The following is a 55,279-nucleotide window of genomic DNA, read 5'->3' as shown; positions in this document are numbered from 1 at the left end:
GAATGCCGTTTTTCAAGATACACAAGTCATACATAGTGTCCATGATGTATGTAAGCAGCATAAATAATAACGTCCTCCGCCTTGAGGGTGTTGATCAGGATTTCACGATCAGCAGAAGAAATATTACCCCCTTTAAGGACGCTTACATGGATTTCGTGAAGAATAATTCACGCGTTATATAAGGAGGATAAAATGTTAAGGATATTGTTTACGATGGGAGATTGCATCAGGATTATCCTGATCATAACCGCAGCGCTGAACTATAAGTTTGTGCGCTCATGGAAACCGATCGTTTTGGGAGCGGCGTCAGCGATAGGGTATCTTGTGGCTTCGTATTTGTCTCCCGAAAATGTGGATCTGTTTAATTTCATTCTTGGTATGCTTACTATAGTTATTTGCTCTTTGGCTGTAGAAGGCAAAAAGAAACTGATCTTTACTGCGGCGGTATTTTTCATTATTTCAATGGTTGATGAGTCGTTGTTCTTTGCGGCAAGAAGTATAACAGGCATTCCTTATGCGGAGCTTGCGACCGGCGAACTATACCAGATCGTTATAATGTCAATTTCTTTTATAATATTCTTTGCAATTGCTATGATACTCAGAAAAGTCAATTTGAAAACATCCGAAAAACCGGATTTAAAGAATTCAAATTCTTTTTACATAGCAATGCTGTTTGTAGGTTCTATTGTTTCGCTGCTTTCTATATCAGCCTATAATTATAAAAGCGGACACAGCTCGATATCGTTGTTTGTGATAAGCCTTCTGGTGCTTACTCTTTGCGGATTTTTTGTTTATAATAATGCTTCAAAGAAGTATTACCAGAATACTACCAGAATGAATGAGAAGATAATGACTGCTCAGAAGGAATACTATGAAAGTCTTCTTGAAAGAGAGAGCGATACAAGAAAATTCAGACATGATATCAACAATCACATGTTCTGTATCAAAACGCTTATCGATGAAGGAAAATATGATGAAGCGGAACAGTATATTAACGGCATCGATAATAAAATGGGCAAATTAAAAACCAAATATTCAACGGGAAACAGTCTCGTTAATGCTATTGTTAATGATATTGCAGGCAAGTACGATGGGGTGGAACTTGACTGGAAAGGCCTTGTGCCCGAAGACCTTAAAATATCAAACATGGATGTATGTATTATATTCTCTAATCTGCTTGATAATGCATTCTGTGCGGCATCAGGCTGTGAGAAGGAAAAAAATGTTGCTGTAACTATAAAATCAGTCGCAAACAGTCTTGTCATGACGATCAAGAATAACATCTCTGCACCTATCAGGACCAAAGACAGCAAGCTTATAACTTCCAAGCCCGATAAAAAGAACCACGGACTTGGTACTATGAATGTAAAAGAATGCGTTGCCGTAAATGGCGGAAGCGTTGAATATAGCTATACTGACAGCGATTTTACTGTCGATGTGGTCCTTCCGAACGTTGTCGAAATGTGAACCGAAAAATCGGTTTCATCTACCGTTTAACCGAAAAATCGGTTTCACCTACCGAAAACCGGAAAATTATTGAAAATCGGCTTGGCCTATGGTATAACTTACACATAAGGTCAAGCCGATTCGGTTTTGACAATGATGGAAATGATGTAATAAAGGAGAAATTATTATGTTTAGTACAACTATAGCAACTTTAGGTGTTTGTGCTACAGCTGCATGCGGTGCAGTTACACAGGGATGTCAAGGCATATTTGCGATTTTTTCTCGTTGGTTTTAAAAACTGATTAATATTTGAAAGCATTTATAAAGGAGAATTATTATGTTTAGTACAACTATAGCAACTATAGGCGCTGTTGGTGCAGCTTTATGCGGTGGAACTTTAAGTGATTGTCAAGGCATATTTGCGATTTTTTCTCGTTGGTTTTAAAAACTGATTATTATTTGAAAGCATTTATAAAGGAGAAATTTAAGATGAACAGATTAGCATTGTTACCGTTAATAGATTCGATCGGAATTTTAGCAATATTCTTTATGAATCGCTGATATTGAAAGACGAATTTTGTTTAACTGACTAAACAGCCAATATTATCAATAATTATTATAGAAATGAGGAATTATCATGTTTAAACTTGTTATCAGTACCTTAAATCAGCCTACTGTTTGCATAGGCGGATTATTCGGGTTCTTTTTTAAGTAATTTTTGATTGGAGAAATAGTTATGAATATCACAGAAAACAACACATATGAAATGACTAATGTTATAAGCTATCGCGGAAAGGTTACTCAGCAGCAGCTTAGCGTTATCATGAACGAAATAAATACTATCATACAGGAAAAAGGTGCTTCAAAGACAGGTCCTAACGTATCTGCAACTTTTGCGGTTGAGATGGAAGGCGGACAGCCTGTAATGGACGTTGAGATACTTGTACCTGTTGACAGAGAGATAAGTCTTCCTTCCGGCTACAAGTTCAAGCCCTTATTCCGTCTTTGCGATGCTGTAAAGATCAGACACGAGGGTAATCCTGCAATGCTTCAGAACAGCGTAAATGAGCTTATGGGTTATGTCAGGAACAACGGACTTACTCCTATAACACCCGGCTACAATGTAACTATCAAGGAGCCTACAGGTCCAAGCGATGCTGACGGACTTATCGTTGATATGTATGTTGGAGTAACAAGGAGCGTTCTCTGATACATGGATAATAAGACCATAAAAATCTCGTCTGTAGTCCTGATGATAGCAGGTGCGGCGGCTGCGTTTTTCGTTCCCTTCTTTACCTATATTTTCTCGGGAATGAGTATGTACATGACGGTAAAGGCTGAAACAGGAGTTAAACGCAAGATCCTGATCGCAATAAATGTGGCTGCTCTTATTGCGGCAGCAGTATTCCAGTTCTTACAGATGAAAAATAGCGTGAACTGATGTCTGAATGGTCTGTGTATCGATCCGATGCGGCGCAGCGAGCGTCGGCTGAGAGTCTGATCCTCTCTGCTGCCGTATCGGTCATATATGAACCGGCACCTTCAGGCGTAATTTTATAAAACTATATCCTATTTTACATATATGAAAATAGGCTTTAATGCTGTGCATTTTTATACCTCGTTAACAACTGCATATCTTTTTGCAGTGTGCCGTTGTTAATGGGATATACCCATTGATCTCCTGCGTAGCAGGAAAACAGTATTTTCTTAACGGCGATCCTGCTGAAATACAGCAGCCGACCGCTTGAATGGAGGATTAAAAAATGGAAAATGTAATGAACAGCTTTTTCACAGCGCTCTCTCCCGAAGAGACAGCTTCAGTATCAGGCGGTACATCTATCGTTAAGATAGGTCTTCCCAAGATACCACCTGTAAGATTTGACCCTCCGCAGCCATGCGGATTCAGCCGTGTTAACGGTTTCAGATACAGAACAAGGTTCTGATCGGTAAAAGTATACTGGTCCTGCATCTTGCGGTGCAGTAAGGTATAAATCTATCTATTACAGGAGGCAGAAATGAAAAAGTGTTTCACTGAACTTACTAAGGCTGATCTTAGAAAGATCAATGGCGGTATCAATAGCAATGTCGTTAAGCAGACACAACTGAGCAATGCGATTGTTCAGATGATTCTTAAGTATCGTCGCAAGTGATCACAGGGACTTTCGTAGATGATCGGCCGTCTTATACAATATAAGGAGAATGAATTATGAAAAATGTCGAAAATAATTTTGCGGAGCTCTCTGAGAACGAAGCTATTGAATCTTCCGGAGGATCAGTCGGTAATGATGAGACTGTCATTTTAGTGCCGCCTGAGGAATACTGGATAACTCTTAAGCTTATCCAGATGCTTTTATTTTAATTTTATAAAGGAGGAAAGAATAATGAGCGATTCAAAGTTTACTGCTCTTACAGCAGATGAGATCGTTGAGATCGATGGTGGAACGATCGATTATCGCAGGCTGTGGATGATATTATTCCCAAGCAGGACATCGTATACATCAAGCGGCAGATCTCATACTTCAAGCGGTTCGCATTCACATTCAGGTGGCGGAAGTCGCTGGTAATTCCCGGCTCTGTTGCCAAGATGGAAATAGAGAAAAATAGAATAAACTAAAAAAAGCAAATTATCGGTACGGCGAAGTCTGTCCCGATGAAAATAAAGAAAAACATAATGAACTAAAAATGTCGGGACGGCAAAGTCTGTCCCGCTGAAAAAGAAAAACAAAAATAATAAAAAGGAGGAAAAGCATAATGAACAATACACAGTTTACTGCTCTTACAGCAGAAGAAATGACAAACATCGACGGCGGAAACATTTATTGGGATATAGCAAAGATCATAATCAAAACTGCTGTTGATATTGTTATAAATCCTAAAAAGCCGTACGGCTGCTTCTGATCAAAGAAATAAAGAAAAACATAATGAACTAAAATGTCGGGACGGCGAAGTCTGTCCCGCTGAAAAAGAAAAACAAAAATATAAAAATGGAGGAAAAATATAATGAACACAAATAAGAATTTTACAGAACTTTCGACAGAGGAAATGAACCTTATCGAAGGTGGAAAGATTAATTGGCGCCGTGCAGCTGCAGCAGCAGGCATAGGTGCAGGCATTGGTGCTCTTACCTGTAATCCTGCTGGCGTAGTTTGTGGTGCTGTAGTTGGTTTTACAACTTATGTGGTTTACAACCACTAATCTAATAGGAGGAAAAGCATAATGAACAATACACAGTTTATTGCTCTTACAGCAGAAGAGATGTTCAATCTTGAAGGCGGAATGATTCTTTTTCCGTTTTATCCAAAAAAGCCATCCGGCGGTAGCTCAAAGCCATCAAAGGGTATATATTGGCCTCTTATAATACTTGCATAAGATAAAAACACAGAAAAACATAATGAACTAAAAAAGTCGGGACGGCGAAGTCTGTCCTGATGAAAAAGAAAAACAAAAATATAAAAATGGAGGAAAAGCATAATGAACAATACTAAGTTTACTGCTCTTACAGTAGATGAAATGACAAACATCGACGGCGGAGCTAACATAAAGACTGCAATCAAGGTAGTTAACACAGCTATTGCTGTTGGCTATGCTATTTATAAAGTTGTAAAGAGTATGCCTATGCCCGGTCCTATCGTTTATCACTGATAAAAGGAGTAATGCTCATGAACACTAACAAGTATTTTGCAGAGCTTGATGCTCAGGAAGCTCTTGAACTCAATGGCGGAGCTATTTTAGAATTCAAGACACGCACTGTAACACAGGGTTCAACAATATATTATTACCTTGATACATATCTGCTTGGAAAGCGTATAGATACAGCTCTCTTATTTAAAATAGGCAGATAAGTTAAGTTGTTTTCAAGTATATACTAATGAAAAAAGCGTCCGATCGGGCGCTTTTTTATTTCCTCAACCGAAAAATCGGTTTCACTGACCGTTAACCGGAAAATTATTGAATACCCAGATAAGATATGGTATATTATGATTACAGTAAATCACACAACAAAAAAATTGATTCAGGAAGTGATCTTAATGAAATACTATTGCGTAAAACAACATGATATTACAGACTGCGGAGCTGCTTGTCTGGCAACCATCTCGAAGCAGTACGGACTCAACCTTTCAATCTCTAAGATAAGAGAGGTAGCCGGAACCGATAAGCAGGGAACAAATGCTTACGGTATGATAAAGGCAGCTGAAGAACTTGGATTCAGCGCTAAGGGAGTTAAGGGTGATCAGAATGCATTCTTCTCTGAGTTTCCTCTTCCTGCAATAGCTCACGTAGTTGTAGACGGAAGTCTTCTCCACTATGTAGTTATTCACAAGATAACAAAGGATCAGGTCATCGTAGCGGATCCCGGAAAGGGAATCGTAAAGTATAAGCCTGAGGAATTCTTCAAGCAGTGGACAGGAGTTCTGATACTTCTCGTGCCAACAACAAAGTTTGAGAAGGGCAACAAGAATAAGGGAGTTCTTTCAAGGTTCTTCAGTCTGATGTTCCCACAGAAGAGACTTCTTATAAACATCTTCCTTTCGTCGCTTCTCATTACGGCATTCGGAATACTGGCGTCGTTCTACTTCACGTTTATCATGGATGACATAGTCCCGAATTCGTTGAAAAAGAGTCTTGTGACGATATCCATAGGAGTTGTGGTCCTATATTTGTTCAAGGCGCTGCTGGAAGCCTTCAGAACGCACCTTATGATCCACCTCAGTCAGAAGCTTGATATACCGCTTATACTCGGTTATTACCAACATGTACTCGGACTTCCCATGAACTTCTTCGGCACAAGAAGAGTTGGTGAGATCGTTTCAAGATTCATGGATGCTTCTAAGATAAGAGATGCTATTTCAAGTGCAACTCTTTCGATCATGATCGATACACTTATGGCTCTGGTCGGCGGATTTGTACTTTACACTCAGAACCACACACTTTTCGCTATAGCAGTTGTACTCGTCGCAATTTATGCGGTCATCGTATTTGCTTTCAACAAGCCTGTAAAGGAATTCAATGAAAAGCAGATGGAAGACAACTCACAGCTTACTTCTTACCTCGTTGAGTCACTCAACGGTATTGAGACAGTTAAGGCATTCCACGCTGAGGATAAGGCTCAGGCAAAGACAGACAAGCTCTTCGTCAAGCTCCTTAAGAGCGTATTCAAGGGCGGAATGGTAATAAATGCACAGTCAACACTTACAGGTGTTGTATCAACTATCGGAACAACAGTTATCCTTTGGGTAGGTGTTGCAAGCGTACTTAAGGGCGACATAACACTCGGTAACCTCATCACATTCAATGCACTTCTTGCATACTTCCTTGATCCTGTCAAGAACCTCATAAACCTTCAGCCGACAATGCAGACTGCTATCGTTGCAGCTGAGCGTCTTGCTGAGATTCTCGATCTTGAACTTGAAAAGGATTCGGACGATCAGAGAAAGCTCAATCCCGAGTCTCTCAACTATCCTATCCGCTTCGAGAACGTAGACTTCAGATACGGCACAAGAAAGCTCGTACTTGAAAACATCAACATGACTATCGGCGCAGGCGAAAGGATCGCCCTCGTAGGTGAGAGCGGTTCAGGTAAGACAACACTCTCAAAGCTCCTCATGAACTTCTATCCATGGGAGAAGGGTGAGATCTACATCGGCGACTATAACCTCAAGGACATCAACCTTGAATCACTCAGAAATAAGATAGCTTATATATCACAGGATATATTCCTTTTCAGCGGTACTATCCGCGAGAACCTCGAGCTTGGCAACGAGGATGCTACTATGGAAGAGATCATCGAGGCATGCAAGCTCAGCAAGGCTGACGAGTTCATCAACAAGCTCCCTCTCAGATACGACACAATGCTCGAAGAGAACGGTGCTAACCTCTCAGGCGGTCAGAAGCAGCGTCTTGCAATTGCAAGAGCACTCCTCAAGAAGCCTGATATCCTCATCATGGACGAGGCTACAAGTAACCTTGACTCGATCACAGAAAAGGCTATCGAAAAGACTATCAACAATCTTTCAAGAAACATCACAACTATCATCATCGCACACAGACTCAGTACTATCATGCGATGCGACAAGATATTCGTTATGGAGCAGGGCCACTTCATCGAGCAGGGTACTCACGATGAGCTTATCGAGCAGAAGGGCAGATACTACAAGCTCTGGAAGGATCAGCTCCCCGAGAATATCACAAATATCAGCGAGGCAGTTGCAATACCTGCTTCAGATGAGCAGGAGGCTCAGGCAGCGGATGTGGAGAGTCATGAGACCACAGTGTTTTGCCCCCAATATCCGTTTCTCGTAAATACAGGCATTCAGGAGGATTAATATGAAAGGCATAGTTCTTGATCTTAAGGATATTTCAGACAGCCGCGAAGTTATGGAGAGCAAGGAAGCTCCCGGAATCCGCTGGTTCATATATATAGTTCTTGCAGTTTTCATCGCTGCACTGGGTTTCTCATTCTTCTCTGAAGTTGATGAATACAGCCGTGTTACAGGTGAGGTAAGAACAGCAAGTGCAGCAGGCAGCGTAATGTCTGCCTCAGGCTGCAAGCTCAGCTCCATAAACGTAGAGGAAGGACAGTCTGTAAAGGAGGGCGATGTGCTCTTCACACTGGATTCCGATTACGCAGACGAGCAGAAATCGATACTCGAGGGCAAGCTTGAAAATTATGAGAGCGAACTCGATAACACAAAGCTCCTTAAGCAGTCTGTTGAAGAGAACAAGAATCTCTTCTCAAAAAGCGACGAGGATTCAAAGTATTACTACAGATACGAGCAGTATAAGAACGGCGTTCTCCTTTCTTCACAGGAGATAGAGCGTTCACAGCTCAACAACAGCCTTACATCAGAGGAAAAGACAAACACTCTTAAGACAACAGAGGACAGCATAAAGACAAAGAAGGATCAGCTTGCAGCTTACAGAGACCTTCTCGGCGCAGTAAGGAACGATACAGCTTATACAGGCAGCAGCTCACTTGCAGGCGCAGATTATTCAGATTATAAGACAAGCTATGACAAGGCAGCAAAGCTTGCAGAGCAGTACAGAACAGCTTACGAGGCTGCTGAGGGCAAGCTCGGTTCACAGGATACTGTTACAGCATTCCAGCTTGAATCAGCAAAGTCTGATGCAGACACAGCAGCAGCAGCAGTTTCTTCATGCCGCAGCTCTTACCTCTCCGACATCCGTACACAGATCATACTTCTTACAAATCAGATAGCTAACGATGCAAACGCTGACCATTCAGCTCTTGACAGCTACAACGAGCTTAAGACTGCAATTGAGCAGGGACTTGATTTCAGCTCTTCAAACCAGGCTGCACAGTCAGTATACAACAGCTACATCTCCGATATAACTTCACTCAGCGCAGACTACGAGAACAAGATGAGCGCTTATGAGGAACTCTACAATACTTATTCAGCACAGTCTACAGCAGTTTCACAGTCCGACGTGGACAGCGCAAGGATCGCTTACGAAAGTGCTCTTCTGGACGCTGATTCAGTAAAGAACGGATACATCTCAAAGATCAATGCAGCTATCGTTCAGCTTGAAGAAGAGATAAAGACTCTCGAAGCTAACAAGAAGAGCCTTGAACTCGCAATAAAGGGCGCTGATGATCTTAAGGAATACGAGAAGCTCTCAGGCGACAAGCTCAAGAATGAGGCTATCGTTTCACTTAACGCAGAGATCGACAGCATCAAGGAAAACATTTCATCAGTTGAAGCACAGCTTACAGAAGTTAACGAGACTATCAAGAACTCTGAGATAAGAGCTTCTATGGACGGCACAGTTACTCTTCTTGATGAGAGACACACAGGCGATATCGTTCAGGCAGGCGAGACACTTTGTACACTCGTTCCTGATACAGATTCACTTAAGGTCACACTTTATATCCCCGAAAATGAAGTTTCAAAGCTTGAAGTTGGTCAGAAGACCGAATACATGTTTGATTCTATCCCTTACACAGAGTACGGCAAGGTTACAGGCGAGATCAAGTCTGTATCAGCTGATTCTATCTCAAACCAGAACACAGGCATGAAGTACTATGTTGCACAGGCAGACCTCTCAGCAATGTCACTTGAAAACGGCAAGGGCGAGGTTCGTGAAATAAAGAACGGTATGCTCGTTCAGGGTAAGGTAATAAGCGGTTCAAAGAAGACTATCGTATGGCTTCTTGAAAAGATGAATCTTAAAGACTGATAAGGTAATTCCGGCATGATCAGCAGCGCAAAAAAAAGAAAAGCTGCTGATCTGCCTGAAAAATAAAGCTTTCAATATTAAAAAATGAAAGACACAATGAACGATTTCTACAATATTTCATTAAGATACAGCAAAAACTCCTGCGGCAACAGCTGCGGGAGTTTTTGTCATATATGTCGGTTCGGGAGTGCAAATAGTTTACTTCACTTGGTGAATACGACGATATTTAAAGTGAGGCTTTAAATTCTTATTGACACGCTTTAAAAACAGTGCTATAATACAGATATCAGCTGATAGAAAACTTTAAAAAATTAAAGTCAAACTTTAAAAAAGGAGATGCTGTTATGAGTAATACTATATCTTATAAACTGAAAAAAAGAACCTTTGCCGATACTGTTATTTCCTGCGTTATATGCGTCGCTGCACTGGCAGCTTCCGTATGGCAGTTTGTGTGCTTTCTGAACGGCGAAGGCAAGCCCTTCATCACCAATGCGGTATATAATTTCATCATATTTGCCGAACTGGGACTGTTAAGTCTTATTCTGCTTGAGATCAGGAAAACAGGAAAGCCGTTTTCAAAAAAGATAATCACAAAGCTCCGTATCATGGCTGTTATACTTTTTATCGGCGGTCTTATGCCGAGCTATACCGAAATAGGCGCTGACGCTCAGACAGAAATGGTCACTTTTACATTCGATGCGAAAAATATGCTCATTATTTTCATTGGTGTCATCATAGGTATAATCTCCGAGGTGTTCGTTTACGGACTGAGCCTTCAGGAAGATAATGACCTCATTGCGTAAGGCGGTGCGGTATGGCTATAATAATCAGACTTGATAAGATGATGGCGGACCGTAAGATGTCTCTTAATGAGCTTGCCGAGAGAGTAGGGATGTCTAATGTCAACCTCTCGAACCTAAAAACAGGCAAAATGAAGGGTATACGTTTCGAGACCATGAACGCTATATGCGAAGCTCTTGAATGTCAGCCCGGAGACTTGTTTGAATATACAAGGGAATAGGATGCAAAGGAACGCTTTCACAGAGAAGCGTTCCTTTTTGTCATATATCGGGCACAGGCTGCATATTATCCATTGATGATGATACGGGGGAGGTGTACTTATGGCACATCGGAGAAAGAGTCTGTGGTCGGATGGTACTGCGGCGGCGGCAGTATCTTCTGCTGCAGGGATACTTTGCAGTCTTTTACTGCTTCTGCTGTTTTCTGCGCTTGTATGCTTTCTTATGGATTCGCTCATGTTCATGGATGCCTTTTCGGTCATTTCGCTTGCCGCAGGTTCTTTTGTGGGTTCTTTCGTATATGGAAAGTTCAGGCGCAAGGGCGGACTTATCGGCGGCATCCTCTGCGGTGCAGTTATGTATGCTTTCCTCTCTGCGGCAGCTTTTGCTGTGAACGGTTCTGCTATGAGCATAAAAAAACTCCTTCTGCTGTGCCTTTTCGGTGCAGCAGGAGGAGTATGCGGAGTCAATTCAAAGCGTCCGAGAGGACTTAGGGATCAGTAATTGCCAGAAGTGTCTTCCATGAGCTTGAACTTTATGTTGTAGTAGCTTATATTGCCGTCCTTATCGATGTGTGCGATCGTGGCAGGTACCGTGTCTCCGGGACCGTATGAAGCGCTTATGGTATCGTACATCTCATCGTAGGTTTTAACTGCTATATCGTTTATCTTTGTGATGAAGTCGCCTGCTTTCAGTTTGGACTTCGCTATATCGGCATCATCGCTGATCGAGTCTACGTAAATACCTTCAAAGTCCTCTGGTATCTCGAAGCCGATCCTTTCATTGATATCGGCACGTTTTGCCTCGGTAGCTGTATCGATGACTCTGATACCTATTCTGAATCGACCGCTTACATAGCCGTTTTTGATGAGTTCCTCTATTATTGGTGAAGCTTCGTTTATTGTGATAGCGAAGCCGAGTCCCTCATAGCTTGAGCTTACGTACTTTGAGGAGGTTATTCCTATTACCTGTCCGTACATGTTTACAAGCGCACCGCCTGAGTTTCCGGGACTTATATCTGCGTTGGTCTGTATGCAGTCCATTTCAAAGCCTGTGGCGTCGCTCTTTATCTTACGGTTAACGGCTGATACGATACCGTCGGTAACTGTACTTGAAAGACCTGCGGGATTGCCTATTGCGATAACCTGTTCGCCGACTATTGTTTCGTCCGAATCGCCGAGCACTGCTGGAGTGAACTCGCCGCGGTTTACCTTGATAACTGCGATATCGGTCTTTTTGTCGCTTCCGATGACTTTTGCGGTGTAGACTTCGCCGTCCATTGTATGTACATCGTGGAAGCCGTCGGGTTCGAGTACGTGTGCATTTGTTATGATGAAGCCGTCCTCGGAGATAACTATTCCCGAGCCTGTACCTGTAGGAGTTTTACGTGCAGCCGAATCGTAGGCGTATATCTCGACTATTGACGGCTTTACGGCAGCGGCAGCACCTTCGATAGTGTATCTGCCGTCCTCGTCCTTGAAATTGGATAGGTCGTTTGCACCTTCGGGCTTTTGCTCGCGATAGAGTACTACTGCTCTGTCCGCACCTGTTCTTCTCAGCGCCTTGTCTGCGTTGAGGATATCGGAAATGATGCCGTATACTGCAAGTCCGACGGTCACAAGCAGCAGGAAAATGAACAGGAATACAATGGAGCGCTCACGTCTGATGCGGCTCTTGTGTTCGGCGGCAAGCTGTGCCTCACGCATTTTTTCAGCGTTTCTCTTGTCTGCATCGTCGAAGCCTATAGGTTCGTACATAAAGGCGTCATATACAGGCACTCTTACCTCTTTTATCTTGTCTTCCTGCGGAGCTGATTTCTCTTCGGCAGGCTTTTCATGCTTTGGAATGTAGCTTTTCTGCGGCGGTTCATCCGCAGAAGGATTGTGTGTGACGGTAAAAAGTTCGTCGCGATCGTTCATATGTTATCCTTTCTATTTTGCGGTTTTTCCGTTTTTGGTCTTTTCCGGAACACGAGGATCATAAGGAATCTGTATCTGGAATTCTGTATATTCACCGTAAACGCTCTTAACAACTATATGACCGTTATGAAGGTGAACTATCTTGCGTGAGATAGAAAGTCCGAGACCGAGTCCCGTAGTGTCCTTGCCGCGGCTTGAATCGGTCTTGTAGAAGCGGTCGAATACCTGCTGTATCTCTGAGTTCTGAAGACCTTCGCCCGTATTCTTGATACCTATGATATTCAGTCCGTCGTTCTGTTCAAAGCGGAAGGAGAGAGTTCCTCCTTCGTTCACGAACTTTACAGCGTTCTCGACGAGGTTGTAGATGACCTGCTGCATGAGGTCGGGATCGACTACGGCATTCATTCTGCCGCTTCCGAGTCCTTCAACTTCAAGGTGCTTGTCGTCTATCTTCTTCTCGAACATGAAGACAGTCTGTATAACGAGATCGGTTATGTTTGTGTTTACGAAGTTAGGGGACATGGTACCCGATTCAAAACGTGTCATATTGAGCATTGAGCTTATGAGTATCCTGAGTCGCTTTATCTCTTTTGATACGAGTATAAGGTACTCGTTCTGCTTGGTCTTCTTGATAGTGCCGTCGAGGATACCGTCGACGAAACCGCCGATAGTAGTCATAGGAGTTCTCAGCTCGTGGGATACGTTTGCGATGAAGGTCTTGCTTGTCTCGTCGCTTTTTGCAACGTTTGCGGCAAGAGCGTTTACTCTGTCGGCAATGTCCTTCATATCGCCGGGAAGTTCGGAATGTATCTTCTCGGAGAAGTCTCCCTTGGCGTACTGTTCGGTTATTCTGAGGAAATTGGTCTCGTAGCTGATATACTTCTTTATCCTTCGCTTAAGGAGCAGGTAAGTGATGTAGATGCCGATGATTGCGAAAACTGCGTAAAACAGAGTTATCTCGGCAGTAAAGGTATTGATGTCCTTTGGATCTCCGTAGATGACCGTGTAGCATTTAACGGGGGACAGTACACCGGATTTAAGAAATGTGACCGCTCCGTATACAGTCTGCGGACCGCTGCTGGAGTAGTTCGTACTGTTGAGTTCGAGTATCTCGTCATCTTTATCGATAGTTTCCTTCATATTGTCCGGCAGTTTCTGTCCGTTTTCTGCGTTGTCGGGAGAAATGATGCAGGTACCCTCGGAGTCGTAGAGATAGATGCTTAGATCGTACTGTTCCGAGAAGGCCATGTGCATTCTTCTTACTATATCGTTGTCTGCGCTTCCCGTAGAATTGTATTCTTCCTTTACACAGCTCATGAACAGATCGCCTACCGAGCGGAGTTCATTCAGCTTTGAGCGTTTATAGAACGCAGAGGATATCGTTACCATGACAAAACCAGTGATGAGAAGCATTATCACGGCTATTATCAGGGCATAGCGGAAAAGCAGGTAATATGAGCTGTTTTTGCTGTTCATGGTATATCACCTCATATAAGGGCATTTCTAAAGATCCGCTTTGAGAAAAAACGGCTATGCACGGCGTATGTCGGTCGGACTTTCCACGGAGTTTTCCATGTCTCTGCCGCAACTATACGTTTTTTCTTAACCGGACAGGTTTTCAGATATGCCAATAATACAAACAGGGGACAGCGGACGTCCCCTGAAATCTGATCGCGGATAAAAGAGGATCATTCCTCTTCTTCGGCTTCGAATTTATAGCCTACGCCCCATACGGTTTTAAGGGACCATTTGTCTGAAACGCCCTCCAGCTTTTCACGGAGACGCTTGATGTGAACATCGATAGTACGTGAATCGCCGTAGTATTCAAATCCCCATACCTCATCAAGGAGCTGATCTCTTGTGTAGACTCTGTTCGGGTTTGAAGCAAGGTAGAAAAGGAGTTCGAGTTCCTTTGGCGGAGTATCGATGTTCTTGCCGTTTACCTTAAGCTCGTATCTTGTCATGTTTACCGAGAGCTTGTCATAGCGGACTTCCTTTATCTCAGGCTCAACATTGATGTTGCCTGCACGGCGTGTAACAGCATTGATACGTGCGATAACTTCCTTTGCGTCGAAAGGCTTTACGATATAGTCGTCTGCGCCCAGTTCGAGACCGATCACCTTGTCGATAGTCTCGCCCTTTGCAGTTATCATGATTATCGGAACGTTTGATTTCTTTCTTATCTCACGGCAGACCTGCCAGCCGTCCATACCCGGAAGCATTATGTCCAGAAGGACCATATCGGGCTTAAGGGCATTGAATTTAACGACAGCCTCTTCGCCGTCATGTGAGAGGATAACGCTGTAACCGTCCTTTTCGAGGTAAAGGCGGAGAAGATCACATATATTTTTATCATCGTCAACGATCAGTACTTTGAAGCTTTTTTCATTTGCCATATTGCAAATACCTCTTTCTTTAATTTTGTATTCCCTTTAGTTTTGTATTCTAATGAGCGCAGCCTGTGATACTGCCGCATAAAACGAACTATACAAACTAATTATACTACATAAAAAAGAGGTTGTCAATCGGTTTTTGCCAAAAATGCATTCAGTTCAGAGTAGTCAGAAATCAGAAAGCAGAAATCAGTGAACAGAAAGCAGTAATCAGAAAGAAGTAATAAGTGAACAGAAAGCAGAAAGTGGCGATCAGAACTAAGAGCTAAGAACTCAGAAATCAGTGAAGAGGCACTTTCCGGGCACCGGACGGTGCGTTTTGATTCGGTTTACAACAAAAAAGAGGACACAAGGTCCTCTTTTTGCTCTGAAAGGTCGGTTTATCACTCAGCTGAAGTGGTTGCTTCGGCTTCTGTAGCAGACTCTGTTGAGCCCTCGGAAGCAGCACCTTCTTCTGTTGTTTCGTCTGAGAATGAACCGTAGAATTCGTTGATGTCGAAAGGTGTGAAATCATCGACCTTGTCGAAGTAGTAAACAGCGTACTTGTTCTCGTCGAAGAAAACAAGGTTGTCGCCGTCGAAACCTGCATAAGCGGGCTCATCGTCATCGGTTGCAGTGATAGTAGCCTGATTTCCGCTGAGCTCCCATTTGAACTCCTCGGGCTTATCCTCTTCGGGAGTAGCTGCAAGGCTTGAACCTACAACGCCTGTCTTGTCCTCATTGAATGTAACGTTCATGATAGCGTAGATCGGGATACCGAAATATTCGCCTTCCATTGTCTCTTCGGAAGTAACGATCTTCTTGCATTCCCACTTGCCTGCAAAGTCGGCCTCTGTACAATCCTTGAGTGTAAGGTCTACGGGCTTGAGTTCTTCATCCTCGTCCTCGCTTGCGCCTTCGGAGGTTTCTGCATCTGTCTCAGCCTCTGTAGTTGCCTCTGCTGTAGTAGCCTCGGGAGCTGAGCTCTCTGAAGAGCTGCTTGAAGAGCTTCCGCAGCCTGTAAGTGTTGCTGCGATGAGGAGAGAAGCGGCAGCGATGCTAATTACTTTTCTCATGTTTATATCCTTCTTTCTATATAAGTGCGGAGATATTCTCCGTTAAGTATTATAACACAATGATTTAAAAAAGTAAATAAGCATTATTGTGGGAATTTTAACGTCAAAAAAGCCTACTAATCATCGAAAATACATAAAATATCGGTATTTTTAAATATAAAAACTCGTTCATAAAAAATTTACAATTGATAATGCGAAAAGTTTTGGAAATTCCTTGCATTATCGGCAATATTATGATATAATACTAACTGTTGAGCGCACAAGTTACAGCGCTCTGACTGCAGATGATATGCGTTGAAGCGGAAGGTTGCTGACGGTTTGTCAGGGAATTTCCGTGGAGTATGTCCGATTTCAAACCGGGCGATTGGGATAGCGAACACAGTCGGTGTTTAGAGCAGCGATGCAGCTTGCGTGTGCATCACTATGCTCAGACTATGTCTCTATTTATGATCAGTGGCTCGGAAAACAACGGTTTTTCGAGTTTTTTTATCAGATAGCGCAGGAAACACACGGAAACGTGTTAACAGATCCCTCAGAGAGTTGTTCTCTGCCCCCGAAAAATTATCCGAGGAGGCGAAAATATGGCAGTCAACGAAAAGATCAGATTCAAGATCAAGGGTTACGATCACGCTACAGTAGACATCGCTGCAGCTAAGATCGTTGAAGCAGCTAAGAGAAGCGGTGCAAGAGTTTCAGGACCTATCCCGCTCCCTACAGACAAGGAAGTTGTTACTATCCTCCGTGCTGTACACAAGTACAAGGATAGCCGCGAGCAGTTCGAAATGAGAACTCACAAGAGACTCATCGACGTTATCCGTCCTACAGAGAAGACAACTGCTGCTCTTGATAAGCTTGAGATCCCCGCAGGCGTAGACGTTGTTATGGAGGTTAAGTAATTAACCGCATCGTACACTGCAAACCACCGCTCGGGAAGCGGAATGGCGGTAGTCCGCCGGTCATGTTGACGACCTTCGTCAACCAATAACCTAACAGGAGGAAACAGATATGCAGAAAGGCATTATCGGTAAGAAGATCGGTATGACTCAGATCTTCGACGAGGCAGGAAAGGTTATTCCTGTAACAGTAGTAGAAGCCGGCCCATGCGTTGTCGTTCAGAAGAAGACTGTTGAGAACGACGGTTACGCAGCATTACAGCTCGGCTACGGCGACGTTAAGGTTCAGAGAGTGAACAAGCCTATGAAGGGCCACTTCGACAAGGCTGACGTTGCTTGCAAGAAGACTCTTAAGGAATTCAGACTTGATGACTGCGATTCACTCAATGTTGGTGATATCGTTAAGGCTGATACTTTTGCAGTTGGCGACGCTATCGACGTTGTCGGCACAAGCAAGGGTAAGGGCTTCGCAGGCGCTATCAAGCGTCACAACCAGCACAGACTCAAGGAAACTCACGGTACAGGCCCTGTTCACAGACAGGCTGGATCAATGGGTGCTTGCTCATCCCCTTCAAGAATCTATAAGGGCAAGGGCATGGCTGGTCACATGGGCGCTGAGCAGGTTACTGTTCAGAACCTCGAAATAGTTAAGATAGACACAGAAAACAATCTCATCGCTATCAAGGGTGCAGTTCCCGGTCCTAAGGGCGGAATCGTATATATCGTTGACAGCGTTAAGGCTTAATGGAAGGAGGAAGCGAAATGTCTACAATTTCAGTATTTGATATGGCAGGTAAGCAGGTATCCGAAACAGAGCTTTCAGACGCTGTATTCGGCATCACTCCTAACGAAGCTGTTATGCACGCTATGGTAGTTAATTACCTCGCAAACCAGAGACAGGGCACACAGTCCACACTTACAAGAACAGAAGTAAGCGGCGGTGGAAGAAAGCCCTGGAGACAGAAGGGTACAGGTCATGCAAGACAGGGCTCTACACGTGCTCCTCAGTGGTACCACGGCGGCGTTGCTCTTGGTCCTAAGCCCAGAGATTACCGCTATTCTCTTAATAAAAAGGTAAGAAGACTTGCTATGAAGTCTGCTCTTTCCACAAAGGTTCTCGATAACAACATGATCGTTCTCGATGCTCTTACACTTGACAGCTTCAAGACAAAGACCATCGCTGATATGCTCAAGGCTCTGAACGTTGAGGGCAAGGCTCTTATCGTTACTGCAGAGGCTGATGCAAAGGTTATCAAGAGCGCAGCTAATATCCCCGGCATCAAAACAGCCGCTGTAAATACTCTTAATGTTTACGACATCCTCAACTATGACAAGTTCATCGTTGTTAAGAATGCCGTAGGAAAGATCGAGGAGGTGTACGCATAATGAAAGCACCACAGGATATCATTCTGAAGCCCGTTATCACAGAAAAGTCTATGGACGGCCTCCAGGAAGGCAAGTACACCTTTAAGGTTGCCAAGGACGCTACAAAGCCTGAGATCAAGAAGGCTGTAGAAAAGCTTTTCGGCGTAGAAGTTAACAAGGTTACTACTATGAACGTTAACGGCAAGGAAAAGCGCATGGGCAGATACGTTGGTACAACTGCTGCATGGAAGAAGGCAATCGTTACCCTCACAGCTGATTCAAAGGCTATCGAATTCTTCGAGGGTATGTATTAATCCGTAACTTTACGGAAAGTATGGGAGTAATGCTCCCGCAAAAAATGCATTTAAGGAGAGAAATCAAATGGCTATTAAAACATATAAGCCTACGACACCTTCGAGACGTCAGATGACTGTTACTGATTACTCGATCCTGTCAAAGGTTGAGCCGGAGAAGAGCCTTCTTGAACCTCTTAAGAAGAAGTCAGGAAGAAACAGCTACGGCCGTATAACAGTTCGCCACAGAGGCGGCGGTAACAGAAGAAAGTACCGTGTTATCGACTTCAAGCGCGATAAGGACAATATGATCGCTACAGTACTCACTCTTGAGTATGATCCAAACAGAAGCGCTTTCATCGCCCTCGTTCAGTATGAAGACGGTGAAAAGAGATACATTCTCGCACCAAACGGCCTTAAGGTAGGCGACAAGGTAGAGTCCGGTTCAGAGGCTGATATCAAGCCCGGCAACGCTCTTAAGCTCGCTGACATCCCCGTTGGTACATTCATCCACGCTATCGAGCTTTATCCCGGCAAGGGCGCTCAGCTCGTAAGAAGCGCAGGAAATCAGGCTCAGCTCATGGGCAAGGAAGAGACTTATGCTCTTATCAGACTTCCCTCAGGCGAGATGAGAAAGGTTCCGATCAACTGCAAGGCTGCTATTGGTCAGGTTTCCAACATCGATCACGAGAACGTAAACTACGGTAAAGCCGGCCGTGTAAGAAACATGGGCTGGAGACCTACTGTTCGTGGTTCTGTCATGAACCCATGCGATCACCCACACGGTGGTGGTGAAGGTAAATCACCTGTCGGCCGTCCGGGCCCTGTAACCCCTTGGGGTAAGCCTGCACTCGGCTATAAGACACGTAAGAAGCATCACAGAACTGATAAGTTCATCGTAAAGCGCCGCAACGGTAAGTAATCTGAAAGGAGGAACTGATTAATGAGCAGAAGCATTAAAAAGGGACCTTATGTCCAGGAGGTTCTTCTTAAGAGAGTTGAGGCAATGAATGCTGCAAACGAGAAGAAGGTTCTTAAGACATGGAGCCGTTCATCAACAATATTCCCTGCATTCGTAGGTCATACATTCGCTGTTCATGACGGACGCAAGCACGTTCCGGTATACGTTACAGAGGATATGGTAGGACATAAGCTCGGCGAGTTTGCTCCTACAAGAACATACAAGGGCCACGCAGGCTCCAAGACATCCAATAACGGTAAGAAATAAGCGGAAGGAGGAGCTTTAAATGGAAGCAAGAGCTTATTTAAGAAATGCTCGTATTTCACCCAGAAAGGTGCAGATCGTTCTTGATCTTATAAGAAACAAGCCCATAGACATCGCTTTGGCTACTTTAGATCTTACTCCTAAGGCTGCAAGTCCTATCGTTTCTAAGCTTGTAAAATCCGCTCAGGCAAATGCTGAGAATAACTTCAGCATGGATAAGGATAATCTTTATGTTGCTGAGTGTTTCGTAACACCAGGCCCTATCATGAAGAGAATCATGCCAAGAGCACAGGGCAGAGCATACAGAATATTAAAGAGAACATCACACATCACAGTTGTTCTTAAAGAAAAAGAATAATCCCAAGGAGGTCTGATTAATGGGACAGAAGGTTAATCCGCACGGTTTCCGTGTCGGCGTTATTAAAGATTGGGATTCACGCTGGTATGCCAACAAGGCAGATTTCGGCAACACACTCGTTGAGGACTACAACGTTCGTAATTTCATTAAGAAGAGCTTATATGCTGCTGGTGTTCCCAGAATTGAGATCGAGCGTTTTGCCGATAAGGTGAGAATCCACATCCACTGCGCTAAGCCAGGTATCGTTATCGGAAGACAGGGCGCAGAGATAGAAAAGCTCAGAGTACAGCTCGAAAAGATGATGGGCAAGCAGGTTTTTGTTAACATCATCGAAGTTAAGCAGCCAGATATGGACGCTCAGCTCGTTGCTGAGAAGATCGCTCTCGATCTTGAGAACAGAGTTGCTTTCAGACGTGCTATGAAGCAGTCTATCGGAAGAACAATGCGTCTTGGCGCAAAGGGTATAAAGGTTAAGGTTTCAGGCAGACTTGCCGGTGCCGAGATCGCAAGAAGCGAAAGCTACCACGAGGGTACAATCCCGCTCCAGACAATCCGTGCTGATATCGATTACGGTTTCGCAGAGGCTGATACAACATACGGTAAGCTCGGCGTAAAGGTATGGATCTATAAGGGCGAAGTTCTCAAGGGCGATGCTGCTAAGGCTGCTGCTCAGAGAGAAAAGGTAGAGCGCAAGAGCGATTCAAGAAATAACGACAGACGTCGCCGCGACGACAGACGTGACGGCGGTAACAGACGCGGAGGAAACAGAAACTTCAACCGCGACGCTAAAAGAGAAGGAGGTAACCAGTAATGCTGCTTCCAAAGAGAGTTAAATACCGCAGAGTCCACAGAGGACGCCTTAAGGGTAAGGCATACAGAGGTAACAAGGTAACATACGGTGATTACGGTCTTCAGGCTCTTGAGCCATCATGGATCACATCCAACCAGATCGAGTCTGCCCGTATCGCTATGACTCGTTACATCAAGAGAGGCGGTCAGGTTTGGATCAAGATATTCCCTGATAAGCCTATCACAGAAAAGCCCGCTGAAACACGAATGGGTTCAGGTAAGGGTTCACCGGAATACTGGGTTGCAGTTGTTAAGCCCGGCAGAGTTCTCTTTGAGATAAAGGGAGTTCCCGAGGAGACTGCAAGAGAGGCTATGCGTCTTGCTATGCATAAGCTTCCTATCAAGTGTAAATTCGTTACTAAAGCAGAGCAGGAGGTGGAGCAGTAATGAAGGCATCAGAGATCAGAGAAATGTCTGTTGATGAGCTGAACGAGAAGCTCGTTAGCTTAAAGGAAGAGCTTTTTGCGCTCCGCTTTCAGCACGCTGTAAATCAGCTTGATAATACAGCTCGTCTTAAGGCTGTAAAGAAGGATATTGCCCGCATAAAGACTTCTCTGCGCGCTGCAGAGATCGCTGAGCAGTAAGAAAGGGAGGATTTAGCTAATGTCTACTGAGAGAAACCTTAGAAAAACAAGAGTAGGTAAGGTTGTAAGCGATAAGATGGATAAAACCGTCGTAGTTGCTATCGTTGATAACGTTAAACACCCGCTTTATAAGAAGATCATCAAGCGTACCGTAAAGCTCAAGGCTCACGATGAGAACAATGAGTGCAAGATCGGCGATCGCGTTGAGGTTATGGAAACACGTCCGCTTTCAAAGGATAAGAGATGGCGCATTACCAACATAATCGAGAAGGCTAAGTAATTATTTTTTGTATAGAAGCTTAATGCTTGAAAGGAGGAACTCGCTGTGATACAGATGCAGACTTATTTAAAGGTCGCTGATAACACAGGCGCTAAGGAGCTTATGTGTATCAGAGTTCTGGGAGGTACACGCAGAAGATATGCAAATATCGGCGATGTAGTGGTTGCTTCAGTTAAGAAAGCAACACCCGGAGGCGTTGTAAAGAAGGGCGATGTTGTAAAGGCAGTTATCGTTCGTTCAGCAAAGGGTCTCAGAAGAGAAGACGGAACTTACATCCGTTTCGATGAGAACGCTGCTGTTATTATTAAGGAAGATAAGAACCCAAGAGGTACACGTATCTTTGGACCAGTTGCTAAGGAGCTCCGTGAAAAGGAGTATACAAAGATCCTCAGCCTCGCACCCGAAGTACTTTAATGGAGGAGTAAGATAATGAGCAAAGTTCACGTAAAAACCGGTGATACTGTTATCCTTCTTACAGGTAAGTACGACGATAAGTACGAGAAGAACGGAGACAGAAAGACCGGCAAGGTTGCACAGGTCAGCCCTAAGGAGGGCAAGGTGATCGTTGACGGAATCAACGTTATCACAAAGCATGTCAAGCCAACAAGAATGGGCGAGACAGGCGGAATCATCAAGACAGAAGCTCCCGTTTATGCATCAAAGGTTCAGCTCGTTTGCCCTAAGTGCGGCAAGCCCACAAGAGTTGGCCACGTGATCGAAGACGGAAAGAAGCTCCGCGTTTGCAAGAAGTGCGGAAAGTCTTTTGAATAATGTAAAGGAGAAACGACATGGCAGTTTTAAAAGATTTTTATAATAGCGACGTTGCTCCTGCACTGATGAAGAAGTTCGGCTACAAGAGCGTTATGCAGATCCCGAAGCTCGACAAGGTTGTTATCAATGTCGGCGCAGGCGAAGCAAAGGATAACGCAAAGGTCATCGACGCTATCATGACTGACCTCGCTGCAATCACAGGTCAGAAGCCTATAGTGTGCAGAGCTAAGAAGTCAGTTGCTAACTTCAAGCTTCGTGAGGGAATGCCAATCGGCGTTAAGGTTACTCTCAGAGGCGAAAAGATGTATGAATTCGTAAACAAGCTCTTCAATGTTGCGTTCCCCCGTGTTCGTGACTTCAGAGGAATAAGCGCAAATTCATTTGATGGCAAGGGCAACTATTCTACAGGTATCAAGGAACAGCTTATCTTCCCTGAGATCGAGTATGATAAGATCGATAAGGTAAGAGGTATGGATATCAACTTCATCACAACAGCAAATACAGATGAAGAGGCAAGAGAGCTGCTGACTCTCCTCGGCGCTCCGTTCATCAAGTAATCAGGGAGGAATAACAATGGCTAAAAAGGCAATGATCAATAAGCAGCAGAGAACTCCCAAGTATTCAACAAGAGCATATAACAGATGCAAGATCTGCGGCAGACCGCACGCATATCTCAGAAAGTTCGGCATCTGCCGTATATGCTTCAGAGAGCTTGCACACGACGGTCAGATCCCCGGCGTTAAAAAGGCAAGCTGGTAAAATACAAAAGGAGGTCATCTGCAATGCAAATCACTGATACAATCGCGGATCTTTTAACAAGAATCCGTAATGCAAATACTGCAAAGCACGCCACAGTTGACGTTCCCGCTTCTAATGTAAAGAAGGCTATCACACAGATCCTCGTAGACGAAGGATATGTAAAGGGCTTTCAGGTTATAGAGGACGGAAAGCAGGGTGTTATCAGAATAACGCTGAAATACGGCGACAACAAGTCTCCCGTAATTACAGGACTCAGAAGAGTTTCTAAGCCCGGCCTGCGTATCTACTCAAGCTGTGAGGATATGCCAAAGGTAAGAAGAGGCCTTGGTATCGCAATCGTTTCAACTTCAAAGGGAATCGTAACCGACAAGAAGGCAAGAGAGCTTAATGTCGGCGGCGAAGTTCTCGCATACATCTGGTAAGGAGGAAAGCTGATTATGTCAAGAATCGGTAAAATGCCTGTCAGCATCCCCGCAGGTGTAGAGGTTAAGAATGAAAACAACCTTATCACAGTAAAGGGACCTAAGGGCGAGCTTACAAGACAGTTCAACAATGAACTTACAATAGAAGTTTCCAATGGAAGCATCAATGTATCAAGACCAAGCGATGACAAGCGTCACCGTTCACTTCACGGTCTTACAAGAACACTCATCGCTAACATGGTAGAGGGTGTTACAAACGGATATTCAAAGACTCTCGAGATCGAGGGTGTCGGCTACAGAGCTGCAAAGAGCGGAAACAAGGTTACTCTTAACCTCGGCTTCTCTCACCCTGTTATCCTCGAGGAAACAAACGAGATCAAGCTTGACGTTCCACAGCCTAACAAGGTTGTCGTTTCAGGTATCGACAAGCAGGCTGTAGGTCAGTTCGCAGCTGAGATCCGCGAGAAGCGTCCTCCTGAGCCTTACAAGGGCAAGGGTATCAGATATGCCGGCGAGCACATCATCCGCAAGGAAGGTAAGGCCGGCAAGGGCAAGAAGTAATTAGAAGGAGCAAATTGCTATGATTAAGAAGTTTGACAGCAATAAGGCAAGATTAAAGAGACACCGCAGAGTTCGTGCCAAGATCTCAGGTACTCCCGAGCGTCCCCGTCTCAATGTGTTCCGCTCAACTAAGCACATTTATGCTCAGCTTATCGACGATGTAAACGGCGTTACCCTTGCTTCCGCATCCAGCATGGATAAGGGATTCGACGGCAACGGCGGAAACGTTGAAGGCGCACGCAAAGTTGGCGAGATGATCGCTAAGAACGCTGCTGATAAGGGTATCAGCGAAGTAGTTTTCGACAGAGGCGGCTACCTCTACCACGGAAGAGTTAAAGAACTCGCAGAGGGCGCTCGTGAAAACGGATTAAAGTTCTAAGAGGGAGGTAAAACAATGGCTAATATCGAAACACAGGCTCCAGAGCTTCAGGAAAAGGTCGTTGCCATCAACAGAGTTTCAAAGACTGTTAAGGGCGGACGTGTAATGAAGTTCTCAGCTCTCGTAGTAGTAGGCGACGGCAACGGCACAGTCGGCTTTGGCCTCGGTAAGTCAGGAGAAGTTCCTGATGCTATCCGTAAGGGTATCGAGGATGCAAAGAAGAACCTTGTTAAGGTTGCTCTCAAGGGAACAACAATCCCTCATGATATCGTAGGCGAATTCGGCGCAGGCAGAGTTCTTATGAAGCCCGCTGCACCCGGTACCGGAGTTATCGCAGGCGGTCCTGTCCGTGCTGTGATCGAGGTTGCTGGCATCAAGGATATCAGAACAAAGTCACTTCGTTCCAACAACCCATGCAACGTTGTTAGAGCTACAATAAACGGTCTTGTAAACTGTGCATCTGCTAAGGATGTTGCTGAAAAGAGAGGCAAGTCCGTTAAGGAAATTTTAGGTTAAGGAGGCAGTAACAATGGCAAAGAACATTAAGCTCGTAAAGAGCCTTATTGGAAGAAAAAAGGACCAGATCGCTACTGCTCAGTCTCTTGGCCTCAAGAAGATCGGCGATGTAACAACTCAGCCCGATAATGAGCAGACACAGGGTAAAATCAATAAGATCTCACACCTCATCGAGGTTACAGAAGCGTAAACAAGGAGGTGCACAAGCATGAAAATTCACGAGTTAACTCCCGCACTTGATTCAAACAAGGCTGTAAAGCGTGTAGGCCGCGGACATGGTTCAGGAAACGGCAAGACCGCAGGCAAGGGCCACAAGGGACAGAATGCCCGCAGCGGCGGCGGCGTTAGAATCGGCTTCGAGGGTGGTCAGATGCCTCTGGCAAGACGTATCCCTAAGAGAGGATTCAACAACATCTTCGCTACAAAGTATGCGATAGTTAATGTATCAGACCTTAACAAGTTCAAGGACGGCACAGAGGTAGACGCAGATCTCCTCAAGGCTTCAGGACTTATCAAGAAGGAATACTGTGGTGTAAAGGTTCTCGGAAACGGAGAGCTTACCGCTAAGCTGACAGTTAAGGCTGCAAAATTCTCACAGAGCGCTGTAGAGAAAATTGAAAAGGCAGGCGGAAAGACCGAGGTGATGTAGTGTGTTCCAGACACTGAAACGCGCGTGGAGCGTTCCCGAAATAAGGAAAAAGCTCCTCTATACATTACTTATGATCGTTATCTTCAGATTCGGATGTGCTATAACAGTTCCGTTCCTCAATACATCTGTTGTTAAAGAATGGATGGATCAGAACGCTACCGACGGTAACTTCCTTGAATATCTGAATACCATCACCGGTGGTGCCCTTTCACAGGCTACATTATTTTCACTTTCAATAACCCCTTACATCAACGCCTCGATCATCATGCAGCTGCTGACATATGCTCTGCCGCCGCTTGAAAGACTCAGAGACGAAGGTGAAGAGGGACGTAAAAAGATCGACAAGATCACTGCTGTGGTCGCTACTATACTTTCTGTTTTCATGGGCTTTGCTTATTATCTTACTCTTAAGAATATGAGCACTGATTCCGCTTCAAGCGCAGTTAAGTATGTTACAGGCGGCTCAGGAATATTCGCAGGATTCGTTATCGTTACCTGCTTCGTGGCAGGTGCTTCATTCGTAGTATGGATGGGTAACAGGATCAGCGACAAGGGAATCGGAAACGGAGTTTCTATGATACTCTTTGCGGGTATCGCTGCAAGATTCCCTGTAGATGCAGGACACCTCATCTCTCTTACAAAACAGGATCCTGCAAAGTACCTCTTCGTTACTCTCGGATACTTAGTATTCATCGTTCTTGAATTCGCTCTTATCGTATTCATGAACGAGGCTGAAAGACGTATCCCGATACAGTACGCTAAGCGTGTTGTGGGCAGAAAGCAGTATGGCGGCCAGAAGACTCATATCCCGATAAAGGTAATGATGAGCGGCGTTATGCCTATCATCTTCGCTATGTCATTTATGGCTCTTCCTTCAACCATTCAGCTCTTTAAGCCTATTACAGCTGATTCACCTAAGTGGTATGTAAGCTTCATGAACTTCTTCAATACAAGAAGCTGGAAATATGCGCTTATATACTTCATTCTTATCATTGCGTTCAACTACTTCTACGTTTCTATCCAGTATAACCCTGTTGAGATCGCAAATAATCTGCGTCAGTCTAACGGCGGTATCCCAGGCATCAGACCAGGTAAGCCTACTTCAGACTACATCCAGAGAGTTCTTTCAAAGATCGCTCTCGTAGGCGCAGTTTTCCTCGGTATCATCGCTGTAGTTCCGATATTCATCTCTATTGCAGACGATAACCTCAGATCTCTTTCAATGGGCGGTACTACGATACTTATCGCAGTAAGCGTTGCGCTTGAAACTACAAGAACACTCGAATCTCAGCTCATGATGAGACATCATAAGGGCTTCTTACAGTAAGGAGGGTATACTCAATGAATCTTATTTTCTTAGGCGCTCCCGGCGCAGGTAAGGGTACACAGGCAGAGGTCGTTTCCGATGCACTGAAGATCCCGCAGATCTCTACAGGAAATATCCTTAGAGAAGCTGTAAAGAACGGCACAGAGTACGGTCTCAAGGCTAAGACTGCTATGGATGCAGGCGCTCTTGTTTCAGATGATATCGTTATCGGTATCCTTAAGGACAGGATCGCTGAGGACGACTGCAAGAACGGTTTCATTCTTGACGGTTTCCCGAGAACTGTTCCACAGGCAGAGGCTCTCGATGCTATGGGAATTAAGATCGATAAGGTCATCGAGATATACGTTGCAGACGAAACTATCAAGCAGAGAGTTTCAGGCAGAAGAGTCTGCCAGGGCTGCGGCGCTTCTTACCATATCGAATACAAGCCTTCAAAGGTTGAGGGCGTTTGCGATAAGTGCGGCGACAAGACTATCGTTCGTAAGGACGATCAGCCCGAAGTCGTTCTCGACAGACTCGCTACTTATCACGAAAAGACAGCTCCTCTCAAGGACTACTACGAGAAGCAGGGTAAGCTTGTTACCGTAGAAGGTCAGGAGGAAGTTGCTGATACTTCAAGACTCACTCTTGCAGCTGTAGGAGTTGAATAATGAGTATTACCATTAAATCAAAATCCGAAATTGCCATAATGCGTGAAGCAGGTAAACTGACCTGCGGCGCAATATGGTATGCGGGCGAAAGGATCAGGGCCGGTATGTCAACACTCGATGTTGATAAGCTTGTCGGAGAATTCTATTCAAGACACGGCGTTAAGTCCTGTTTCAAAGGATTATACGGTTTTCCTGCAAATGCATGTATCTCTGTAAATGAAGAGGTCATTCACGGAATACCGAAATCAAGCCACAGATTAAAAGAAGGCGATATAGTAAGCATCGACACGGGAGCTGCGTACAAGGGCTTCAACGGAGACAGCTGCTGGACCTTCCCTGTGGGTAAAATTTCTGATGAGGCTAAAGCATTGCTTGAGACAACAGAAAAATCTCTCTTCGAGGGAATCGCTATGGCTCAGGCAGGCAATCGCGTCGGTGACATCTCACATGCTGTTGAAGAGTATTGTGCTTCACGAGGCTACGGAATCGTAAGAAATTACTGCGGCCACGGAATCGGCAGAGAAGTCCATGAATCACCCGAGATACCGAACTGGGGCCGCGCAGGTCACGGCTCGAGACTGGTGGCGGGAATGACGATCTGCATCGAGCCTATGATAAATGTTAAAGGCGATGATGTTAAGACCTTGAAGGACGGCTGGACCGTGGTTACCAAAAATGGTTCACTGTCAGCTCATTTCGAGCACATGATCGCAATAACTCCTGACGGTCCCGTCATTCTGACAGAACCCTGACGGAGGGTGTAATTGTGAAGCTGGAAAAAGGCTCGGTCGTAACGGCAAAGGCAGGAAGAGACTGCGGAGGATATTTCGCGGTAACAGAACTGCATGAGGATCATTGCTTCATAGCAGACGGGAAAAGCAGAAAGCTTTCAAACCCGAAACGCAAGAATCTGAAGCATATAAGCGTTACGAACAGTGTGATCGATCTAAACGATATAACTGATAAAAAGCTCAGAGGGCTGCTGAAAGAATTCAGCGGCAGGGCTGAGTAAGGAGGTTATTTGTATGTCAAAGGAAGATGTAATCGAAGTCGAGGGCGTTGTAACAGACGCTCTGCCGAATGCAATGTTTAAGGTTCAGCTTGAAAACGGTCATGAGGTTCTTTCTCATGTATCAGGCAAGCTCAGAATGAACTATATCAGAATCGTTCCGGGTGACAAGGTAAAGCTTGAAATGTCACCATATGACCTGTCTAAGGGCAGAATCACCTGGCGCGTTAAGTAAAAATATAAGGGTCGGGAGGCCCGCTATCCGCTAAAGGAGGTATTTTCAATGAAAGTCAGACCTTCAGTAAAACCTATTTGCGAGAAATGCAAGGTTATTAAACGTAAAGGCAGAATAATGGTTATCTGCGAAAATCCGAAGCATAAGCAGCGCCAGGGTTGATCGGGCGCAAGCACTAATGGAGGTGTTTTATACAATATGGCAAGAATAGCTGGTGTTGACCTTCCTAAGAACAAGAGAGTCGAGATCGGACTCACTTATATCTACGGAATCGGTCGTCAGACTGCAACAGATATCCTCAAGAATACAGGCGTTAACCCTGACGTAAGAGTTAAGGACCTCGCTGAGGAAGATGTAGCTAAACTTCGTGACTATATCGACGCAAACTACACAGTTGAGGGTGACCTTCGCCGTGAAGTTGCACTTAATATCAAGAGACTTGTTGAGATCGGCTGCTACAGAGGCGTTCGTCACAGAAAGGGTCTGCCTGTAAGAGGACAGAGAACCAAGACAAACGCAAGAACCCGCAAGGGCCCTGTAAAGACAATCGCTAACAAGAAGAAGTAAGGAGGTTATGAGCTTTGGCACAGCAGAAGGGTAAAAAGGTTTCTACGATCAGAAGACGTAGAGAGCGTAAGAATATCGAAAGCGGCGCAGTTCATATACAGTCCACTTTCAATAACACAATCGTTACTATCACAGATACAGCAGGAAATGCTATCTCATGGGCAAGCGCAGGCGAGCTTGGATTCAGAGGCTCAAAGAAGTCTACTCCATTCGCTGCTCAGACAGCTGCTGAGACAGCAGCTAAGGCTGCTATGGAGCACGGCCTCAAGTTCGTTGAGGTTTACGTAAAGGGACCAGGTGCAGGACGTGAAGCTGCTATCAGAGCACTTCAGACTGTAGGCCTTGAAGTAAGAATGATCAAGGATGTAACTCCGATCCCCCACAATGGATGCCGTCCCCCCAAGAGACGCCGCGTCTAATCCCATAGGAGGTGTTTTAAAATGGCAGTTCAGAAAGAACCTATTCTTAAAAAGTGCAGATATCTGGGCATCAGCCCTGCTGTAATGGGCGTTTCAAAGAAGGAGTCTATCCGTTTCAAGAACGCTAATAACAGAAAGAAGATCTCTGAATACGGTCTTCAGCTTAAGGAAAAGCAGAAGCTTAAGTTTATATATGGCGTGCTCGAGAAGCAGTTCCGCCACTATTTCGCTATCGCAGAGAAGATGGAAGGCAAGGCCGGTGATAACCTTATCACAGTTCTCGAATCCAGACTTGACAGCGTAGTATACAGAATGGGCCTTGCTCTTACAAGAAGAGAAGCAAGACAGCTCGTTGTTCACAGCCACTATACTGTAAACGGCAAGAAGGTTAACATTCCTTCCTACAGAGTTAAAGTCGGCGATGTTATCGCTTTAAAGGAGAAGGACAGAACTTCAGAAAAGTTCAAGGCTACAGTTGAAGAGACTAAGGACAGACTCGTTCCTGTATGGCTTGATGCTAAGAAGGACGACTTCTCAGCTACAGTAACTCGTCTTCCCTCAGCTGAGGATATTGACTACGAGGTTGCTACACACCTCATCGTCGAGCTGTACTCTAAGTAATCTTCTGATTGCTTGGCTCGTCAGAACTCAAACTAAATATAGTTATTGCGAAATAGGAGGGTTTTTATGCTGGAGAAAATAAATAAGCCTGATATCGACATTGTCGAGCTTAAAAGTGACGGCAAATACGGCAAATTCGTTTTAGCACCGCTGGAGCGTGGATATGGAATTACACTTGGAAACAGCCTCAGACGTGTGCTGCTCTCCTCACTTCCGGGTGTTGCTGTTACCTCCGTGAAGCTCTCGGGCAAGGACGGTACAGTTCACCATGAGTTATCAACAATTCCGGGCGTTAAAGAAGACGTTACAGAGATCATCCTTAGCATAAAAGGTCTTACTGCTAAGCTCTATGGCGAAGGTCCAAAGACTGTTTACGTAGAGGCAGAAGGCGAATGCGAGATCACAGCAGGCGATATAAAGACCGATTCAGAGGTTAATATCCTCGATCCCGGTATGCATATCGCTACACTGGGCAAGGATGCCAAGCTCTATATGGAGATCACTATCGACCGCGGAAGAGGATACGTTTCTGCTGAGCGTAACAAGAAGCAGATCAATCTTCCCGTTGACGTGATTGCCGTAGACAGCATATATACACCTGTTCTGAAGGTAAACTATACCGTAGAGGATACTCGTCTCGGTCAGGTTACCGACTATGATAAGCTTACTATGGAGGTATGGACCGACGGTACTATCTCCGCTAAGGAAGCTTTATCGCAGGCAGCCAATCTCCTCAACGAGCATCTGAAGCTGTTCATCGACCTCTCCGAAGAGGCTGGACTTGCTGAGGTCCTTGTTGAAAAGGACGAAAAGGGTAAGGAAAAAATCCTTGAGATGACCATTGAGGATCTTGACTTATCGGTACGTTCATTCAATTGCTTAAAGCGTGCCGGAATTAATACCGTAGATGACTTGATCAACAAGTCTGAGGAAGAAATGATGAAGGTTCGTAACCTTGGAAAGAAATCTTTTGATGAAGTTAAGGAAAAGCTCCAGTCACTGGGCTTCGATCTCTCATCAGAAGAGGAATAAACCTAATAACAACAGGCGAATGCGCCTGATATCCACTTATTAAGAAAAGGAGTGAATTACATGCCGGGTACAAGAAAGCTGGGCAGAACATCTGATCATAGAAAGGCAATGCTCAGAGGCATGGTAACTTTCCTTCTCGAAAACGGTCAGATCGAAACGACTGTTACAAGAGCTAAGGAAGTTCGTGCTGTTGCAGAGAAGATGATCACCATCGGTAAAAATAATGATCTGCACTCCAAGCGTCAGGTTTTAGCTTACGTTACTAAAGAGGACGTTGCTAAGAAGCTTTTTGATGAGATCTCACCTAAGTATGCAGACAGAAACGGCGGTTATACTCAGATCGTAAAGATCGGACCTCGTAAGGGTGATGCTGCTGAAATGGCAATCATCAAGCTCGTTTGATCGCAGATACCATATTCTATATAGCCGTTCCGAAAGGACAATGCTGATATAGTATCTTTAAGCCATAGTATTTCTGAACTCGTTTCAGAGGTGCTATGGCTTTTTTATTTGACTTTTATGGGGACGGATGTTATAATTAACGTGTACTCAATAACCGCCTAAAGGCGTTTATTGCTCCGAACTTTGTTCGGGGAGCGCGAATTCTTCATTAATTAATGTATTCCTGATACGAAGGAGGCTGCTATGGATATATTTGATGCAATAAATAACCGTACAAGCTATCGGGGAAAGTATAAGGATATTCCCGTTCCGAAAGCCGACCTTATCAAGATTCTCGAAGCAGGAACCGCCGCACCTTCCGGCTGTAATAAGCAGACAACTTCATTTATAGCGGTTGATGATAAAAGACTTCTGGCGGAAGTGAAAGCGCTGATAGATCCGCCGATAGCTGTGACAGCACCTGCATTTATTCTCGTTCTTACGCAGAAGATATATGCATACAGGGATAAATGCTTCAATATACAGGATTATAGTGCGGCGATAGAAAATATGCTTCTGGCGATAAAGGGACTTGGCTATGAAAGCTGCTGGTATGAGGGACATATCACCGATGACGACGATATAGCAGGCAAAATAGCACACCACATGGGCATCCCCGATGAATATAGGATAGTTTGCATCCTGCCTGTGGGAATACCTGAGGAGGAACCGAAAAAGACTTCTAAACAGCCGTTTGAGAGCAGAATATGGTTCAATGGTTTCGGCGGGAACAAGTAATTGCTGATGCAAAGCCTCACAATATGAAAGGTGCTCTGCACAAGGCTATATTGACAAATTACTGAATATAATGTAAAATGAATATATCAATATAAAGGAGTAAGAAATATGATAAGTTTCAGACCAAAAATGTTCGAGGAATCTGCCGAATCAAAAGCTCCTAAAGGATTCTGGCTAAATTTTCTGATTTTTATCCTGGTTTTCCTGATAGGTGCGCTGCTTGAATCGATAATCCCGTCGATACTTGCTATCCGTGAACTCGTTACAGCTCTTATGGAATCAGATACTTTTGTGAACGGTTCATTGGAACAGCGGATGCAGGAATCAATGCAGCTGACTACTGAGGTCATGCTCGGAAATAATACAATTATGATATCAAGCCTTTTGTGTACGGTATTTGCGACATTAACTGCAATAATATACTGCCGTTTCATTGAGAAGCGAAGCCTTGGTTCAATGGGATTCAGAGCACGTAAGGCTGGTAAGCACTATTTGCAGGGTGTGGCAGTTGGTTTCATTATGATATCACTTGTATCACTGCTTCCCGTTATTTTCGGAGTTAGAAGCCTTAAGGTCGTCAGTGACTTCAATATCGGCACTATCGGTATCTATCTCTGCGGCTTCCTGTTACAGGGAATGAGCGAAGAAACTATTTGCCGCGGATATTTCATGAATACTCTCGGCGGAAAAAGCAACCCCGCAGTTGCAATCGCTGCAAGTTCAATAATGTTTGGAATTGCTCACGGAATGAACCCCGGATTCGGTTGGTTCCCTTTGTTCAATCTGGTTCTTTTCGGAGTCTTTGCCGCAGTTTATATCATCGCATTTGACGATATATGGGGCGCTTGCGCTATACATTCTATATGGAACTTCGCACAGGGCAATATCTACGGACTGAGCGTAAGCGGCGCTTATAAGGTGGACTCTTTCCTTCAGGCGGATCCTGTCAGCACTGAACCGCTCCTTACAGGCGGAGATTTCGGAGTTGAAGGCAGTATATTCACAACTATAGTGCTTGCGGCAGGTATAATCGTTCTTCTTATAAAGATGAAACGTGACCAGTCGGGAGCCAAAGCATAAATTTAAGGACGGCAATGCCGTCCTTTTTTGTTACAGTACGCTTGTTAGTTTCGGAGTCTCGCCGTGCATAAGCTGACGAGTCATATGTCTGAGTTCTTCCACCGCTGAGGGCAGATCCTGAGAACCCTGCTGTGCAAGGAGCGTTATCCTGCCTGCAACTCTTTCGGGTTCGGTCAGCTTGTCGTTGCGTATCATTACGGAAGCGGTCTTTCGGAAGTCCGTCCACTCTTTTTCAAGCTCACGGGCTGAGACTGTTGTATCTTTGCCCTCCTGTATTTCCTGTTCTATGCGGTCCATGCAGTCTATCAAACGGCTGCATTTTTCGTTCACCCATACCGAGGCGAATATGCTCATTCCTATCAATGAGGCAAGTATAAGTGCGCTTATCTTTACCCTTGTCATGTTATTCTCCTTTGAAAGCAAGATTTTTTCCGTCCTTCATTGAGCAGAAGCAGTTCTTTTCACGGTCGGCAGTCATTATAAAAATGTCCCTGCTGTCAATGCTGTGAAGTCTGAGAAGTCTGTTAAGTTCAGCTTCTGTAATGCCTGTGTTGTTCAGAGCGGCGTTCAGTATTATACCGTCCGATATTATAACATGAGGAGGATCGCAGTCCTTAGCAGTAATTTTCATATCCTCTCTTGTGGGAGTATCCTTGCCGCTTTTTTTCATTACCGATACGCTTCCCGTAGTTTCAACCACCGCGAACTGTACTTCCGAAAGGTCGAAGATACCCTGACTTCTGAGCGCCATTGTAAGGTCGTCCACGGAGAATCTCAGCTCACGCATGGTTTCACGGTCGATTCTTCCATTTGAGATTATTACTTTCGGACTTCCCGATATAACCTTCCTCAGCTTAGGAGAAATAAGGTTCAGCCACGATATCACGACCTCGAAGCAGACCAGTGCCAGTATGGGGGTAACTCCAACGATAATAGGGATATCGACGTCCTCCAGCGGAAGAGTTGCTATATTCGATACGAGTATGGTTATTACCAGCTCCGATGGCTGAAGCTCGCCGAGCTGACGCTTGCCCATTAGTCTTACGGCGAAGATCACAAGTAGATAGAGGATGAGTGAACGGATCAGAACTACGCACATATTAACAGCTCCTTTTTGTTAGTTTATCATTTATGTGCGGTTTTATTCAAAAAAAGTCCCTGCACTTTGAAAGTGCAGGGAAGGATATTGTTTGGGATGAGAGATCATATTTTGTGCTCTGCGTCCCATTTCTGGATTTCGAGTGCGTCCATAGGAGTGAGGCCGTTGCCTGTCTCGTATACGTCTGCGTTGAACTTGCCAAGTGTATTGAGTGGGTATTTCTCGCTGTTTGCGTTGTTCTGAAGGATTATAAGTGCATCTGCAAGACCTGTTTCATTATCGCAGTTTGCATCGCCTGAGCGCTCTATAGGGAGCTTTGACATGATATCGATAGTCTGACTGTAGCTCTCGCTAAGTTCATTTTCTACTTTGAACATCTCTGGATTGTGAATTAAGATATACATCTGCATTATCATGATATCGCCTACATCGGAATTGATACCGTTTCCGTTTATATCGTATCCGTTGTCTATACGATTCCATATATCAGCAGGAAGCTCTGATGAATCAGCAGTTCTGTTATTCATGATATCGCCGTAGAATATGTTGAGTGCATCAGAATCGACCTGATCGATAACGCCGTTGTTGTCCACATCCGGTGCATCCTTTTCACCAAGCTCTAAAGACTTAAGCCAATTATCAAAATTGTTGTTGAAGTCATTGAAGTTGATCGTAGTTCTGCTTGTTACCAGGGCGTGAGTTTCCATATATCTTTCAAGAGCCGTTATGAATTCTTCGTTATTGTTATACTGCTCTGTCTCAAGATCTGTAGTCTTGAAGCTGTTGCGCATGTAATAAACGCCGATGAGATCGTCTGCATTGATGTGTGAATATATACTTGGAGTTCCATAATAGTTTCTGTTGTCTTTCAGATAAGCGTACTCTGAAACTACTTCCTGAGTTTTAATGAACAGATCGCTGCAATTGTTCCAGAGTTCTTCATCTAATTCGCAGTCATCTCCCGGATATTTAATATAAGCTTCATAATCAAAATCAATTGAAGCTGCGTAAGAGTCTGATTCGATTTTTGAAAGATCTTTATTTATGCCTGACATATGTTCGAAGAGATCGTATCTTTCAATGTCATGAAGATCAAAAACACCGTTTCCGTCAACATCGAAATCAATTCCGCTTTTGTCTAATATTCTTGGTCTTATTTCCCTGAGGAGCATAGTAGCATTGGTATTGATACAGCCCATAGTTTGTGAAGGTATCATTATCTCGCTGAAGAAGTCGGAAAGAGTACCTGCTTCGATTTCTGCCTGGATCTTTTCCATATTCAGACTGTCTGCCATTATCTGATAGTGAGGGTAACCGATCGTATCAATGTAATAATCAGGGTCAAAATATGAAGGCTCGATCTTATTTAACAGTAAATATCTTATTATCAGAGTAGAATCAAGAGTTGCTATATCATGTTCATCATAGTATCTGAAATTTTTGAATACTTCCTTATCGCGGATAGGCTTTCTGGTTTCAAGGAATTCCATAGCCTCTTCTGAAGGTGCATGGAATTCAAGATGACCGTACTGGTTCATCGGGACTTCAGCAGAAGTTTGTGCTAAGTTTTTATAGTAGGTATAGTTTTCATACACATTCAAAAGCGCTCCGTCGAGCATATTTATCTCGCCGTTACGGTCGATGTCTATATCGATGAGTCCGGCATCTATCATATCGAAAAGTTCCTGCTCAGCGTGATTTACTTCAATACCTGATTCATAATAACTTGTAGAACCATTTGAATATTTAACTGCTGGGTCTACGAAATCTGCTGCGTTTGCGGGATGCGGTATGATAGAGCTCATCATGGCTGCTGCTGAAAGCATACTTACTATCTTTTTCATGTAATTACTCCTTTCGCTTTCGCTGATCGTGGTCACAGCAGACTGTGAAGTAACTGTATAGACGCTTGTCTGAATTCCGGAAGTTGCCGCAAATGTATTTGCTCCTGTTCTGATATTTACTGTAGTTACAGGAGAAGAAGTACGGACTGCATTGGCTGCAGTTCTCTGCGTCGGCACTGTATTTGCAGGTAACTGCGTTTCCTTTGCATTTCCCGATACTATCTTCTCTGTAACTGTCTCTGCCGCGGGAACTGTTGAAACAGTGTGGGACTTTACGGCAGAGGTGTTATACGGAGTTGTTTTGCTGCTTTTTTGCACCGCTGTTGTCACGGTGTTCTTTTCCTTTGCAGCAGTTTGCTGAGTTGCTTTTGCAGTAGTTTGCTGTGTAGTATATTCTGTGACTGCTGCGGCAGTGGGTTCCGAAGCGCCTGTAGTTTCGGTTATCACATTGCTGCTGTGATGATCGTCAAGGGCTGATCTCAGGGAGTTGTTCTTCCATATGCCTATTCCTGCGGCAGATACTATGCACAGTGAAAAAGCTGCAGCAGCACTTCTTTTGACCACATACATCTGATGCTTGCGTTTAGCTATCTGTGCGTCCCTGCGTTTAAGGACGGTATTGGTTACTTCATCATAATCCCTCATAAGATACACCCCCTTTTTCAAGTTCTTTTTTCAGGACTTTTTTTGCCTGATAAAGAAGGTTGGTTATCTGTCGGTTTGTTTTGTGCATGATCCTTGCCGTCTCGGAGGTATCAAATCCCTCAAGATATATAAGGCATATTACCTGACGGTATTCGGATCTGAGATCATGTATTGCTTTATGGATCATTTTCTTCTGCTCTTCCTTTATATAATTCAACTCGATATCTTCATTTCCTTTAAGATCGTAGTGATCTTCGAGCGATTCTGCGGAATGACGTGAGCGTTTCCGCAGATAATCTATGGCGAGGTTACGTCCTATACTGTAAAGCCATGTTCTGAAAGAGCTTTTTCCTTTAAATTTCGGCTTTTTATATGCGAGCTTATAGAACGTTTCTTCCATTATTTCTTCTGCGTCATAAAGATTATTTGTGAAGGTATTAAGATAGAGCGTTAGTCCGTCTTTATATTCGTGAACTATTTCAGACAGAGCAGAATCATCTCCATTAAGGTAACGGTCGTAGCTACGGGAACCATTATCCATTGATCGGCTCCTTTCCGGAAAGATTTGCCTTTCACTATATTAGACGATGTGTTTTCATGAAAGTCTTAGGATTTTTCAAAAAAATTTTTTCGGGTGTCTGTCATCAAAAAAAATAAAGCCGCACAAAGGCTGCCATACGGCGGTGTGCGGCACTGTTATTATTTTATCATTTCGGCGGTGAAAAGTCAACTCGTGAGCTATTTAACGAACAGCTCACGGGTTTCGCAGATATCCCCCTTAAGTCTGTAATCGGCAGTTACGGTCATGGCTTCTTCTGTTGAAGAGTAAGATATATTGCGTTCGAGTATCTCTTTATCGCTGAGGAAATTCTTCTCGTAAAGATAGACTTTACCAATAAGCTCGGCTTCAAGCTCCTCCTCGGACAGAACTGCATCAACGGTAACGAGTTCGGTGTATCTGTGGTTTATGACACTTAGCGGGAGCTTTTTCCCGAACAGCAAAAGGCTGCGTTCAGAGGTATTTACTTCGCTGTCAGCAAAGTGACAGTTCCCCGAAAAAAGTGGGATTTCAGCTCCGAATATTTTAAGTCGGCGGACATTTTTAGTGCGTCCCGAGGACTTGCGGACAGTCTGTTCATAAGGTGCTGAGAAGCTTATCTGACGCTTGTAAATCCCAGTTATATCTCCCATTGCGTGGTGAAGCAGAGTGTGTCCCAGTTCATCCGTAGTTACTCCGCTTATGAGGAGAGTACCTTTGGGTACAGTTTCTCCGCTGACGTGCATGAGTCTGCCGTCACGGACAACGGTGCTTACTATCCGTGCAGTTTCGGAAGCCACAACATTGCAGGGAGTGCGGTAAGGTATCATATCAGGTCTGGGACGTACTTCCGTTACTTTTACTACAAGGCGGCTTCCCGAGCGGTGAAGTCCTGCCCATGATAAACCGTCCACCATAAGGCGGAGACGATTCTCCGTAAGTTCAAAATCAATATCACGCATTGGTGTACCGCAGGTTATATCAAGTTCTTCAAGAGCCGAGAGTATGACCTGATCGCTTATGCGCTCATTTCCCTGTATATCGATAGAAACGACCGTACCCGAAAAATATGCCGCAAACAGCAGTATCACGGCTGTACCCGTAAAAGCTCCGATGCGCAGACGGTACCTCCGCAGGATCGAAAAAAGACTTTCAGGCTCTGTGTATCTCAGTCTTAATCCAAGCTCCGAACTCAGCTCCTTTACCCTATGAAGATCACGCTTGAATATCGATCCGCAGAAAACGTCCTTGCGGCAGAACTGATCTGTGCAGTATATTTTTTCTTCGTGGATACGGTTTATGAATCGGTAAAGCTCCCTGCCGTAAACGTATATCTTAACCCTGCTTATTATCTTCAACTGATCTTCTGCTCCTCTCGGTCAATTCAAGTCTGCTTATTCTGCCGTGTACTCTTAGACCGCCCGACCTGAAACCGTCCGCACGGAGAGAGTTTCCCCATATATGTATAAAGAGTCCGCCTGATGCTATCCGTATGTATACATCGTTGTATTCCTCTATGCGCTGACAGTTCTCGATGACCAGTTCCCTGTTGCTGCTAAGGAACATGTCTGAATTAAGGTAGAGGGTATCACGCATTTCCCGTGTGAGCTTATCAAACATGCTGTATTCCTCCTATCATATTTTGCCTTTTTCAATAATATGATAGCAGAGGTGATGAATATGAAAGCTGACAAGGAAAAAACAGGGACATATTTAATGATAGCTCTATCGGCAGCAGGATTTTTTCTTTGCCTTATCCGTCCGCAGGAAACAGGCAAGGCAGCTGCCGAGGGGATAGGAAGATGTCTTGGAGTTATAATACCCTCCCTTTATGCGGTAATGGTCATGTCACAGCTTTTTATCAGAAGCGGAGCTGCGGACAGAACCGCACCGTTTTTTTCGCTGGCAGGAAGGCTTTTCGGTATGAACGGAGATGAGTTCGCTGTATTTGTTTTCAGTTCGCTTGCAGGCTATCCCGTGGGAGCAAAAATGCTCTGCGGCAGGGCAGAGCAGAGAAGGATAAACAGTGAACGGGGAAGTTTACTTTGCGGTCTTTGTTTCGGAGCAGGTCCCTCTTTCATACACGGGTGTATCGCCGCACAGCTTTACGGAAGTACGTGGACGGGAAGAGCAGTCATGCTTTCGTGTGCGGCGGCAAATATTATTCTGGGACTTGTCTTCTCGCCAATGCTTCGTAAAGACAGGACGGACAGCAAATACAGGAGTAAAGCTGACAGTTCGGCTGAGATGTTTACAGAGTGCGTTTCGGAAAGCGGACGTTCTGTTCTGGAGATATGTTTTGCGGTCGTGATTTTTGCGGTCATTGCGGAAATGATAAGAAGCTGCGGAGCAGTACAGGCATTATGCGGCATTTTGTCCGACATAAGCGGACGTTCGGAGTATTGCGTATCTGCGATACTCGGAGCGATTCTGGATGTTACCGCAGTTTCGGAGCTTCCAAGCAAAGATTACTCGCTGCTGCCTGTTATCTCGGCACTTGTCTCGTTCGGCGGAGTGTGCGTATTCTTCCAGCTTCGGACAATTATCCGTGGACGGTTTTCAATGGGACGCATAGTCGGACTTCGTATAGCTGCCGCTTTTCTCAGTTACATAGTGTGCAGGATTATAACTCCGCTGCTGATAACGGGAAAGGTCGTTGAGGCTGCATCTGTATCAGCATCAGTACATAAAGCGCAGTCGCCCGTACCTTCCGTTCTGCTTATAATAATGACCGTAATTCTCATTGCAAGAAATGAAAAAACGGTAAAATGAAAACATTAATTTGGGGATTCTAAAGGGATACTATCCCTTTAGCGGATTCCAAAGGCAGAGCCTTTGGTGGGGTGTGGGGCAAAGCCCCACATATAGCCTTATAAGCGCTCAGCAAAGGGTGAATTTCAAAACAGTCCGGTGGACTGTTTTGAAAGAGGGAACGCCCTGCAAGAGAGGGCGTTCCCTGATGAATTCATACTTTTTTTGACAAACTGAGGGAAGAAACGATTTCTTCCCTTATATTAATGTATATTTGAGTCCTATATCTCGTCCATTGAAAGTGTTGCAATGGCGTTGAGACTTTCGTCCGCTGTTATGCCTGCAAGGAAGTTGTAGCTTCCCTGACACGCTATCATTGCGCCGTTGTCTCCGCAGAGACTCTTCTCAGGCATGTAGAACTCGAATCCCTTGTCTGCACAGGCTGCCGACAGAGCTGCACGTACTCCCGAATTTGCTGAAACTCCTCCTGCAAGTGCTACTTTCCTGTAACCCAGCGCTTCTGCTGCACGGATAGTCCTGTCCGTAAGAACTTCGGAAATAGTGGACTGTATACTTGCTGAAAGGTCATTGTAATTCAGTTTGATGCCCTTCTGCTGTGAGTTATGTATAAGGTTGATGACAGATGTTTTAAGTCCCGAGAAGCTGAGGTCGAATTCGTTGCCTGCAACAGTCGGCTTCGGCAGACGGAATGCAGTCGGATCGCCTGTCTGTGCTGCCTGATCTACGTGAACTCCTCCCGGGTATGGGAATCCCATAGCCCTTGCACACTTATCGAAGCATTCACCTGCGGCATCGTCCCTTGTTCTTCCCACAACGCGGAACCTGGTATAGCTCAGGACCTCGATGATATGACTGTGGCCGCCGCTTGCTACAAGGCAGAGGTAAGGCGGTTCAAGCTGTGGATGGGTGAGGTAGTTGGTAGCTATATGACCTGCGATGTGGTGGACGGGTACCAGCGGTTTCCCTGCGGACATTGCAAGCGATTTTGCGAAGCTGACTCCCACAAGGAGGGCGCCTATAAGTCCCGGAGCGTAGGTAACTGCAACAGCATCTATATCAGCAAGTGTAACACCTGCGTCGTCCAGAGCCTTTCTTGTAACTCCGAGTATATTCTCGCAGTGTCGGCGTGAAGCTATCTCAGGTACTACTCCGCCGTACTTTTTATGTTCTTCTATCTGTGTGGATATGACCGAGGACTTTATTGTTCGGCAGTCCCCGACGATGCTTGCGGCAGTCTCGTCGCAAGAGCTTTCTATTCCGAGTATAAGCATTATATGACCTTCTTTATACTAATCTTTTTACCATGATATCGGCATCTTCAACAGGTTCACGGTAGAATCTCCGTCTTACGCCGACTTTTTCAAAGCCGAAGCTCCCATACAGTGCTGCAGCGGCAGTGTTGGACTGCCTTACCTCTAAGGCGATGCTCTCCGTTTCCTCGGGCACATAGGAAAAGAAAACTTCCATAAGCTTTCTTGCTATGCCCTTTCTGCGGTATTTTGGTGTAGTTGCAACTGTAAGTATCTCTCCCGTATCTGAAGCCGTGAAGCCTGCAAGCAGACCTGCAAGCTCCTTTCCGCAGTACGCTGCAAGGACTATACCCGATTCCATTGCGGCTTCATCCATGAAGTCCTGCGGGGACCAGCCTGCATCCGAGAAGCAGAGCATATCAAGCTGTGACATAGCTGCAAAGAGTTCCTCGGGAGCATCGGGAGTTACCTTCTGTATTGTTATCTCTCCCATAGTATCAACCCTTTGCATCGTACCAGCTCTGTCCCTGATGAACGTCCACGGCAAGAGGTACCTTCATATCGTAAACGCCCTGCATTTCCTCCTGAAGTATCTCGGCGCACTTTTCAGCGCAGGATACATCGGATTCTATGATGAGTTCATCGTGTACCTGTAATATCAGTTCAGCATCGAGTTTTTCCGCTTTCAGACGGCGGTATACATTTATCATAGCTATCTTGATAAGGTCCGCAGCCGAACCCTGTACTGGAGTATTCATAGCGATGCGCTTTCCTGCTGCCTGAAGTACCTTATTGGATGAGGCGAGCTCGGGAATGCGCCTTTTGCGTCCGAACATGGTAGTTACTACGCCTGTTTTCATGGCATTGTCCACGGTGGACTCCATGAACTCGTGTACCTTTGGATATTTTGCAAGGTAATCGTCGATATAGCGCTTAGCCTGCTGTACGCTCGTACCGATGTCCTTTGAAAGGGAGAATGCTCCGATACCGTAGATTATTCCGAAGTTTACCGCTTTGGCAGCGCTTCTCATTTCGGGAGTAACCATTATGGACGGTACATCGAATACCTGTGCGGCAGTAGATGTGTGTATATCCTCGCCCGAGGTGAATGCTGATATCATATTCTTATCGCCGCAGAGATGAGCCATAACTCTCAGTTCGATCTGACTGTAATCGGCGTCCACGAGAACTCTGCCTTCTTCGGCAGTAAAGAACTTTCTCATCTGCGAGCCAAGTTCGGTGCGGACGGGGATGTTCTGCATATTCGGTTCGGTAGAGGAGATACGTCCCGTTCTTGTTTCAGTCTGGCGGAAGCATGTGTGGATGCGTCCGTCGGGAGCTATTTTGTCGAGAAGTCCCGCAACGTAGGTGGAGTTGAGCTTTGTGTACTGACGGTATTTCAGTACGTTGTCCACGATAGGGAATTCGTAGCGGAGGTCTTCAAGTACATCGGCACTTGTAGAGTAGCCGCTTTTGGTCTTTTTCTTTGCAGGAAGTCCCATTTCACCGAAAAGAACTTCTCCGAGCTGTTTGGGTGAGGAGATATTGAACTCGTGACCTGCATCATCGTATATCATCTGCTGAGTTTCTTCTATCATTTCGGAAAGCGAGGTACCGAACTCCTTAACGCCCTGTTCGGTTATCTTTATTCCTGTATGCTCCATAGAGGCGAGAACTTCGGTAAGGGGCATTTCTATATTATAGAGCAGGTCCGTCATGCCTTCCCTGTCAACTTCTGCAAGGAGCTTTTCCGTCAGTTCCTTAAGTGAGACAAGGTCCGCAAACTCACCGTTTTCCGTGCAGTAGTGAACTCCGTACTCTGCACAGAGCTTTTCGATAGTGTAGTCGGAAGCGGAGGTGTTGAGCAGATAACCGCAGAGAGCAGCATCGCAGGAAAGTCCGCAGAGTGAAATGCCGTTAGCCATAGCATAGCGGTAATGGGGTTTTGCGTCGATAGTAATTTTTTTACAGGGAGAACTGAGAAAAGCGAGTATCTCATCCGTCTCTTTAGTAGAGAGGACTGTATCTCCGCTTCTGACGGACAATACGGTCCCGTCAAAGAGATATGAAACTTCATCGAACGACTTTACGTCCCCGGCTGTAAGGGGCTTCAGCTCCACTTCAACGGGCGTGTGCTCTACAGTCTGTACGGGAACTGCTGCTTCTGCCTCGGAAGCGCTTATGCCGAGCTTATCAAGCAGCTTGAACATTTCAAGCTCTGTCAGAAGACTGCTTATCGCTGCATTGTCGGCAGGCGAGGGGATATAGTCCTTCAGCACCTTATCAATGGGAGCATCACGGACGATGGTTGCAAGCCACTTGCTCTCCTTAGCCGAGTCGATACCGTTGGCAAGTTTTGCCTTTACTCCTTTTGTAAGGGATGAGTCTTCGTATACTTCATACAGCTTCTCGATAGTACCGTATTCCTTTATAAGTGAAGAAGCAGTCTTTTCACCGATGCCTGCGACACCGGGGATATTATCGGAGCTGTCTCCCATAAGAGCTTTAAGGTCGATGAGCTTTATGGGCTCGAATCCGTAGTCCTCCATAAATTTCTGGGGAGTGTAGTGAATGGTTTCCTTGTTGGTTGCAAGAAGTACGGTAACATTATCGTCGATGAGCTGAAGGCTGTCGCGGTCTCCCGTAAGGACATAGCACTTGTCACCGTTATCCGAGCAGAGTTTCGATAGTGTACCGAGGACATCGTCAGCTTCATAGCCTTCACATTCAACTACCTTCACTCCCATAAGTCCGAGAAGCTCCTTGACTATGGGAAGCTGCTGTGCAAGCTCCTCGGGCATTCCCTTTCGGTTAGCCTTGTAGTAAGCAGCTGCCTTATGTCTGAATGTAGGTGAGCGCAGGTCGAATGCGACAGCTACCGCATCGGGATGTACGTCGCTGACGTTTTTAAGGTATATATTCATGAATCCGAAGACAGCATTTGTGAACACGCCCTTTTTGTTTGAAAGCAGGCGTATGCCGTAGAATGCACGGTTTAATATGCTGTTTCCGTCAATGGCAAGAAGTTTCATAGGCGTCTCCTTAAACGATTATTGAGTACATAAAGAAATGCGACGCGCAAATTCACTCTTGTATGAGGAATTTGCACTACCCGAACATTGTTCGGGGCAATAACCTCCTAAAGGCAGTTATTGAGTACATATTAATTATTATAACACGGATAAAAGAAAATAGCAAGATAAAGGGATACAGAAATCCTTTATCATCTATCGTAAAGCAGTAATGAGAAAGCAGCGATAAAATATTATGCGTATCAGCTGTAATAATATTTCTACTTTCTGTTTACTGCGTTAAGTTACCTTATTTTGTTACATTTGCACATTTTTAATTTTCCAAAACCTCTTGAAAAATTCACAGAATATTGTTATTATATTGATGTGGCAAATAAATCTTGAAGTTCAGACGAAGGCAAAAATGAAATTTATCAAGGCACAAAAGTGAAGGAATACTGTCGTATTGCAAGCTTTTGCAACGCAGAGAAATTCCATTTTTGTCAAGTATCAGATTCGAGATTTAGTTGACAGATCAATAGTATAGAGTACGCAAGAAAATAACGAAAGGAAAGACAAAATGGATAAACTCATAAAGGCTTGTGTTTCGATACTCCCTAAGCCGCTTCAGAACATATATTACAAATACGAGGAGAAGTGGCTGTATCTGTTCTTCGGTGTTCTTACCACAGCAGTAAGCTTTGTCTCAGCAGGTATAGCAAAGAACCTCCTTGAAAGGACAAGCATGGGCGGCGAAATGGTCGGCACTGTAAGTACGGTCATTTCATGGATATGTGCGGTAACTTTTGCATATCTCACCAACAGGGCATGGGTATTCGGTTCGGAAGCAAAAGGTGCAAAGGCACTTGTTACGGAAGCCGCTTCCTTCTACGGCGGAAGAGTTTTCACTCTCGTAGTTGAGGCTGTTATGATGGCAGTGGGATACGGCAAACTGAAGATCAATTACTGGGTAATGAAGATAATCGCTAACGTGGTTGTACTGATACTCAACTACGTTATCAGCAAGCTGTTCGTTTTCAAGAAAAAGGACGAAGCAAAGGCGGACTGATGACTGATACATTATATATAGGTAAGGTACCTGTCAGACGTACAGCGGCTCTTGCCCCGATGGCGGGAGTTGCGGACCGTGCATACAGACTGATGTGCAAGAAGTACGGTGCGGCATATGTGGTAAGCGAAATGGTCTCGGCGAAAGGCATATGCTACAGCGACAGAAAAACTGCCGAGCTCTGTACGGTCACGGATGAGGAACGCCCTATGGGTATACAGCTTTTCGGAAGCGAACCCGACTTCATGGCGGAAGCCGTAAAGATAGTGCTGGAGTACCGTCCCGATATCATCGATATAAATATGGGCTGTCCCGTGCCGAAGGTAGTCAATACGGGCGCAGGTTCCGCACTTATGAAGGATGTCAGACTTGCGGAGAGCATAACTGCTGCGGCGGTAAAGGCTGCGGGAGATGTGCCCGTTACGGTGAAGATAAGAAGCGGCTGGAACAGCGGTCAGATAAACGCTGCTGAAATGGCTAAGGCTGCTGAATCGGCAGGAGCTGCGGCTGTTGCGGTACACGGACGTACAAGAGATCAGTTCTACAGCGGCGAAGCTGATATCAGCGTTATAGGAAGCGTAAAGGAAGCCGTTGGTATACCTGTCATAGGCAACGGCGATGTATCCGATGCGGACAGCTGCATAAGGATGTACCGTGAGACAGGCTGCGACCTTGTTATGATCGGACGAGGCAGCTACGGTAATCCCTTCGTGTTTGACGAGATAGCTGCAAGGCTCAGAGGTGCGGACTACGCTCCGCCTTCACTTGAAGAAAAAATGAACGTGATGCTGGAGCATATAAGGCTCATTATCAGTCTCAGTGAAAAGAACGAGGAAATGGCTATGCACGAGGCACGGAAACATGCAGCATGGTACATGAACGGCTATTACGGTTCGGCAAAGTTCCGCGGAAGATGCTATCAGCTGTCATCCTATTCGGAGGCAGTCGGTCTGGCGGAAGAATTTATTGCGCTGCAGCGGAGCAGAGGTATTGAATGAACGAATTGCACAAAAATCAACCAAAAAATTCGTGCAAACCGCTGACCAAAAATCCGCAACAAATGATAAATATGGAATTTCCCGAAAAATAGGGAAAAAACCTCGATTATCAAAAAAATAACGGGTAAAACTACTTGTAATCAGACATAAAAATGATACAATTTGTAATTGCAAAAGCAAAAAAAGTGTGATATAATTAACCTGAGAACAAAGGTAAAGAAAAGGAAGAAAAACTATGACATTTAAAAGAATGCGTACAGCTGCGCTGGCACTTGTGTGCATGATGTGCGCTGTATCTACAGCATCCTGCGGTTCAAAAGTCGTAGGTTCTGCTGATTACGATAACACTTCCGATTCGGCTTCAGACGGCGAAGAGCCTACAGAAGAAACTGCTACGGAAGAACCTTCCACAGAGCCTGTCCCCGAGGACAAAAGAGTTCACGTTACGGCGGCAGGTGACAACCTTATTCACTATTCCGTTTACAAGAATGCGGAACTGCTTGCAGGCGAAGGTGAAAACTTCAACTTCAAGCCGCTTTATGAGCATGTGAAATACATCGTTGAGGATGCGGATGTCGCTATCCTGAATCAGGAGACGATAATCTCCGAAAGCAATGAACTCCGCGGAGGAAACGGCGGTGCGCTGCTGTTCAATTCTCCTCCCGAGGTCGCTGATGCGGTAATAGATCTTGGTTTTGATGTGTTTACCATGGCTAATAATCATCTGCTTGATTTCGGTGCGGATGCCCTTGAGGAATCTATCCGCTTCTGGAATAAAAAAGCCGAGGAAAATGATCTTACTGTCCTCGGTGCCTACCTCAACGATGAGGATGCAAATAACATCAGGATCCGTGAAGTCAACGGCGTTAAAATTGCTTTCCTTGCTTATGCCGAGCACCTCAACGGCTTCGAGATACCTTATGATTCTCCGCTTCGTGTTATTATGAACAGCGAAGAGGACGTTATCGAGCGCCAGATCAAAGAGGCTAAGGAAAAAGCCGATGCAGTCATCGTTTCGGCACACTGGGGCGTTGAGGATACCCATGAGGTATCGCCAGACAGGAAGGAACTTGCTGAGAAAATGGTGGACTGGGGCGCTGATGTTATACTCGGATGCCACACCCATACAGCAGAGACAATGGAATGGATCGAACGCGATGACAATACAAGAGGTTTTGTTTACTACTCAATGGGCAACTTCATCTGCTGCCAGACTGATAACTTCAATCTGGTTGGAGAGATGCCCGATTTCGATATAGTTCTCGATGGCGAAACAGGTGAGGTAACACTTGAAAACGTCGGCTGCATACCGACTATAATTCACTATGAATCGCCGGATTTTGCAAACCTGAGAGTATACCCCTACAGCAAGTATTCTCCCGAGCTTGCAGACAAACACGGTGTGCCGTATGCGGTACCGCAGGGCACATATACCAACTTCGGCTGGGACGTTATAAACGACATAATAAACAACAATATCCCTGAAGAATTCAGGAAGTTGGATAAATAATTTGTATCGTTAAAAAACGGTTCATATTCAGGCTTTGAACGGTCATTTTTAAGAAAAAATCCATTGTGCAAACCGTTCAAAAACAGTATCAGATGTTTAGATAAAATACCAAAAACAATATAAACCTATTTACTTTTTTTAAGACCTGATATATAATGAAATCATGAATAAATATAGAATTTGGGATGTAGTATCTCGTCACGGCAGTGTGATGTGTCTTAGTGCAGAAACACTGCGGAAGAGTGCGAAGGTCTCCGAAAGCCGGTGCGGGCATGTACATATCCCGCGAGAGCGTCAGGATGAACCTGTCCGAAACTCCGCTGTTTGTTCATGAAAGGCGGATTGTCCGCCGCACATAAGACTTGATATAATAAAAGGGGCAGGAAGTTCCTTTGTTATATAACAATTAATGAAGAAGGAGGAAAAAACATGAAGACAAAAAAGATAGTCATCGGAGCTATGGCCGCTGCGATGCTTTCACTTTCCATCTGCTCAATGTCACCCGCTTTCGCAGCCGGCGAAACAGTGCAGATTAAGGTCGGTAATGCGACAGCAAAAGCAGGAGGGCAGTATACTGTGGAAGTATCTCTGGCTGATATTCCGTCAACAGGTATCCAGGCTTGTGGTTTCTCTATCCAGTACGACAGCTCAGTGATATCTATTGACAAGGTTGATGCAGGAGCTATTACAAATACAGGAGCAGCAAAGAGCGATACAACAGCTTCTCTGCTTCCTAATTTCAGTAGCTACTCAGACAATGGAGAGGGAATGATCAGTCTGATGTGGTCAACATCTCTTGAAGACGCATCTTATTGGCTGAAGAGCGACGGCGTATTCTGTACTGTATCCGGTAAGGTAAAGTCAGATGCTAAGGATGGCGCTAAGGCTGCTATCAAGATCGTTCCTACACCTCATGAGACATATGTTGGCTCAGGTGTTAAGAACACTGAGATCGACTGTGGTTACATGAAGAATTCTAAGGAAACTGTTCAGTACCAGGTTAAGGTTACTGACGGCAGCGTTACAGTAGGCGATCCTACACCAGCTACAACAGCAGCTCCTACAGTAGCTCCTACTACAGTTGCACCTACATCAGCAACAGTTAAGCCTACTAAGAAGGGCGATGCTACACTCGATGGCGATGTTACACTCGCTGACGCACTTGCTATACTTCAGTATGTTGCAAATGCAAAGAAGTATCCTCTTGATGCACAGGCTCAGGCTAATGCTGACTGTGACGGTAATGCAGGTATAACAGCTAATGACGCTCTGTTCATTCAGCGCGTAGATGCAGGACTCGAAAAGCTTTGATTCTGTGATTATCTGATTTGTCCCCCTTACAAAGGAATACAAACCCAATTCATAAGTTATTAAAGGTCTGCGGATCTAAAGAAAGGAATTATTACAAATGAAGAAATTTATTTCTGCAGCTGCTACACTTGCTATGGCTGCATCAATGGCTGTTTCAGCTGTTCCTTTTACAACAGGCGCTGCTGACGCAAGCAAGACTCTTGAAATTCGTGCATTTGATAATGCATCGACAACTATCGATACAACAAGTGCTGATGTAACTGTACCAGTTGGTCTTTACATCGTTGAAGGCACAAATGATTGCCAGACAATCTCTTCTAAGTTCACTGTACACTCTAAGGACGGCGATGCTTCAGCTGTTAAGTTTGAGGCTGTTGCTCCTGGTAAGTCAGTAGGTGCTGCGAAGAGCGTTACAATCGACGGCGAGTCTTATACAACAGACGCTCTCTACAACTTCGCAGGTGAGGCAACTGTTGCAAGAGGTAAGGTTAAGTTCGTTCCTACAGGTACTGTTGTTGTTGACGCTGACGAAACAGGTGATCCTGCTGGTAACGAGACAAACAATGTTGCTTCTCTCGCATGGACAACTGCTTCTGACGGAACAGGCTACAAGTGGACCGGTTCTAAGTCTGATGATTATCCGATCTTCGTTGTTAACGTTACATTCCCTAAGGGAACAAAGGCTGGCACATATACAATTGACTTCCTTGATTACTTAAAGGATGCTAAGTATCCTGACATCTATTCAAACCTCATCGAGGTTGGCGGAACAAAGTATTCTACAAAGAATTCTAACCTCAACCTTAAGGGCGGCCTTGAGATCAAGGTTAACGGTGGCGCTGCTACACCTACACCTACAGCTGCTCCAACAGCTGCACCTACAGCTGCTCCAACAGCTGCACCTGCACAGCCAACTGCTGCTCCTGCACAGCCAACTGCTGCACCTGCACAGCCAACTGCTGCACCAGGCACAAGCACAGAGGATAAGACTCTCCCTGTAAACAGCGAGTTCAAGCTCTTCGCTGAGAAGGATGTTTACGAGGTTAAAGCTGGTTCAACTGCTAAGGAGCTTCTCCTCTTCGTTGATCCCGGTACACACTCATCCGGTATGTACGCATTAGAATTCGGTCAGCTTCCTGCTGGTTTCACAATCAAGAACCCAGCTAAGACAAACGAGGCTGCTGAGGATACAGCTTGGAACAAGGTTGGCGACGTTTACTTCAACAACTCACTCAACGGCGGCGATCCTATCAAGCCATCTACAGAAGATCCGCTCTTCTACTTCGATCTCGAAGTTGCAAGCACAGTAGCTGACGGCGAGTACACAATCCCGATCAAGAGACTTGACGTTATCGAGAGCAAGGATAGCTCATTCGCAGCTTCAGTTACAACACCTATCAAGGTTAAGGTAACAGGCGGCGCAGTTGCTCCGGTTACAACAACTGCTCCAACAGCTGCACCTACAGCTGCTCCTACAGCTACACAGGCTGTTGTAACTCCTACAGATGCTTCAGAGGATAAGACTCTTGCTGTAAACAGCGAGTTCAAGCTCTTCGCTGAGAAGGCTAACTATCCTGTAACTGCTGGCTCAACTGAGAAGGAGATCCTCCTCTTCGTTGATCCCGGTACACACTCATCCGGTATGTACGCATTAGAATTCGGTCAGCTTCCTGCTGGTTTCACAATCAAGAACCCAGCTAAGACAAACGAGGCTGCTGAGGATACAGCTTGGAACAAGGTTGGCGACGTTTACTTCAATAACTCACTCAACGGCGGCGATCCTATCAAGCCATCTACAGAGGCTCCTCTCTTCTACTTCGATCTCGAAGTTGCAAGCACAGTAGCTGACGGCGAGTACACAATCCCGATCAAGAGACTTGACGTTATCGAGAGCAAGGATAGCTCATTCGCAGCTTCAGTTACACAGCCTATCAAGATCACTGTATCAGGCGGCACAGTTGCTCAGCCTACAACAGCAGCTCCTACAGAGGCACAGCCTACACCTGCACAGCCTACAGAGGCACAGCCTACAGCTGCTCAGCCAACAGAGGCTCAGCCTACAGCTGCTCAGCCTACAGCTGCAACAAACGTTACATACGGTGATACAAACTGCGACGGCAAGGTTAACATCGCTGACGTTGTTATCCTTAACAAGTACCTCACAGACAAGACTTCTATCACAGTTTCAGCACAGGGTCTCCTTAATGCAGATTGCTGCGATCCTACAGGAACAGCAAACCCTGACTTCACAGACTCAAAGGCAATAATCAAGTCTATCGTTCACCTTGTTTCACTCCCTGCAAAGGCTGCTGACATCAAGTAATAAACGATAAACGCAATCCAATATAATAGAGCATAAGCTCGGAAAGGAAATGCACTGATGAAGAAACTGCTTTCTGCAGTTACATCCCTCGCAATGAGCGCATCTGTTGCGACAAGTGCATTATCTTCCATGAATGTTAGCGCTGCCGGCGGTTCATCCGCTGTGCAGCCTAACGTTAGTATGGGAGATATTCTGGATGTTTCTGCAATGAAAACTGCAGACGTTCCTTCCGCTGTACTTCAAAAGGCTAGTGATATCAAAGTCTTTCCTGAGAAGGACGTCTATGAGGTAAAAGCCGGCGACACTATCAAGGAATTAAGTTTGATGATAGATGCAGGCAGCCACTCTGTTGGTATGTATGCTTTAGAATTCGACACTGTTCCTAATGGCTTCACTATCTCAAACCCAAGTAAAGTCAATCTCGCGGCACAGGATACCGCTTGGCAGACTGTAGGTAACGCTTATTACTGTAATTCTATTGGCGGTGGCGGAGATCCTATCAAGCCATCAACATCTGATCCTATCTTCTATTTTGATCTTGCTGTTGGAAGCAATGTTGCTCCCGGCGAATACACACTCAATCTCAAGAGAGTTGATACGATCGAATCTACATCTAACGGCTATACAGCTACTGTTCAGCCTATCAAAATAAAGGTTGCCGGACCTGCAACAACTGCAGCTGTAACTAATGCGCCTGCGCAGAACAATCCTACACAGGCACCTGCTACTCAGGCTCCCGCTACTCAGGGCAGCCAGACACCTGCACAGAGTCCTGCTCAGTCACAGCTGAAGCTTGATTCTTCGTTCAAGTTCTTCCCTGAGAAGGATCTGTACACAGCAAAGGCTGGCGATACTGTCAAGGATATCCTTATGATGGTCGAGCCGGGCAATCACTCAGCCGGTATGTATGCGCTTGAATTTGATTCGCTTCCGAGCGGATTCACACTTGTAAAGACAAGCAAGACTAACGAAGCTGCTGAGGATACTGCATGGAACAAGGTTGGTGACGTTTACTTCAATAACTCACTCAACGGCGGCGATCCTATCAAGCCATCTACAGAAGATCCGCTCTTCTACTTCGATCTTCAGATCGCAAGCACTGTTCCTGATGGAGTTTATACAATAAACTTCAAGAGACTCGATGTAATCGAGAGCCCTGAATCATCATTTACAGCTGCTACAACACCTGTAAAGATCCAGGTAGGCAATAGTTCTACACCTGTAGTAACTAATGCCCCTGCAACTAATGCCCCTGCAACTAATGCGCCTGCACAGGGTAATCAGCCGGCTGCACAGAATCCTACAACATCTGACAAGCAGCTTGCTGTAAACAGCGAGTTCAAGCTCTTCCCTGAGAAGGATAATTACGAGATCAAGGCTGGTTCAACTCAGAAGGAGATCCTCCTCTTCGTTGAGCCCGGTACACACTCATCCGGTATGTACGCATTAGAGTTCGGCGATCTTCCTGCTGGCTTCACAATGAAGAATCCTTCAAAGACAAATGAGGCTGCTGAGGATACAGCTTGGAACAAGGTTGGCGACGTTTATTACAACAACTCACTCAACGGCGGCGATCCTATCAAGCCATCTACAGAAGATCCACTCTTCTACTTCGATCTCGACGTTGCAAACACAGTTGCTCCCGGTGAGTACACTATCCCGATCAAGAGACTCGATGTTATCGAGAGTCAGGATAAGCAATTCGGCGCTGCTGTTACACCTGTAAAGGTTACTGTAACAAACGGCGGTACAGTTACACCTACAAGCGCTACACCTTCAAGCGCTACACCTACAAATGCTCAGAATCCTTCAACTTCTGACTTTGTTGTTAAGCCGGGTACATATAATGTTAAGGCTGGCGAAGATGTAGATGTTGAGGTTATGGTTGAAAACGGCGGTCATAACCCCGGTATGTATGCTGTTGAGTTTGACAGCTTACCGGACGGCATTACAATGAAGAAGTTCGACGGCATCAATCTTGCTCAGGACGATTCACCTTGGAAGGCTAACGGCTCAACATACAACTGTAATTCACTTGCAGCAGGCGGAGATCCTGTAACATTCAATGCAAGTGAGCCTATCATGACATTCAAGCTGTCTACATCAAAGGATCTTAAGCCGGGTGACTATGAGTTCACCTTCAAGAGATTCCACGTAGTTGACAGCAAGACTGTAGAGTATGATGCTAAGGTTGAGAAGGGTATCATCCGCATCACAAGCGATGCAACTGATGCACCTGCTACAACACCTACACAGGCAACACCTACAAATGCACCTACACCTACACCTACAAGCGCTCCACAGCAGACACCTACAAACGCTCCACAGCAGACACCTACAAATCCGGGCAGCCAGACTCCTGCAGCTTCCGGAAGCGTTGCTTGGGATATAGCTGACAAGGTTCCTGCTAAGGCTGGTTCTACTGTTGAAGTACCGATCAAGGTATCAGGCAACGGTGATCTTACAGTTGCAGGCGCTCAGTTCAAGGTAAAGGCTGCTAAGGGTTCACTCAGCTCTGCTAAGACTCCTTCAGTTTACGCTGATGCTGTTGAATTCAACACAAATACAAATGAGATCGCATTCGGTAACGGTACCGGTGCAGGCTCAGCCGTTAAGGACGGCGACGCAGTAGCTACTCTCGTTATCTCAGTTCCCGCAGGTACACCTGCAGGCGAGTATGCTGTAGATTTCGATAAGGACAGCTTCCTCTGCGTAGTTGACGGAAACGGTAACGATATAACAAGTAAGGTAACTCTTACAAATGGTTCTATCCTCGTTGGCGATGTTGCAACAGGCACTGCTACATGGGATATAGCTGATAAGGTACCTGCTAAGGCAGGCGAAAAGGTCGATGTACA

General features: G+C 45.1%; 71 protein-coding genes (1 of these 71 cut by a window edge). 58 read left to right on the top strand and 13 right to left on the bottom strand.

What is annotated here, in order from left to right:
* From BT127_RS13495 to BT127_RS13435, 17 genes are all read left to right on the top strand, one after another.
* A protein-coding gene (locus BT127_RS13495; protein WP_075425503.1) for a LytR/AlgR family response regulator transcription factor crosses the window boundary here: on the top strand, positions 1–182 show its 3' end. Its footprint begins 520 nt before the window's first position; the window shows 182 of its 702 coding nt (coding positions 521–702); its start codon lies beyond the left edge, outside the window; it ends in the stop codon at positions 180–182.
* A 10-nt stretch (positions 183–192) separates the two neighbouring features.
* Positions 193–1,467: a sensor histidine kinase gene (locus BT127_RS13490; protein ID WP_082335051.1), complete on the top strand. Its 1,275-nt coding sequence runs from the start codon at positions 193–195 to the stop codon at positions 1,465–1,467.
* A gap of 715 nt (positions 1,468–2,182) precedes the next feature.
* The gene (locus BT127_RS13485) at positions 2,183–2,656 is read left to right on the top strand and encodes a GyrI-like domain-containing protein (RefSeq protein ID WP_075425501.1); all 474 of its coding nucleotides are present in this window, start codon (positions 2,183–2,185) and stop codon (positions 2,654–2,656) included.
* 3 nt (positions 2,657–2,659) lie between these two features.
* Entirely contained in the window at positions 2,660–2,887 is a 228-nt protein-coding gene (locus BT127_RS13480) for a hypothetical protein (protein WP_075425500.1), read from the top strand.
* A gap of 322 nt (positions 2,888–3,209) precedes the next feature.
* Entirely contained in the window at positions 3,210–3,389 is a 180-nt protein-coding gene (locus tag BT127_RS13475; RefSeq protein WP_075425499.1) for a hypothetical protein, read from the top strand.
* 263 nt (positions 3,390–3,652) lie between these two features.
* A complete protein-coding gene (locus BT127_RS16935) occupies positions 3,653–3,805 on the top strand; it encodes a hypothetical protein (RefSeq protein ID WP_175541974.1) in 153 nt (50 codons plus the stop codon).
* Between the two features lie 22 nt (positions 3,806–3,827).
* Positions 3,828–4,010, top strand: a complete 183-nt coding sequence (locus tag BT127_RS13470; RefSeq protein WP_075425498.1) for a hypothetical protein — start codon at positions 3,828–3,830, stop codon at positions 4,008–4,010.
* 187 nt (positions 4,011–4,197) lie between these two features.
* Positions 4,198–4,344 (top strand): hypothetical protein, encoded by a 147-nt coding sequence (locus tag BT127_RS16930; RefSeq protein ID WP_175541973.1) that lies wholly within the window; start codon positions 4,198–4,200, stop codon positions 4,342–4,344.
* A 102-nt stretch (positions 4,345–4,446) separates the two neighbouring features.
* On the top strand, positions 4,447–4,641 hold the full coding sequence (locus BT127_RS13465; protein WP_075425497.1) for a Blp family class II bacteriocin: 195 nt from the start codon (positions 4,447–4,449) through the stop codon (positions 4,639–4,641).
* A 21-nt stretch (positions 4,642–4,662) separates the two neighbouring features.
* Positions 4,663–4,815 (top strand): hypothetical protein, encoded by a 153-nt coding sequence (locus BT127_RS16925; protein ID WP_175541972.1) that lies wholly within the window; start codon positions 4,663–4,665, stop codon positions 4,813–4,815.
* Positions 4,816–4,917: 102 nt separating this feature from the next.
* Positions 4,918–5,088, top strand: a complete 171-nt coding sequence (locus BT127_RS16920; RefSeq protein ID WP_175541971.1) for a hypothetical protein — start codon at positions 4,918–4,920, stop codon at positions 5,086–5,088.
* Positions 5,089–5,105: 17 nt separating this feature from the next.
* Positions 5,106–5,288, top strand: a complete 183-nt coding sequence (locus BT127_RS13460; protein WP_075425496.1) for a hypothetical protein — start codon at positions 5,106–5,108, stop codon at positions 5,286–5,288.
* Positions 5,289–5,474: 186 nt separating this feature from the next.
* Positions 5,475–7,769 (top strand): peptidase domain-containing ABC transporter, encoded by a 2,295-nt coding sequence (locus tag BT127_RS13455; RefSeq protein WP_082335050.1) that lies wholly within the window; start codon positions 5,475–5,477, stop codon positions 7,767–7,769.
* Position 7,770: 1 nt separating this feature from the next.
* Entirely contained in the window at positions 7,771–9,642 is a 1,872-nt protein-coding gene (locus BT127_RS13450) for a beta-barrel domain-containing protein (protein ID WP_075425495.1), read from the top strand.
* Between the two features lie 344 nt (positions 9,643–9,986).
* A complete protein-coding gene (locus BT127_RS13445) occupies positions 9,987–10,445 on the top strand; it encodes a hypothetical protein (RefSeq protein ID WP_075425494.1) in 459 nt (152 codons plus the stop codon).
* A gap of 11 nt (positions 10,446–10,456) precedes the next feature.
* On the top strand, positions 10,457–10,663 hold the full coding sequence (locus tag BT127_RS13440; protein ID WP_075425493.1) for a helix-turn-helix domain-containing protein: 207 nt from the start codon (positions 10,457–10,459) through the stop codon (positions 10,661–10,663).
* 100 nt (positions 10,664–10,763) lie between these two features.
* Positions 10,764–11,165 carry a TIGR04086 family membrane protein gene (locus tag BT127_RS13435; RefSeq protein WP_075425492.1) on the top strand — a complete coding sequence of 134 codons (402 nt, stop codon included), beginning with the start codon at positions 10,764–10,766 and terminating at the stop codon, positions 11,163–11,165.
* Here the strand turns inward: BT127_RS13435 and BT127_RS13430 are convergent.
* From BT127_RS13430 to BT127_RS13415, 4 genes are all read right to left on the bottom strand, one after another.
* Positions 11,159–12,580, bottom strand: coding sequence for a S1C family serine protease (locus BT127_RS13430; protein WP_075425491.1), 1,422 nt, complete (start codon positions 12,578–12,580; stop codon positions 11,159–11,161). The two genes, BT127_RS13435 and BT127_RS13430, sit on opposite strands and share 7 nt — an antisense overlap.
* Positions 12,581–12,592: 12 nt before the next feature.
* Positions 12,593–14,056 (bottom strand): sensor histidine kinase, encoded by a 1,464-nt coding sequence (locus BT127_RS13425; protein ID WP_075425490.1) that lies wholly within the window; start codon positions 14,054–14,056, stop codon positions 12,593–12,595.
* 212 nt (positions 14,057–14,268) lie between these two features.
* Positions 14,269–14,976, bottom strand: a complete 708-nt coding sequence (locus BT127_RS13420) for a response regulator transcription factor (RefSeq protein ID WP_075425489.1) — start codon at positions 14,974–14,976, stop codon at positions 14,269–14,271.
* 380 nt (positions 14,977–15,356) lie between these two features.
* Positions 15,357–16,028 carry a lipocalin family protein gene (locus BT127_RS13415; protein ID WP_075425488.1) on the bottom strand — a complete coding sequence of 224 codons (672 nt, stop codon included), beginning with the start codon at positions 16,026–16,028 and terminating at the stop codon, positions 15,357–15,359.
* Positions 16,029–16,609: 581 nt separating this feature from the next.
* Here BT127_RS13415 and rpsJ point away from each other — a divergent pair.
* The 34 genes from rpsJ (at position 16,610) to BT127_RS13245 (ending at position 34,051) form a co-directional block, all read left to right on the top strand.
* Positions 16,610–16,924: a 30S ribosomal protein S10 gene (gene rpsJ / locus BT127_RS13410; protein ID WP_075425487.1), complete on the top strand. Its 315-nt coding sequence runs from the start codon at positions 16,610–16,612 to the stop codon at positions 16,922–16,924.
* A 109-nt stretch (positions 16,925–17,033) separates the two neighbouring features.
* Complete coding sequence (gene rplC / locus BT127_RS13405; RefSeq protein ID WP_075425486.1) at positions 17,034–17,666, top strand: 50S ribosomal protein L3; 633 nt, start codon at positions 17,034–17,036, stop codon at positions 17,664–17,666.
* Between the two features lie 17 nt (positions 17,667–17,683).
* A complete protein-coding gene (gene rplD, locus BT127_RS13400; protein WP_075425485.1) occupies positions 17,684–18,307 on the top strand; it encodes a 50S ribosomal protein L4 in 624 nt (207 codons plus the stop codon).
* Complete coding sequence (gene rplW / locus BT127_RS13395; RefSeq protein WP_075425484.1) at positions 18,307–18,600, top strand: 50S ribosomal protein L23; 294 nt, start codon at positions 18,307–18,309, stop codon at positions 18,598–18,600. Before rplD ends, rplW begins: the two co-directional genes overlap by 1 nt.
* 67 nt (positions 18,601–18,667) lie before the next feature.
* Positions 18,668–19,501: a 50S ribosomal protein L2 gene (gene rplB, locus BT127_RS13390; RefSeq protein ID WP_075425483.1), complete on the top strand. Its 834-nt coding sequence runs from the start codon at positions 18,668–18,670 to the stop codon at positions 19,499–19,501.
* Positions 19,502–19,522: 21 nt separating this feature from the next.
* Positions 19,523–19,807 (top strand): 30S ribosomal protein S19, encoded by a 285-nt coding sequence (rpsS, locus tag BT127_RS13385; RefSeq protein ID WP_075425482.1) that lies wholly within the window; start codon positions 19,523–19,525, stop codon positions 19,805–19,807.
* 19 nt (positions 19,808–19,826) lie between these two features.
* On the top strand, positions 19,827–20,162 hold the full coding sequence (rplV, locus tag BT127_RS13380; protein WP_075425481.1) for a 50S ribosomal protein L22: 336 nt from the start codon (positions 19,827–19,829) through the stop codon (positions 20,160–20,162).
* A gap of 19 nt (positions 20,163–20,181) precedes the next feature.
* Complete coding sequence (gene rpsC / locus BT127_RS13375; RefSeq protein WP_075425480.1) at positions 20,182–20,973, top strand: 30S ribosomal protein S3; 792 nt, start codon at positions 20,182–20,184, stop codon at positions 20,971–20,973.
* Positions 20,973–21,398, top strand: a complete 426-nt coding sequence (rplP, locus tag BT127_RS13370) for a 50S ribosomal protein L16 (protein WP_075425479.1) — start codon at positions 20,973–20,975, stop codon at positions 21,396–21,398. Before rpsC ends, rplP begins: the two co-directional genes overlap by 1 nt.
* Positions 21,398–21,595, top strand: a complete 198-nt coding sequence (gene rpmC, locus BT127_RS13365; protein WP_075425478.1) for a 50S ribosomal protein L29 — start codon at positions 21,398–21,400, stop codon at positions 21,593–21,595. The genes rplP and rpmC overlap by 1 nt, the downstream gene beginning before the upstream one ends.
* A 19-nt stretch (positions 21,596–21,614) precedes the next feature.
* Positions 21,615–21,875, top strand: a complete 261-nt coding sequence (gene rpsQ, locus BT127_RS13360; RefSeq protein ID WP_075425477.1) for a 30S ribosomal protein S17 — start codon at positions 21,615–21,617, stop codon at positions 21,873–21,875.
* Positions 21,876–21,920: 45 nt separating this feature from the next.
* Positions 21,921–22,289, top strand: coding sequence for a 50S ribosomal protein L14 (gene rplN, locus BT127_RS13355; RefSeq protein WP_028519369.1), 369 nt, complete (start codon positions 21,921–21,923; stop codon positions 22,287–22,289).
* Between the two features lie 15 nt (positions 22,290–22,304).
* A complete protein-coding gene (rplX, locus tag BT127_RS13350; RefSeq protein ID WP_075425476.1) occupies positions 22,305–22,646 on the top strand; it encodes a 50S ribosomal protein L24 in 342 nt (113 codons plus the stop codon).
* Between the two features lie 17 nt (positions 22,647–22,663).
* Positions 22,664–23,203 (top strand): 50S ribosomal protein L5, encoded by a 540-nt coding sequence (gene rplE, locus BT127_RS13345; RefSeq protein WP_075425475.1) that lies wholly within the window; start codon positions 22,664–22,666, stop codon positions 23,201–23,203.
* Positions 23,204–23,219: 16 nt separating this feature from the next.
* Positions 23,220–23,405, top strand: a complete 186-nt coding sequence (locus BT127_RS13340) for a type Z 30S ribosomal protein S14 (protein ID WP_009984979.1) — start codon at positions 23,220–23,222, stop codon at positions 23,403–23,405.
* 23 nt (positions 23,406–23,428) lie between these two features.
* Complete coding sequence (gene rpsH, locus BT127_RS13335) at positions 23,429–23,827, top strand: 30S ribosomal protein S8 (RefSeq protein WP_075425474.1); 399 nt, start codon at positions 23,429–23,431, stop codon at positions 23,825–23,827.
* A gap of 15 nt (positions 23,828–23,842) precedes the next feature.
* Positions 23,843–24,388, top strand: coding sequence for a 50S ribosomal protein L6 (gene rplF, locus BT127_RS13330; protein WP_075425473.1), 546 nt, complete (start codon positions 23,843–23,845; stop codon positions 24,386–24,388).
* Between the two features lie 19 nt (positions 24,389–24,407).
* Positions 24,408–24,767 (top strand): 50S ribosomal protein L18, encoded by a 360-nt coding sequence (gene rplR / locus BT127_RS13325; RefSeq protein WP_075425472.1) that lies wholly within the window; start codon positions 24,408–24,410, stop codon positions 24,765–24,767.
* A 15-nt stretch (positions 24,768–24,782) separates the two neighbouring features.
* Positions 24,783–25,283, top strand: coding sequence for a 30S ribosomal protein S5 (gene rpsE / locus BT127_RS13320; protein ID WP_075425471.1), 501 nt, complete (start codon positions 24,783–24,785; stop codon positions 25,281–25,283).
* A gap of 13 nt (positions 25,284–25,296) precedes the next feature.
* Positions 25,297–25,473 (top strand): 50S ribosomal protein L30, encoded by a 177-nt coding sequence (gene rpmD, locus BT127_RS13315; protein WP_075425470.1) that lies wholly within the window; start codon positions 25,297–25,299, stop codon positions 25,471–25,473.
* An 18-nt stretch (positions 25,474–25,491) separates the two neighbouring features.
* Positions 25,492–25,932 (top strand): 50S ribosomal protein L15, encoded by a 441-nt coding sequence (gene rplO, locus BT127_RS13310; protein ID WP_075425469.1) that lies wholly within the window; start codon positions 25,492–25,494, stop codon positions 25,930–25,932.
* A 1-nt stretch (position 25,933) separates the two neighbouring features.
* A complete protein-coding gene (secY, locus tag BT127_RS13305; protein WP_075425468.1) occupies positions 25,934–27,259 on the top strand; it encodes a preprotein translocase subunit SecY in 1,326 nt (441 codons plus the stop codon).
* Positions 27,260–27,273: 14 nt separating this feature from the next.
* A complete protein-coding gene (locus BT127_RS13300; protein WP_075425467.1) occupies positions 27,274–27,909 on the top strand; it encodes an adenylate kinase in 636 nt (211 codons plus the stop codon).
* Complete coding sequence (gene map / locus BT127_RS13295) at positions 27,909–28,661, top strand: type I methionyl aminopeptidase (RefSeq protein ID WP_075425466.1); 753 nt, start codon at positions 27,909–27,911, stop codon at positions 28,659–28,661. Before BT127_RS13300 ends, map begins: the two co-directional genes overlap by 1 nt.
* Positions 28,662–28,675: 14 nt before the next feature.
* Positions 28,676–28,921 (top strand): KOW domain-containing RNA-binding protein, encoded by a 246-nt coding sequence (locus tag BT127_RS13290; RefSeq protein ID WP_075425465.1) that lies wholly within the window; start codon positions 28,676–28,678, stop codon positions 28,919–28,921.
* Between the two features lie 13 nt (positions 28,922–28,934).
* The gene (gene infA / locus BT127_RS13285) at positions 28,935–29,153 is read left to right on the top strand and encodes a translation initiation factor IF-1 (RefSeq protein ID WP_009984966.1); all 219 of its coding nucleotides are present in this window, start codon (positions 28,935–28,937) and stop codon (positions 29,151–29,153) included.
* A gap of 48 nt (positions 29,154–29,201) precedes the next feature.
* A complete protein-coding gene (rpmJ, locus tag BT127_RS13280; RefSeq protein ID WP_009984964.1) occupies positions 29,202–29,315 on the top strand; it encodes a 50S ribosomal protein L36 in 114 nt (37 codons plus the stop codon).
* Positions 29,316–29,351: 36 nt separating this feature from the next.
* Positions 29,352–29,720 carry a 30S ribosomal protein S13 gene (gene rpsM / locus BT127_RS13275; protein WP_075425464.1) on the top strand — a complete coding sequence of 123 codons (369 nt, stop codon included), beginning with the start codon at positions 29,352–29,354 and terminating at the stop codon, positions 29,718–29,720.
* A 14-nt stretch (positions 29,721–29,734) separates the two neighbouring features.
* Positions 29,735–30,139: a 30S ribosomal protein S11 gene (gene rpsK / locus BT127_RS13270; protein ID WP_075425463.1), complete on the top strand. Its 405-nt coding sequence runs from the start codon at positions 29,735–29,737 to the stop codon at positions 30,137–30,139.
* A gap of 21 nt (positions 30,140–30,160) precedes the next feature.
* Positions 30,161–30,760, top strand: coding sequence for a 30S ribosomal protein S4 (gene rpsD, locus BT127_RS13265; protein WP_075425462.1), 600 nt, complete (start codon positions 30,161–30,163; stop codon positions 30,758–30,760).
* 66 nt (positions 30,761–30,826) lie between these two features.
* Positions 30,827–31,792: a DNA-directed RNA polymerase subunit alpha gene (locus BT127_RS13260; protein WP_075425461.1), complete on the top strand. Its 966-nt coding sequence runs from the start codon at positions 30,827–30,829 to the stop codon at positions 31,790–31,792.
* A gap of 60 nt (positions 31,793–31,852) precedes the next feature.
* A complete protein-coding gene (gene rplQ / locus BT127_RS13255) occupies positions 31,853–32,194 on the top strand; it encodes a 50S ribosomal protein L17 (protein ID WP_075425460.1) in 342 nt (113 codons plus the stop codon).
* A gap of 243 nt (positions 32,195–32,437) precedes the next feature.
* A complete protein-coding gene (locus BT127_RS13250; RefSeq protein WP_075425459.1) occupies positions 32,438–32,971 on the top strand; it encodes a nitroreductase family protein in 534 nt (177 codons plus the stop codon).
* A 108-nt stretch (positions 32,972–33,079) separates the two neighbouring features.
* Positions 33,080–34,051 (top strand): CPBP family intramembrane glutamic endopeptidase, encoded by a 972-nt coding sequence (locus BT127_RS13245; RefSeq protein ID WP_075425458.1) that lies wholly within the window; start codon positions 33,080–33,082, stop codon positions 34,049–34,051.
* A gap of 30 nt (positions 34,052–34,081) precedes the next feature.
* Here BT127_RS13245 and BT127_RS13240 read toward each other — a convergent pair whose 3' ends face one another.
* The 6 genes from BT127_RS13240 to BT127_RS13215 form a co-directional block, all read right to left on the bottom strand.
* The gene (locus tag BT127_RS13240; RefSeq protein WP_075425457.1) at positions 34,082–34,453 is read right to left on the bottom strand and encodes a DUF4363 family protein; all 372 of its coding nucleotides are present in this window, start codon (positions 34,451–34,453) and stop codon (positions 34,082–34,084) included.
* A gap of 1 nt (position 34,454) precedes the next feature.
* Positions 34,455–35,150, bottom strand: a complete 696-nt coding sequence (locus tag BT127_RS13235; protein WP_075425456.1) for a DUF421 domain-containing protein — start codon at positions 35,148–35,150, stop codon at positions 34,455–34,457.
* 104 nt (positions 35,151–35,254) lie between these two features.
* Positions 35,255–37,639, bottom strand: coding sequence for a hypothetical protein (locus BT127_RS13230; protein ID WP_075425455.1), 2,385 nt, complete (start codon positions 37,637–37,639; stop codon positions 35,255–35,257).
* Positions 37,626–38,180: an RNA polymerase sigma factor gene (locus BT127_RS13225; RefSeq protein WP_075425454.1), complete on the bottom strand. Its 555-nt coding sequence runs from the start codon at positions 38,178–38,180 to the stop codon at positions 37,626–37,628. Before BT127_RS13225 ends, BT127_RS13230 begins: the two co-directional genes overlap by 14 nt.
* 197 nt (positions 38,181–38,377) lie before the next feature.
* On the bottom strand, positions 38,378–39,535 hold the full coding sequence (locus tag BT127_RS13220) for a sporulation protein YqfD (protein WP_075425453.1): 1,158 nt from the start codon (positions 39,533–39,535) through the stop codon (positions 38,378–38,380).
* On the bottom strand, positions 39,513–39,797 hold the full coding sequence (locus BT127_RS13215; RefSeq protein WP_075425452.1) for a YabP/YqfC family sporulation protein: 285 nt from the start codon (positions 39,795–39,797) through the stop codon (positions 39,513–39,515). Before BT127_RS13215 ends, BT127_RS13220 begins: the two co-directional genes overlap by 23 nt.
* Positions 39,798–39,857: 60 nt before the next feature.
* Here BT127_RS13215 and BT127_RS13210 point away from each other — a divergent pair, with 60 nt between their 5' ends.
* Complete coding sequence (locus BT127_RS13210) at positions 39,858–40,949, top strand: hypothetical protein (protein ID WP_075425451.1); 1,092 nt, start codon at positions 39,858–39,860, stop codon at positions 40,947–40,949.
* A 260-nt stretch (positions 40,950–41,209) separates the two neighbouring features.
* On the opposite strand, the gene tsaD is transcribed toward BT127_RS13210, so the two are convergent.
* From tsaD to polA, 3 genes are read right to left on the bottom strand one after another with little or no spacing between them, the layout of a single operon-like run.
* Positions 41,210–42,220 carry a tRNA (adenosine(37)-N6)-threonylcarbamoyltransferase complex transferase subunit TsaD gene (tsaD, locus tag BT127_RS13205; protein WP_075425450.1) on the bottom strand — a complete coding sequence of 337 codons (1,011 nt, stop codon included), beginning with the start codon at positions 42,218–42,220 and terminating at the stop codon, positions 41,210–41,212.
* A 13-nt stretch (positions 42,221–42,233) separates the two neighbouring features.
* On the bottom strand, positions 42,234–42,692 hold the full coding sequence (gene rimI / locus BT127_RS13200) for a ribosomal protein S18-alanine N-acetyltransferase (protein ID WP_318257254.1): 459 nt from the start codon (positions 42,690–42,692) through the stop codon (positions 42,234–42,236).
* 4 nt (positions 42,693–42,696) lie between these two features.
* On the bottom strand, positions 42,697–45,231 hold the full coding sequence (gene polA / locus BT127_RS13195; RefSeq protein WP_075425448.1) for a DNA polymerase I: 2,535 nt from the start codon (positions 45,229–45,231) through the stop codon (positions 42,697–42,699).
* Between the two features lie 559 nt (positions 45,232–45,790).
* On the opposite strand from polA, the gene BT127_RS13190 reads away from it, so the two are divergent.
* The 6 genes from BT127_RS13190 to BT127_RS13165 form a co-directional block, all read left to right on the top strand.
* Positions 45,791–46,279, top strand: coding sequence for a GtrA family protein (locus BT127_RS13190; RefSeq protein ID WP_075425447.1), 489 nt, complete (start codon positions 45,791–45,793; stop codon positions 46,277–46,279).
* Positions 46,279–47,277: a tRNA dihydrouridine synthase DusB gene (dusB, locus tag BT127_RS13185; protein WP_075425446.1), complete on the top strand. Its 999-nt coding sequence runs from the start codon at positions 46,279–46,281 to the stop codon at positions 47,275–47,277. Before BT127_RS13190 ends, dusB begins: the two co-directional genes overlap by 1 nt.
* A gap of 235 nt (positions 47,278–47,512) precedes the next feature.
* Positions 47,513–48,787 (top strand): CapA family protein, encoded by a 1,275-nt coding sequence (locus BT127_RS13180; RefSeq protein WP_075425445.1) that lies wholly within the window; start codon positions 47,513–47,515, stop codon positions 48,785–48,787.
* Between the two features lie 429 nt (positions 48,788–49,216).
* Positions 49,217–50,098 (top strand): cohesin domain-containing protein, encoded by an 882-nt coding sequence (locus BT127_RS13175; protein WP_075425444.1) that lies wholly within the window; start codon positions 49,217–49,219, stop codon positions 50,096–50,098.
* Positions 50,099–50,195: 97 nt separating this feature from the next.
* On the top strand, positions 50,196–52,421 hold the full coding sequence (locus BT127_RS13170; protein WP_075425443.1) for a dockerin type I repeat-containing protein: 2,226 nt from the start codon (positions 50,196–50,198) through the stop codon (positions 52,419–52,421).
* A gap of 57 nt (positions 52,422–52,478) precedes the next feature.
* On the top strand, positions 52,479–55,279 hold a 2,801-nt coding region (locus BT127_RS13165; RefSeq protein WP_350339287.1), incomplete at its 3' end, for a cohesin domain-containing protein.

This window comes from Ruminococcus sp. XPD3002 (assembly GCA_900119535.1).
GTDB lineage: Bacteria > Bacillota > Clostridia > Oscillospirales > Ruminococcaceae > Ruminococcus > Ruminococcus flavefaciens_H.
The sequence above is the reverse complement of the archived record's forward strand: the minus strand, read 5'-3'. Positions and strand labels throughout refer to the sequence as shown.

Bases quoted from the DNA above. Each gene is read 5' to 3' on its own strand.
- BT127_RS13490 (WP_082335051.1), top strand. From the start codon at position 193: ATGTTAAGGATATTGTTTACGATGGGAGATTGCATCAGGATTATCCTG.
- BT127_RS13485 (WP_075425501.1), top strand. From the start codon at position 2,183: ATGAATATCACAGAAAACAACACATATGAAATGACTAATGTTATAAGC.
- BT127_RS13480 (WP_075425500.1), top strand. From the start codon at position 2,660: ATGGATAATAAGACCATAAAAATCTCGTCTGTAGTCCTGATGATAGCA.
- BT127_RS13475 (WP_075425499.1), top strand. From the start codon at position 3,210: ATGGAAAATGTAATGAACAGCTTTTTCACAGCGCTCTCTCCCGAAGAG.
- BT127_RS16935 (WP_175541974.1), top strand. From the start codon at position 3,653: ATGAAAAATGTCGAAAATAATTTTGCGGAGCTCTCTGAGAACGAAGCT.
- BT127_RS13470 (WP_075425498.1), top strand. From the start codon at position 3,828: ATGAGCGATTCAAAGTTTACTGCTCTTACAGCAGATGAGATCGTTGAG.
- BT127_RS16930 (WP_175541973.1), top strand. From the start codon at position 4,198: ATGAACAATACACAGTTTACTGCTCTTACAGCAGAAGAAATGACAAAC.
- BT127_RS13465 (WP_075425497.1), top strand. From the start codon at position 4,447: ATGAACACAAATAAGAATTTTACAGAACTTTCGACAGAGGAAATGAAC.
- BT127_RS16925 (WP_175541972.1), top strand. From the start codon at position 4,663: ATGAACAATACACAGTTTATTGCTCTTACAGCAGAAGAGATGTTCAAT.
- BT127_RS16920 (WP_175541971.1), top strand. From the start codon at position 4,918: ATGAACAATACTAAGTTTACTGCTCTTACAGTAGATGAAATGACAAAC.
- BT127_RS13460 (WP_075425496.1), top strand. From the start codon at position 5,106: ATGAACACTAACAAGTATTTTGCAGAGCTTGATGCTCAGGAAGCTCTT.
- BT127_RS13455 (WP_082335050.1), top strand. From the start codon at position 5,475: ATGAAATACTATTGCGTAAAACAACATGATATTACAGACTGCGGAGCT.
- BT127_RS13450 (WP_075425495.1), top strand. From the start codon at position 7,771: ATGAAAGGCATAGTTCTTGATCTTAAGGATATTTCAGACAGCCGCGAA.
- BT127_RS13445 (WP_075425494.1), top strand. From the start codon at position 9,987: ATGAGTAATACTATATCTTATAAACTGAAAAAAAGAACCTTTGCCGAT.
- BT127_RS13440 (WP_075425493.1), top strand. From the start codon at position 10,457: ATGGCTATAATAATCAGACTTGATAAGATGATGGCGGACCGTAAGATG.
- BT127_RS13435 (WP_075425492.1), top strand. From the start codon at position 10,764: ATGGCACATCGGAGAAAGAGTCTGTGGTCGGATGGTACTGCGGCGGCG.
- BT127_RS13430 (WP_075425491.1), bottom strand. From the start codon at position 12,580: ATGAACGATCGCGACGAACTTTTTACCGTCACACACAATCCTTCTGCG.
- BT127_RS13425 (WP_075425490.1), bottom strand. From the start codon at position 14,056: ATGAACAGCAAAAACAGCTCATATTACCTGCTTTTCCGCTATGCCCTG.
- BT127_RS13420 (WP_075425489.1), bottom strand. From the start codon at position 14,976: ATGGCAAATGAAAAAAGCTTCAAAGTACTGATCGTTGACGATGATAAA.
- BT127_RS13415 (WP_075425488.1), bottom strand. From the start codon at position 16,028: ATGAGAAAAGTAATTAGCATCGCTGCCGCTTCTCTCCTCATCGCAGCA.
- rpsJ (WP_075425487.1), top strand. From the start codon at position 16,610: ATGGCAGTCAACGAAAAGATCAGATTCAAGATCAAGGGTTACGATCAC.
- rplC (WP_075425486.1), top strand. From the start codon at position 17,034: ATGCAGAAAGGCATTATCGGTAAGAAGATCGGTATGACTCAGATCTTC.
- rplD (WP_075425485.1), top strand. From the start codon at position 17,684: ATGTCTACAATTTCAGTATTTGATATGGCAGGTAAGCAGGTATCCGAA.
- rplW (WP_075425484.1), top strand. From the start codon at position 18,307: ATGAAAGCACCACAGGATATCATTCTGAAGCCCGTTATCACAGAAAAG.
- rplB (WP_075425483.1), top strand. From the start codon at position 18,668: ATGGCTATTAAAACATATAAGCCTACGACACCTTCGAGACGTCAGATG.
- rpsS (WP_075425482.1), top strand. From the start codon at position 19,523: ATGAGCAGAAGCATTAAAAAGGGACCTTATGTCCAGGAGGTTCTTCTT.
- rplV (WP_075425481.1), top strand. From the start codon at position 19,827: ATGGAAGCAAGAGCTTATTTAAGAAATGCTCGTATTTCACCCAGAAAG.
- rpsC (WP_075425480.1), top strand. From the start codon at position 20,182: ATGGGACAGAAGGTTAATCCGCACGGTTTCCGTGTCGGCGTTATTAAA.
- rplP (WP_075425479.1), top strand. From the start codon at position 20,973: ATGCTGCTTCCAAAGAGAGTTAAATACCGCAGAGTCCACAGAGGACGC.
- rpmC (WP_075425478.1), top strand. From the start codon at position 21,398: ATGAAGGCATCAGAGATCAGAGAAATGTCTGTTGATGAGCTGAACGAG.
- rpsQ (WP_075425477.1), top strand. From the start codon at position 21,615: ATGTCTACTGAGAGAAACCTTAGAAAAACAAGAGTAGGTAAGGTTGTA.
- rplX (WP_075425476.1), top strand. From the start codon at position 22,305: ATGAGCAAAGTTCACGTAAAAACCGGTGATACTGTTATCCTTCTTACA.
- rplE (WP_075425475.1), top strand. From the start codon at position 22,664: ATGGCAGTTTTAAAAGATTTTTATAATAGCGACGTTGCTCCTGCACTG.
- BT127_RS13340 (WP_009984979.1), top strand. From the start codon at position 23,220: ATGGCTAAAAAGGCAATGATCAATAAGCAGCAGAGAACTCCCAAGTAT.
- rpsH (WP_075425474.1), top strand. From the start codon at position 23,429: ATGCAAATCACTGATACAATCGCGGATCTTTTAACAAGAATCCGTAAT.
- rplF (WP_075425473.1), top strand. From the start codon at position 23,843: ATGTCAAGAATCGGTAAAATGCCTGTCAGCATCCCCGCAGGTGTAGAG.
- rplR (WP_075425472.1), top strand. From the start codon at position 24,408: ATGATTAAGAAGTTTGACAGCAATAAGGCAAGATTAAAGAGACACCGC.
- rpsE (WP_075425471.1), top strand. From the start codon at position 24,783: ATGGCTAATATCGAAACACAGGCTCCAGAGCTTCAGGAAAAGGTCGTT.
- rpmD (WP_075425470.1), top strand. From the start codon at position 25,297: ATGGCAAAGAACATTAAGCTCGTAAAGAGCCTTATTGGAAGAAAAAAG.
- rplO (WP_075425469.1), top strand. From the start codon at position 25,492: ATGAAAATTCACGAGTTAACTCCCGCACTTGATTCAAACAAGGCTGTA.
- BT127_RS13300 (WP_075425467.1), top strand. From the start codon at position 27,274: ATGAATCTTATTTTCTTAGGCGCTCCCGGCGCAGGTAAGGGTACACAG.
- map (WP_075425466.1), top strand. From the start codon at position 27,909: ATGAGTATTACCATTAAATCAAAATCCGAAATTGCCATAATGCGTGAA.
- infA (WP_009984966.1), top strand. From the start codon at position 28,935: ATGTCAAAGGAAGATGTAATCGAAGTCGAGGGCGTTGTAACAGACGCT.
- rpmJ (WP_009984964.1), top strand. From the start codon at position 29,202: ATGAAAGTCAGACCTTCAGTAAAACCTATTTGCGAGAAATGCAAGGTT.
- rpsM (WP_075425464.1), top strand. From the start codon at position 29,352: ATGGCAAGAATAGCTGGTGTTGACCTTCCTAAGAACAAGAGAGTCGAG.
- rpsD (WP_075425462.1), top strand. From the start codon at position 30,161: ATGGCAGTTCAGAAAGAACCTATTCTTAAAAAGTGCAGATATCTGGGC.
- BT127_RS13260 (WP_075425461.1), top strand. From the start codon at position 30,827: ATGCTGGAGAAAATAAATAAGCCTGATATCGACATTGTCGAGCTTAAA.
- rplQ (WP_075425460.1), top strand. From the start codon at position 31,853: ATGCCGGGTACAAGAAAGCTGGGCAGAACATCTGATCATAGAAAGGCA.
- BT127_RS13250 (WP_075425459.1), top strand. From the start codon at position 32,438: ATGGATATATTTGATGCAATAAATAACCGTACAAGCTATCGGGGAAAG.
- BT127_RS13245 (WP_075425458.1), top strand. From the start codon at position 33,080: ATGATAAGTTTCAGACCAAAAATGTTCGAGGAATCTGCCGAATCAAAA.
- BT127_RS13240 (WP_075425457.1), bottom strand. From the start codon at position 34,453: ATGACAAGGGTAAAGATAAGCGCACTTATACTTGCCTCATTGATAGGA.
- BT127_RS13235 (WP_075425456.1), bottom strand. From the start codon at position 35,150: ATGTGCGTAGTTCTGATCCGTTCACTCATCCTCTATCTACTTGTGATC.
- BT127_RS13230 (WP_075425455.1), bottom strand. From the start codon at position 37,639: ATGAGGGATTATGATGAAGTAACCAATACCGTCCTTAAACGCAGGGAC.
- BT127_RS13225 (WP_075425454.1), bottom strand. From the start codon at position 38,180: ATGGATAATGGTTCCCGTAGCTACGACCGTTACCTTAATGGAGATGAT.
- BT127_RS13215 (WP_075425452.1), bottom strand. From the start codon at position 39,797: ATGTTTGATAAGCTCACACGGGAAATGCGTGATACCCTCTACCTTAAT.
- BT127_RS13210 (WP_075425451.1), top strand. From the start codon at position 39,858: ATGAAAGCTGACAAGGAAAAAACAGGGACATATTTAATGATAGCTCTA.
- tsaD (WP_075425450.1), bottom strand. From the start codon at position 42,220: ATGCTTATACTCGGAATAGAAAGCTCTTGCGACGAGACTGCCGCAAGC.
- rimI (WP_318257254.1), bottom strand. From the start codon at position 42,692: ATGGGAGAGATAACAATACAGAAGGTAACTCCCGATGCTCCCGAGGAA.
- polA (WP_075425448.1), bottom strand. From the start codon at position 45,231: ATGAAACTTCTTGCCATTGACGGAAACAGCATATTAAACCGTGCATTC.
- BT127_RS13190 (WP_075425447.1), top strand. From the start codon at position 45,791: ATGGATAAACTCATAAAGGCTTGTGTTTCGATACTCCCTAAGCCGCTT.
- dusB (WP_075425446.1), top strand. From the start codon at position 46,279: ATGACTGATACATTATATATAGGTAAGGTACCTGTCAGACGTACAGCG.
- BT127_RS13180 (WP_075425445.1), top strand. From the start codon at position 47,513: ATGACATTTAAAAGAATGCGTACAGCTGCGCTGGCACTTGTGTGCATG.
- BT127_RS13175 (WP_075425444.1), top strand. From the start codon at position 49,217: ATGAAGACAAAAAAGATAGTCATCGGAGCTATGGCCGCTGCGATGCTT.
- BT127_RS13170 (WP_075425443.1), top strand. From the start codon at position 50,196: ATGAAGAAATTTATTTCTGCAGCTGCTACACTTGCTATGGCTGCATCA.